Raw genomic sequence first — 55,839 nt, 5'->3', positions numbered from 1 at the left:
GCTGACCCAGCGCCAGCCGTCGAACTCCGGTTTACCGGTCAAATCCATCCGCACCCGCTGCTCGTTGGAGACCAGGCGCAGGAGAAACCATTTCTGTTTCTGGCCGATGCACAGCGGTTGGCTGTGGGTACGGACCAGGCGTTGGGGTAAACGATAACGCAACCAGCCGCGGGTGCAGGCAAGAATTTCAACATCATCGCGCTCTAGCCCCACTTCTTCGTTCAGCTCGCGGTACAGGGCATCTTCCGGCGTCTCTTCAGGGTTGATACCACCCTGGGGAAACTGCCAGGCATCCTGGTTGATCCGCCGAGCCCATAGCACCTGCCCAAGATCATTTGTCAGAATGATCCCGACATTGGGGCGAAAACCATCGGGGTCGATCACGGCAGCAACCTCGTAAACGCATGTCACGGCATTGTTCCACAAAGCCCACAAGGCCAGCAACGCGCCTGTTTACCTTATGTGCACCGATGTGAAAAGTCCGTATTCTGTGGGACTTTTCAGATGTTATGCGAGTGACTTAAATGCGCCTGGCTTTATTCGATCTGGACAATACCCTTCTTGGCGGCGACAGCGATCACGCCTGGGGGGACTACCTCTGCGCCCGTGGGATTCTCGACCCGGTGGAGTATCAGAACCGCAACGATGCTTTCTACCAGGACTACCTGGCTGGCAAGCTTGATCTGACGGCCTACCTGAACTTCAGCCTGGAAATCCTCGCTGCCACCGAGATGGCGCAACTCGACGAATGGCATCGCGACTTCATGCGCGATTGTGTCGAGCCGATCATTTTGCCCAAGGCGCTAGCGCTGCTGAAAAAGCATCGTGATGCTGGCGACAAGCTGGTGATCATCACCGCTACCAACCGGTTTATCACCGGCCCGATTGCCAAGCGCCTGGAAGTGGAAACGCTGTTGGCTACCGAATGTGAGATGGTCGAAGGTCGCTACACCGGCCGCAGCACTGATGTACCGTGCTTCCGTGAAGGCAAGGTAACGCGCCTGAAGCGTTGGCTGGAAGAAAACGGCTTGAATCTGGACGACAGCTATTTTTATAGCGACTCGATGAACGATCTGCCGCTGCTGGAGCAGGTGAATCATCCGGTTGCGGTCGATCCGGACCCGAACCTGCGCGCCGAAGCCGAGAAGCGTGGTTGGCCAGTGATCAGCCTGCGCGATTGATCGCCTGTAGGAGCCAGCCTCGCTGGCGATGCCCGGCACAGCCGGGCCTGAGGCGCTACGCCGGCTCCTACACGTTCATCTAGACCGGCTTGGCGCCCATCAGCCCGGCAATGGCGATGAAACACACACCGCTGAACACCGCCAACGCCAAGGTAAATTTCGGATTCCCCACGCTCGGCGCCGTGCGCAGGCGATTGACCCGCGCCAGCAGCCAGAACCAGCTGAACGCGCCGAAGGTGTAGATAACGCTGGAACCCAGCACCCAGGTCTGGCCCAGTGGCCAACCGATCAGGTGCACCAGCCACCAGCCTGTAAACGGCATGCTGACCAGGCAAATGCCCATCAACAGCCAGACAAACACCAGCGGCCGCTGCATTAATCGGCTCGGCGCCGCCATGTCACCTTTGCGCCGCGCCAACCATGTCCAGATCGCCAGACCAAGGGCACTGCCCAGCAACAGCACGGTGGCCGCGATGTGCAGAGTCTTGAGAGTCGTCAGGTATTCCATGTCATTGCTTCCTTGTGAGCTGTCCTGAGCTTAGCCGCTCAACCCAGGAACAGTCGGTACGCTGGATTATCGGTTTCGTCCCAGTACGGATAGCCGATCTTGGCTAAAGCAGCGGGTACCAGGTGGCGCTCATCATCCGGGACTTGCAGGCCAGCGACCACGCGACCGTCGGCCGCGCCGTGGTTGCGGTAATGGAACATCGAGATGTTCCAGCGCCCGCCAAGTTTGTTGAGGAAGTTGAACAGTGCGCCCGGACGCTCCGGGAACTCGAAACGCAGCACCAATTCGTCACTGACCCGCGCTGCATGGCCGCCGACCATATGACGGATATGTAGCTTGGCCAACTCGTTGTCGGTCAGGTCAGTGACCGGGAAACCTTGCTCGCTAAGGCTCTGGATCAAGGCACTGCGCGGATCGGTGTCCGGATGGGTCTGCACACCAACGAAGATGTGCGCTTCACCATCGGCGTGATAGCGGTAGTTGAATTCGGTGATCTGGCGCTTGCCGATAGCCTCGCAGAAGGCTTTGAAGCTGCCTGGCTGCTCGGGGATGGTCACGGCGATGATGGCTTCGCGGCCTTCACCCAGTTCGGCACGCTCGGCAACATGGCGCAGGCGATCAAAGTTGACGTTGGCACCGGAGTCGATCGCCACCAGGGTCTGGCCGCTAACACCGTAAAGCTCAACGTACTTCTTGATCCCCGCCACACCCAATGCTCCGGCAGGTTCAGTGATCGAACGGGTATCGTCGTAGATATCCTTGATCGCTGCGCAGATCTCGTCAGTGCTGACAGTCAACACTTCATCGACATAGGTCTTGCAGATGTCGAAGGTGTGCTGGCCGATCTGCGCCACGGCTACACCGTCGGCGAACAGACCGACCTGCGGCAACACCACCCGCTCACCAGCGGCCATGGCGGCTTGCAGGCAATTGGAGTCGTCCGGCTCGACGCCGATTACCTTGATCTCTGGGCGCAGGTACTTCACGTAAGCAGCAATACCGGCGATCAAGCCGCCACCGCCCACCGGTACAAAGATCGCGTCCAATTGACCTGGGTGCTGGCGCAGGATCTCCATGGCCACGGTGCCCTGCCCGGCTATGGTGTGCGGATCGTCATAGGGGTGGATATAGACGAAGCCCTTCTCGTCGACCAGCTTCAGCGAATATGCCAGCGCTTCTGGGAAGGAGTCGCCGTGCAGCACCACCTTGCCGCCACGCGAACGCACGCCTTCAACCTTGATTTCCGGGGTGGTCTTGGGCATCACGATAGTGGCCTTGATCCCCAGCTCACGGGCGGCCAGCGCCACGCCCTGGGCATGGTTGCCGGCCGAGGCGGTCACCACGCCACGGGCCAGTTCTTCTGGGGTCAGCTGGGCCAGCTTGTTGTAGGCACCGCGAATCTTGAAGGAAAACACCGGCTGCAAGTCTTCACGCTTGAGCAGGATATGGTTGCCCAGACGCTTACTCAGTTGGCCGGCGGTCTGCAATGGGGTTTCGACGGCAACGTCGTAAACGCGCGAGGTGAGGATCTTCTTGACGTACTGTTCGAGCATCGGGAAAGCATCACTGAGCGGTTGGGCGGGGTTTGCGAGTCTACCCCAGCGCCCTGTCGGGCGACCACAGCAAGTCCGGGGTATTAGCCGCTATACTACGCGCCTTCACGATACTCCTCCCCGCTTCGGAGCCCGCATGACCCAGGATCAACTCAAACAGGCTGTCGCCCAGGCCGCTGTCGATTTCATTTTGCCCAAGCTCGACGACAAGAGCATCGTCGGGGTCGGCACCGGTTCGACCGCCAATTGCTTCATCGACGCCCTGGCCCAGCATAAGGCTGCCTTCGATGGTGCCGTGGCCAGCTCCGAAGCAACTGCCGCACGCCTGAAAGGCCACGGCATTCCGGTGTATGAGCTGAACACCGTCAGCGACCTGGAGTTCTATGTCGACGGCGCCGATGAAAGCGACGAGCACCTGAACCTGATCAAGGGTGGCGGTGCCGCCCTGACCCGCGAGAAGATCGTTGCCGCTGTGGCCAAGACCTTCATCTGCATCGCCGACGCCAGCAAGCTGGTGCCAGTGCTGGGCGCATTCCCGCTGCCGGTCGAAGTAATCCCGATGGCCCGCAGCCATGTCGCACGCCAGCTGGTCAAACTGGGCGGCGATCCGGTTTATCGTGAAGGCGTGATCACTGACAATGGCAACATCATTCTCGATGTGCACAACATGCAGATCACCAATCCGGTGGAACTGGAAAGCCAGATCAACGCCATTGTCGGCGTGGTCACTAACGGCTTGTTCGCGGCGCGGCCGGCGGATCTGCTGTTGCTGGGGACATCCGAAGGCGTGCAAACCCTCAAAAACTGAGTAGCACAGCCACCCCAAACCCTTTACTCGGTCGGTTTCTTGAACACATAAAACAGGTTCGGCTCACTGACCAGGTAGATGGTCCCGACATCGTCCATGGCGATGCCCTCGGCCTGCGGCACGCTGTTTTTCAGGCCCTGAAAGCCCTTGCGCAGCGACAGCGTGCTCAAGGGTTTGCCTTTCACATCCAGTTCCACTACCAGCTGCGATTCATCCGACAGCGCCAACAGATGGCCGCTGCGCTCATCGAACTGCAAGCTCGACAGATCACGCACAAATAGCCGCGAATCACGCTTCTGATCCTGTACCACATGCACGGCGTAAGGCTGCTCCGGATTGTCATGGGGGAACCCGTGCACCTCATAAATCAGCATCGGATCGCGCTCCTTGGCCACGAACAGACGCTTGCCAGCCGAGTCATAGGCCAGGCCCTCAAACCCCTTGTTGCCGTTCAGGCCGATGCCAAGCGTCAACTGCTCGGCATCTTTGGCATCGAGGAACAGGGTGTTATCACTCAGGTGTACGCGAATCAGGCGCTGCTCGCGCTCGTCGGTAATGACATAACTGCTCGGGCCGACGTATTCGACCGCCTCAGGATCGCCAAAGCCAGTCAACGGCACTCGACGCAGAATGCGCCCCTCCAGCGACAGTTCGATCAGCTCGGAACGCTGGTTGGTCACGGTAAACAGGCTATTGCGGTCAGGATCGAAGGTCAGCGCCGAAATATCGTCGTCCAGGCCTTCGATCACCTTCGCTTCGAGTACTACCCGATACTGGTCCAGGCCAATGCTCTGCTCAAAAGGCTGCCACCAGGCCTTGAGGTTGAACCAGCCCCGCTCGTAAAGACGGTAGTGCTGCCCTGCCAAAGCAAGCAACAGCAAGGCAATCAAGCTTACAACCAGAGCAATCAGGGGTAGACGGATGTAGCGGCGCATTCAGAGGGACTCGATAGGTGGCAGTGAGAATCTAACCACACTCTGCTGAATCCAAACTTAACCCTGCCATCGGACAAGTCTTAAATCAGGGCTTTTTGAAACGATAGAACAGGTCCGGCTCACTGACGATATACAGGGTGCCGTGCTCATCCATTGCCACGCCTTCGGCGCGCGGAATGCGCTTGTTCAAGCCATTGAAACCGCCCAACAGGGTCATGAAGCTGACCTGCTCACCCGTCTCGTCCAGCTCCAGCAGCATGTTGGAGTCGGCGGACAGCACCAGCATGTGCCCGGTACGTGGGTCGATGCCCAAGGCCGAGAGATTGCGCAGGTCCAACTCCTCGCTGGGCAGTGACTTCTTGTCACCCGCCAACGGGCTCTGACCGTCGCTACTCCAGGTGAACAATGCTGGCGGGCGCTCTTCGCCAAGCACAATGCGCTGTTGGCGAGGGTCCCAGGCGACTGCTTCGAACGCCTTGTTCTGGTTTTCCGATGGGCCGAGGTCGTACTGCGGGAAGTCAGCAATATTCAGCGATTGCGTATCGGCTTTGAGGGTGACAATGGTCATTTTGTGATCACGTTCGTCAACAATTGCCAGACGCCCACCTTCAAGTGCTGCCACCCCTTCTGGGTTGCTCCACCCCACCAGCGGTATTTTGCGCAATACATCGCCGTCGAGGCTCAACTCGACCAGGAAGGGGTTCTTGCCCATGACTGCGAACAGGGTTTTGCTCACCGGGTTGTAGGTCAGGTCGGAAGCTTCATCGTCTTCCATGCCTGGCAACACCTTGGCATCGATATCAACCAGGTAGTCCGGCAACCAAATGCTGGCTTGTTGCTCGACCGGGCTTTCAAAGCGCTCCTGCAACCACAACACCCCACGGTCATCCCAGTGCATGGCAATGGCCACGCCATAGCCAATGATCGCCGCTGCGGCCACCCAGGTTGACCAACGTAAGGCGAGCCCACGCTTGCGCGTAGACGGCAGGGATTTGCTCGAAGGGACGGGAGTGGCCATGGAATGAGTGCTCTTTTTTTGCCAGTTAATAACACATTACCGGCACGTTCGTAGAGCCAGGTCCGCAAGCATTATCCGGATCGTATGTGAAAAAAATGACAAAACCCGACCACCGGGCTCAACAATTGCCACGGCAGCCAGCAGCGCTGACTGCCGCTAGAGGTTACAACACTGTGCTTTCGAAGCGGCTGACACCTGGCAATTCGAGCACCAGCTCATCGCCTGGGTTAAGCGGCCCGACACCAACCGGGGTGCCGGTGAGAATCACATCGCCGGCCTGCAGGGTGAACTGCGAAGCCATGTGCTGAATCATAGGCACGATCGGGTTGAGCATCAGCGCGCTGTTGCCGTCCTGGCGTACTTCACCGTTGATCGTCAGGCGGATACCGATATCGGCCAGATCTTCGAAGGTACTGCCGGCCACAAACGGGGCCAGCACACAGGCGCCATCGAAACACTTGGCGCGCTCCCACGGCAGGCCCTTGGCCTTGAGCTCGGCCTGCAGGTCGCGCAGGGTCAGGTCCAGTGCCGGGGCGAAACCGGAAATGGCGTCGAGCACTTCTTCCTCGCTAGGCTCAGGCGACAGCGACTTGCCCAGCAGCACAGCGATTTCCGCCTCATAGTGCACCGAGCCACGCTCAGCCGGGATCTTGAAACCGCCGTTTACCGGCACCACACAGCTGCCCGGCTTGATGAACAGCAGAGGTTCGATCGGAATCGGGTTGTCCAGTTCCTTGGCGTGCTCGGCATAGTTGCGCCCAATGCACACCACTTTGCCCAGGGGAAAGTGAATACGCGTGCCGTCTACATACTGGTGCTGATAGCTCATTTACCGACTCCTGGCGCTATTGGAAGCTGTTATGCCTTTGACTTACTCGACAGCGAAGATCTTGCCCGGGTTCATGATCCCGTTCGGGTCGAACACCGCCTTCACCGCTTTCATATACTGGATCTCAACGGGCGACCGGCTATAGGTGAGGTAGTCACGCTTGGTCATGCCCACGCCATGTTCGGCAGAAATCGAGCCGTTGTACTTCTGCACAATCTCGAACACCCACTTGTTCACCGTAGCGCACTTGGCAAAGAACTCGTCCTTGCTCAGGGCATCGGGCTTGAGGATGTTCAGGTGCAGGTTGCCGTCACCGATATGGCCATACCAGACCACTTCGAAGTCCGGATAGTTTTGTTCGACGATCGCATCAATATCCCGCAAAAATGCCGGAACTTTCGAAACCGTGACCGAGATATCGTTTTTGTAGGGCGTCCAGTGCGAGATGGTTTCGGAGATGTACTCACGCAGTTTCCACAGATTCTGCAGCTGTTGTTCGCTCTGGCTCATTACCCCGTCCAGCACCCAACCCTGCTCTACGCAATGCTCAAAGGTAGCCAGGGCGGCATTGGCCACTTCTGCAGTGCTGGCTTCGAACTCCAGCAAGGCATAGAACGGGCACGGAGTATCGAACGGGGCAGGAACATCGCCACGGCCCATGATCTTGGCCAGGGCCTTGTCGGAGAAGAACTCGAAAGCGGTCAGGTCGAGCTTGCCGCGAAAGGCGTGCAGCACCGGCATGATCGAGTCAAAGTCAGGGGTGCCAAGTACCATCGCCGTGAGGTTGTTCGGTGCGCGATCCAAGCGCATGGTCGCCTCGACCACAAAGCCCAGGGTTCCTTCTGCGCCGATGAACAGCTGGCGCAGGTCGTAGCCGGTGGCGTTCTTGATCAAGTCTTTGTTCAGCTCCAGCAGGTCGCCGGCACCGGTAACCACCTTTAGGCCGGCTACCCAGTTGCGGGTCATACCGTAGCGAATAACCTTGATACCACCGGCATTTGTACCGATGTTGCCGCCAATTTGGCTCGAACCTGCAGAAGCGAAATCTACCGGGTAGTACAAGCCTTTATCTTCGGCAAAGTTCTGCAGTTGCTCAGTCACCACACCTGGCTGGCAGACCACGCTACGGTCGACCTCATCAAAGGCGAGGATCTGGTTCATGTAGTCGAAAGACACCACCACCTCGCCATTGGCCGCCACCGCAGCGGCCGAGAGCCCGGTACGCCCGCCGGAAGGCACCAGCGCAACCTTGTGCCGATTAGCCCAGCGCACAATGGCCTGGACCTGCTCGGTGCTCTTGGGAAACACAATAGCCCGCGGCGCGGGGGCGAAATGCTTGGTCCAATCCTTGCCATACGCCTCGAGGGAAGCCGCATCGGTCAGCATCTTGCCGGGCTCAACCAGGGTCATCAGCTCATCAAGCAACGCAGAATCGGTCATCGACAGAACTCTCGAACTATTCATAGTCACCCTGAGCACTCTTCACGTGCCAGGGATGGGCGTATCGGGGGGGACTCATGCTAGCATACGCCCCCCGCTGATCGTGCTTTAGGCCGATGCTGCGAGAGCTTCACTTCCCTGCCATTTTTCTCCGGGACACAGGTTTACGCAGATGAGCAAGACTTCTCTCGATAAGAGCAAGATCAAGTTCCTTCTCCTCGAAGGCGTCCACCAATCCGCCGTGGACGTCCTCAAGGCCGCCGGGTATACCAACATCGAGTACCTCACCGGTTCTCTGCCCGACGCCGACCTGAAGGAAAAGATCGCTGATGCCCACTTCATCGGCATCCGCTCGCGCACTCAACTGACCGAAGAGGTTTTCGACTGCGCCAAGAAACTGGTCGCTGTCGGCTGTTTCTGCATCGGTACCAACCAGGTTGACCTGAACGCCGCTCGCGAGCGCGGTATCGCCGTGTTCAACGCGCCGTACTCCAATACCCGTTCGGTCGCCGAACTGGTACTGGCCGAAGCGATCCTGCTGCTGCGCGGCATCCCGGAGAAAAACGCGTCCTGCCACCGTGGTGGCTGGATCAAGAGCGCGGCCAACTCCTTCGAAATCCGTGGCAAAAAGCTGGGTATCGTCGGTTATGGCTCGATTGGCACCCAGTTGTCGGTCCTGGCCGAAAGCCTTGGCATGCAAGTGTTCTTCTTCGACCCGCTGACCAAGCTGCCATTGGGCAACGCTACCCAGGTCACCAGCCTGAACGAGCTGTTGGGTCTGGCCGACATCGTCTCGCTGCACGTGCCTGAGCTGCCGTCCACCCAATGGATGATCGGCGAGAAAGAAATCCGCGCGATGAAAAAAGGCTCGATCCTGATCAATGCCGCCCGCGGTACCGTGGTCGAGCTGGATCACCTGGCTGCAGCGATCAAAGACAAGCACCTGATCGGCGCCGCCATCGACGTGTTCCCGGTCGAGCCGCGCTCCAACGACGAGCAGTTCGAAAGCCCGCTGCGTGGCCTGGACAACGTGATCCTGACCCCGCACATCGGTGGCTCCACCGCTGAAGCCCAAGCCAACATCGGCCTGGAAGTCGCTGAGAAGCTGGTCAAGTACAGCGACAACGGTACATCGGTATCCTCGGTCAACTTCCCTGAAGTGGCCCTGCCGGCGCACCCAGGCAAGCACCGCCTGCTGCACATCCACGAAAACATTCCAGGTGTGCTCAGCGAGATCAACAAAGTCTTCGCCGAAAACGGAATCAACATCTCCGGTCAGTTCCTGCAGACCAACGAGAAAGTCGGTTACGTGGTAATCGATGTTGATGCCGAGTACTCGGATCTGGCGCAAGAAAAACTGCAACAGGTCAAGGGCACTATCCGTTCCCGCGTACTGTTCTAAGATTTTCTGGCAGCAAAAAGGGAGGCCCTGGTGGCCTCCCTTTTTTTATCCTGCGCCGACTACTTTACGTTGACGGTGATTTTCTTCGATTCAACGCTTGGTTTGAACGGCACATGGAACTTGTCGCCCAATACCAGTTGCAGGGTGTGCTCGCCTGGAGTCAGGGTCAGTTCAACTTCGGTCTGAGCCTTGCCAAAGTGCAGTACTTGCGCGCCGGCAGGCAGAGGCGCCTTGTTCTCCGGCAGCAGGCTGGTTGGCAACACCTGGTCAACGGCCGGTTCCTTGTCGACATCTACCAGCAGGTGGTGGTGGCCGGTATGCGGGGTCTGGTCACCCGCAGGTTTGAGCGCCATGCCCTCGATACCAAACTTGACCGTGAAGGTCTTGTCGACCGTCGCGCCATCGGCCGGGGAAACGATGAAGACCTTGGCGTCTTTCGGCGGCTCCTGGCTCTTCAGGCCTTCGGCGGCCACGGCAAACGCCGACACTCCCATCAACAGGCCGACGACGGCTGCACGCGAAACTAGGCTTTTCATTCACTTCTCCTGTGATTTGTTTCTATAACCTTGCCAGTGAAACAGAGGCAATGGCTTGTAACCATAGATCAATTGAATCAGAACATATCCGAAATTTCGTACAGAAAATATTTCCCCCTGCGCCTAACATCCTAGTGAAGGTGCTGTCCTAAGTTGCGCGCGACCGTGGCATCATCAGAAAGCTGCGGCGATGTTTTTCACTGCCAACGAATACAAGGGAATTAGATGCGCTTGACCATCGGAGTACTGCTTACCGCCCTGCTCAGCCCCTGGGCACACGCTGAGTTGATCGATGACATGAACGACCGTGGCGAGCTGCGTATTGCCATCGAGGCCAATATGGCGCCGTTCAACTTCAAGGAAGACGGCAAACTAACCGGCTTTGAAGTTGAACTCGGCCAGGAACTGGCGAAAGAACTGGATGTGCGCGCCCAGTTCTTGGTCACTACCCGTGATGACCTGCTGCCGGGTGTTGAAAGTGGCAAATACGACATTGCCCTTAACCATGTTGCCGCTACTGAAGAACTGAAAGACCGCCTGGATTTCAGCGAACCCTACAGCTATTCGAGCGCCCAGTTGATTGTGCGCAAAGAACAGACGAATCTGTTGAGCACTTTTGAAGCGCTCAAGGGCCACAGCCTGGGGGTTGTCCAGGGTAGCCAGTTCGCCGAGCAAGCACGCGCAGTTGAAGGGGTTGATCTGCGCAGCTACCCAGAAGCCAGTCAGCCACTCAAGGATGTGGCTAACGAGCAGATCGACGCCGCCATCAGCGATCGCCTGCTGGTGCCACATGCCATTCGCGACAGCCAACAACCGGTGACAGAAGGCGCTACTGTCGGGCCCATTTTGAGCCTGGCGATTCCGTTCCAGAAGGGTAACCCGGCATTCCACAGCGCTGTGGACAAAGCCCTGCAGCGGATCAAGGCCGATGGCCGCTTGGCGGCGCTGTCACAGAAGTGGTTCGGGATGGATGCCAGCAAGCCGCCCAAGTAAGCGCTCCGCCGCTTCGCTGACATGCCAGCGAAGCGGCGGTAAGCACAGACACTATCAGAGCTGCCGCAACGCCAGCTCTGCCGCCTCAAGCTCCAGCTCACTGAACACCTGCACCCCTTCGCGACGCAATAAGGCTGTGGTTACCCCCTCGCCCGCCACCTTGGTGCCACTGAAGGTGCCGTCATAGGTCAGCGCGTTGCCGCAAGACGGGCTGCCGGACTTGAGCACTGCGATTCGGATGTCATGGCGACGAACCAGCTCCAGTGCCAACTGTGCACCCGCCAGAAACTGCGCACTGACATCCTCGCCACTGATCGTCAGCACTTGCACCTGCCCATCAAGGACAGCACCGCCCTGCCCACGCAGAATTTCCGCAGGCGGCCTTGGCGTCGGTAGCCCACCTGCGACTTCCGGGCACAACGCCACGATCCGGCCTTCGCTTTGCCAGCGCTGCAGCAGATCAGGGTGGCCACTGGCGCGCCCGTCATAACGCACTGGCTGCCCCAGCAGACAGGCGCTGACCAGCACCTTGTGCGGCTTAGAACGGTTCGTTGCCACGACGGCGGAACCAACCAGTGACCGACAAACGCTCGCGCCGAGCCGGTAACACCTCATGGGGAACATCACCGGAAAGAAACACCACCAGGCAGCCGCCAATCGGCTCTACGTCGTGCTCCACGCCGTCTTTAAGGCTCATGCGCAACTGCCCGCCATCGCTTGGCAACCAATCCGGATTGAGATAGATCACCGCCGAAACGGTACGTCGGTCGTCATCACGGAAACGGTCGAGGTGCTTGCGATAGAAAGCCCCGGGAGGGTACAGGGCAAAGTGGCACTCGAAATCCTCAAGGCCCAAGAACAAGCCACGGTTGAGTGCCTCACGCAGGCCGTCCATCAACGCCAGGTACTGATCGCAGCACTCGGCCTGACCGGGCTCCAGCCACTGGATGTGATCGCCGCGAATACCTTCGCGAACCACTTGGGTCGCGCCCCGCCCTACGGCAGCAGGCGCCAGCTCACCTTCTGCGGCACGGGTACGGCACTCAGCCGCCAGCGCCAGGGTCAGCGACTCTGGAAGGAAGATGTTCTGCTGCGACCAGCCACCGGTGGCCAAGTCGTCGACGATGCGCAACAGCAGTGGGTGATCAGGAGATAGGGGCATGGCGCGCATAGTATCCATCTGCTGCGAAAACCGACAGCGCCACTTGGCTGAGAGTATGCAATGGCTTCTCGACAAAGCCCGGCAAGGCCAAGACAATAGCGCCCTGCCGACAGGAGTCCTGAATGCGCCGTTTGTTTTTTTTGCTGATGATGATCTGCACCACGCCTGTCTGGGCAGACAGCCTCGACCAACTTTACAAGGTCGCCGGCTGGCCCGAGCAGCGCGCCCACTTTACCGATGCCCTCGATGCCGCCCAGCAGCGCTATCGCAATAGCCTGCCGCCCGCTGTTTACCAGGCGCTGGTCAATAACAGCAACCAACGCTTTGAAGCCAAGGCCATGGATAAGCGTGCGCAAGCGCAGTTGCGCGCCAACCTGAGCAATCCCGACCCGGCGCTGGTGTTCTTTCAGTCGCCGCTGGGACGCAAGATCGTTGCCGCCGAATTATTGGCCACCCGTCGCGACCAGTTGGCCAAGAATGCCAAAGGCTTGCCCAAGATCGAGGCCAGCGATAACCGCCTGCTGATCATCGGTCATCTGGCCCAGGCCCTGCCAGCGCGTGAAGCCGGTGCCGAAGTCAGCCTGGCAATTGCCGGTGTTGCCGCCGACAGCCTCAGCCAGATGATTCCTGGCCTGCTCGGTGGTGGGCAGGCGCAAAGCCTGCTGGACGGCCAGCGTCAGCGCCTGATGCAGCAGATTGGCAGCGAGATGAACAACACCCTGTTGTATGTCTACCGCGACCTGTCCGATGCCGAGCTGGATGAGTTTGCCACCTTTGCCGAATCGACCGAAGGCCAGACTTACTACAAGGCAGCCCTGGCCGCCATTCGAGCAGGCTTGGCCGTCGGTCAGAACACCTCGGACTTGAAGTGATCAGCCCAAGCGCTGGTCAATGAAGTCGAAGTAGCGCTGACGAATAACCGGCAGCTCGTTGGCCAGATGATGCCGCGCCTCGGGAATCAGCAGAATTTCCGGCGCGGCAAATTTCTCCTGCAATACCCTGAGGTTGTGGGGCCAGTCCACGGTCATGTCCGACTCGCCCTGGATAATCAACGGTCGCCGCGCACTGATCGGCGCCGCTTCGATGCGTTTGACCCAATCCACTAGCGCCCCGACCCAGGCCGTTGGTAAACGCCGCGGTTGCAGCGGATCGGCCTGCAGAAACGGCAGGAAGGTTGGGTCGTTGCTGTTTTCACTGAAGCGTCGCTCGATGCCGTTGACGAAGGGCCGCAACAGTCGATAGCTCAACTTCGACCAGCGCCACGCACGTGGCCGCACCAGTGGCGCCAGCAGTATCACCTGACCCTGAGCCGGGCTTTGCGCGCCGCCGTGCAACAGATGATCAATGACAATTGCCCCACCGGTACTCTGCCCGCAAAGATGCCAGGGCTGCGGCAAATCAAGGCTACGCCCCTGCTCAAACAATGCGTGCAACATCTGCTGATACGTACCGAAATCGTCGATACTGGCACGTTCACCGCTAGACAGACCGTGCCCCGGCAAGTCGCAGGCAATCACAGCGTAATCCTGATCCAAGGCCCATTCGATCACATGCCGGTACAAACCCATGTGGTCGTAATAGCCATGCAGTAATACCAGGGTCGCCACCGGTGCCACGGGCATCCACACCTGCCCGACCAACTCGAATCCCGCCGCCTGAAAACGCCCAAGCCAACGCTGCGGCGCCTCCTTGCGTGCCGGCAGGTCCAGTCCGTAATAGCGCTGATAGGCCTGGGCCTGAGTCGACAGCGGCTGGCGCGCAGCCAATGAAGAAAGGCTGGCGCGTAACGAGTCAGGCTGAAATGACGCAGGCATAGATGTTTTTCCACACAGCAAAAGCGAGATATTGACCTGTGATATTCAGCTGTCGCCAGCAGCATGGCAAGCTAGCTGACTTTCCCCGGATATTACCCCCATGCTCGCGCCCACCATCCGCACCCTTTTCAGCCTGTTAATCGCTGTACTTTGCGCGGCAGGTTTGTGGTGGGCCTACGACAGTTTCCAGAGCCGTTACCTGCGCACCTTCGATAACCACACCGCGCTGTTTTCCGGCGACCGCCTGCAACTGCCTGCCACCCTCGCCGGGCCTGGGCCGATTCGTCTGGTGCACTTCTGGGACCCGGCCTGCCCATGCAACGTCGGCAATCAGCAACACCTGGCGGAATTGATCGAGCAGTTCGCCGCGCAAGGTGTGGATTTCTATGTCGTGCAGAAGCCCGGCAGCCATGGCCAGTTACCTGTCACCCTCGGTGCGCTCAAGCCGCTGGCCACGCTCCCCGGTGCCGAGCACCTGCCGGCCAGCCCGGCCGTAGCGATCTGGGACCGCCAGGGCAAGCTGGCCTACTTCGGCCCCTATAGCGAGGGGGCAACCTGCAACTCGAGCAACAGCTTTATCGAGCCGATTCTGCTGGCCTTGAGTCAGGGCCGGAGCGTCAGCGTCACGCATACCATGGCCGTGGGTTGCTACTGCCCCTGGAGCCCTTAACGCAAGCGCGCAGGGTTACCCACCACCGTCGCCCGAGCCGGTACATCACGCGTCACCACACTGCCTGCGCCGATTACCGCGTTATCGCCGACAGTGACGCCAGGCAAGATGATCGCTCCGCCGCCAATCCACACATTGCTGCCAATCTTCACCGGCCGGCCACTCTCCAGGCCGCTGCGGCGCACCTTAGGGTCGAGCGGATGGTCAGCAGCGTAAATCTGCACCGCCGGGCCAATCTGACAGTCGTCACCGATACTGACTGGGCAAACATCTAGGATCACGCAGTTGAAATTCATGAATACGTTGCTGCCAAGGCTGATGTTGTAGCCATAGTCGCAATAGAACGGCGGGCGAATCACCGCGCCGTTGCCGACCGCCGCGAAGTGTTCCAGCAACAGCCCATGACGCTGCTCGTTCAGAAGCTCAGCGCTGTGGTTGTAGCGCTGCATCCAGTGTTTGTTGGCGATCTGCTCGGCCTGCAGCTCCGGACAACTGGCGTGGTAGAGCTGGCCACTGAGCATTTTCTGTTTTTCACTGAGATTCATCTTCCCTCCTTTGGGACTATCCTCTGTCCTGATTTACCTCGATGATCGGACCACAAAATCCGCTAAAAAGTACAAGGAGTCTTGATGAAGCGCAGCCTGACCTTCCTCGCGGTGGTCATTGCCGCAGCCACTGGCGGCGGTTACTGGTACGTGCAAGGCAAGTTGCCGCAGCGTGAGGGCGAAGTAGCCCTTGCCCACCTGCAGACTCCGGTCAGTGTCCGTTATGACACCCGAGGTGTACCGCATATCCAGGCCAGCAACGACATCGATCTGTACCGTGCGCTGGGCTATGTGCATGCCCAGGACCGCTTGTTTCAGATGGAAATCATCCGCCGCCTGGCCCGTGGCGAACTGGCGGAAATCCTCGGCAGCAAGCTGCTGCCCACCGACACCTTGTTCCGTAACCTGCGCATTCGTGAACAGGCCGAGCGTTACGTCGAACGTCAGGACAAACAAGCGCCCGCCTGGCTCGCCCTGCAAGCCTACCTCGATGGCGTCAATGCCTGGCAGGACAGCCACCCCATGCCGATGGAGTTCGATGTCCTGGGCATCACCCCGCGGCCCTTCACTGCGCAGGACACCCTGAGTATCGCCGGCTACATGGCCTACAGCTTTGCCGCTGCCTTTCGCACAGAACCGGCGTTGACCTTTGTTCGCGACCAGTTGGGTAGCGAGTACCTGAAAATTTTCGACCTCGACTGGAATCCGCAAGGGGCTTTACACAGTCGCCCGCCGCTGGCAGCCGCTGACTGGAAGAGCCTGGAGCACTTGGCCCTGGTCAGCCAGCAAGCCTTGAGCGAAGCCGGCATTCCCCAGTACGAAGGAAGTAACGCCTGGGCCGTGTCTGGCAGCCGTACGCGCAGCGGCAAGCCGCTGCTGGCCGGCGACCCGCATATCAGTTTTGCCGTGCCTTCGGTCTGGTACGAAGCTGAATTGTCAGCACCCGGCTTCAACCTCTATGGTTATCACCAGGCGCTCAACCCCTTTGCTTCGCTGGGCCACAACCGCGACTTCGGCTGGAGCCTGACCATGTTCCAGAACGACGATGTCGATCTGATCGCCGAACAGGTCAATCCGGACAACCCTGATCAGGTCCGCATCAACGGCGAATGGCAGGCCCTAACCGTCACCCAGGACACAATCGCCGTGAAGGGTGAGGAGCCGGTGACCATCACCCTGCGCCGCTCGCCTCACGGCCCAATCGTCAACGATGTGATCGGCACCAATGCCGGCCCCACACCGATTGCCATGTGGTGGGCGTTCCTGGAAACCGAGAATCCGATCCTGGATGGCTTCTACCAGATCAATCGCGCCGACACCCTGGACAAGATGCGCGCCGCTGCCGCCAAGGTTCAGGCTCCCGGACTCAACCTGGTCTGGGCCAATGCCCGCGGCGATATCGGCTGGTGGGCTGCAGCGCAGCTACCGATTCGTCCAGACGGGGTGAACCCGACGTATATCCTCGACGGCAGTACCCCGCAGGCGGACAAGTTAGGCTTCTATCCGTTCAGCGCCAACCCACAACAGGAGAACCCAGCCAGCGGCTACATCGTCTCAGCCAACTATCAGCCGCCGGCAGCGATGCCGATTCCGGGTTACTACAACCTTCCCGACCGTGGCCAACAGATTGACCGCCATCTGGCCGACGCAGAGACCAAATGGGATACACAAAACAGCCAGGCGCTCCAACTCGATACGGTCAGCGACTATGGCCCACGGACTCTAGCGCCATTACTGGGGACCCTGCGCGAAGTGGCCAGTGGTGATCGCGAGAAGGAACTGGTTGAACAGCTGGCGAGCTGGACCGGCGACTACCCACTGGACTCGGTCAGCGCCACGCTCTTCAACCAGTTCCTCTACGACCTGGCTTACGCGGCCATGCATGACGAACTGGGCGATGCCTGGTTCCAGACCATGATCAGCACCCGTGCCATCGATGCGGCCTTGCCACGCCTAACCGCCGATGCTGAGTCGCCCTGGTGGGGCCAGCATGGCAGCAGCGAACATGGCAACCGCACCGATACCGTCAAACGTGCCTGGCAAGCCAGCATCGCCCACCTGCGCGAAACCTTGGACAACGATCCGGCCGCCTGGCAATGGGGCACCGCGCATACCCTGACCCACAATCATCCGCTGGGGCTACAGAAGCCGCTGAACCTGTTGTTCAATGTCGGCGCCTTCGCCGCACCGGGTACGCATGAGGTGCCCAACAACCTCTCAGCGAAGATCGGCCCGGCGCCTTGGCCGGTGACCTATGGCCCGTCGACTCGACGCTTGATCGACTTCGCCGATGTCAGTCAGGCGCTGACCATCAACCCGGTTGGGCAGAGTGGCGTACTGTTCGATAAACACTATGCCGATCAGGCTGAGGACTATATCGAGGGGGTGTACCACAAGGCGCAAATGGGGGTGACCTCGGCGCAGAGTACTTTGCGGTTGGTGCCCCGCGATTAGCTGCAAAATCCTTGAGGGTGTCGGGATCTTTTGGCCACAAATGTTTTCCAACGGCTGCCACTTCCCACACCTCCAGGAAGAAAACAACAATGAACCCGCAAACCGAGCATGATCCCCAGGACCTGTTGAAACTACTGGCCGCGCTGATGCGCGCTATGCAAACCCGCTCCTGAGCCAGACGCAAAAACGCCGACATGGGGTAACCCATGTCGGCGTTTAACACATTGCAGCGAATCAGAACGCTGGCAGTACCGCGCCGCTGTATTTCTTCTCGATGAAAGCTTTAACTTCTGGACTGGTCAGCGCCTTGGCCAGCTTCTGGATCGCTTCGCTGTCCTTGTTGTCTGGACGGGCAACCAGGAAGTTCACGTACGGCGAGTCGGCACCTTCGATGACCAGGGCGTCCTTGGCAGGGTTCAGACCGGCTTCCAGGGCATAGTTGGTGTTGATCATGTCCAGGTCAACCTGATCCAGCACTCGTGGCAGCATGGCCGATTCCAGCTCGCGGAACTTCAGTTTCTTCGGGTTCTCGGCGATGTCTTTCGGCGTGGCCAGGGCATTCTTCGGATCCTTAAGGGTGATCAGGCCAGCTTTCTGCAACAGCAGCAGGGCGCGGCCACTGTTGCTGCCTTCGTTAGGAATGGCGACAGTGGCGCCGTCCTTCAGTTCGCTCAGGTTTTTGACCTTCTTCGAGTAACCACCGAACGGCTCGACGTGTACGCCGATCACGGTTTCCAGATGCGTGCCTTTGCCTTCGTTGAAGTTCTTCAGGTACGGCAGGGTCTGGAAGTAGTTGGCATCCAGTCGCTTCTGGTCGACCTGTACGTTTGGCTGCACATAGTCGGTGAACACCTTGATCTCCAAGTCCACGCCTTCTTTGGCCAGGGTCGGTTTGATCAGCTCAAGGATTTCGGCGTGGGGTACAGGCGTGGCGGCAACCACCAGTTTCTCGCCCGCCTGGGCGAAACCTGCAACCGACAGAGCGGCCGCCAGAGCAGTGAACAACAGAGCCTTTTTCATGCGCAGTCCTTATTCGAATACACGGCCATCGGTCGACGGCAAACAATGAGTTGCCAGCACTTTGCTAGCTGGCTTGGTAGCGGACAATACCCAGATTTTTTATGCCGTAACAATATCTTTTATTTAGTTGTTTATTCCATTTGAGCATTAAGCCGTCGCAACGCTTGCTCCAGTAAGTGCTGCAAGGTGCTGCGCTCACCGGCGACTGCCCGCTGACACAACTGATCAAGCTGACTGGCCAATGCTTGCAGCGGTGTCGGCAGGTTCAAGTGCTCGGGCAAAATCTCTTCACCGCTGCTGACCAGCAAGGCGAAATGAATGACGTTTTCCAGTTCGCGGGTATTGCCCGGCCAGCTGTGCAATTCCAGCACGCGCTGGGCTGCGTCACTGATCAACGCTACCGGCAGGTTCAGTCGTGGGCTGTAGATACCGACAAAATACTCGGCCAGCGGCAGGATATCGCCAACCCGATCACGTAACGCCGGCAGCTCCAGATGCCCTTCGCGCAGGTAGTGGTAGAGCCGCTCATGGAATTTGCCGGCACTGACGGCTGCGCCCAAGTCGATACTCGACGCGGCGACCAGACGCACGTCCACAGGGTTGGGTTGCTGAGCGCCCACGCGGACGACTTCGCGGTTTTCCAGGGCAGCAAGCAATTTGACCTGAATCGCCAAGGGCAAGTCGGCGATTTCATCCAGATACAGGGTGCCGCCATTGGCTGAGCCGAACCACCCGGCCCGGCTGCTGGCGGCGCCAGTGTGGGCGCCGGCGCTGTAACCAAAGAGTTCGGCATCGGCATAGGTTGGGCTGATTGCCGCACAGTTGACCGACACAAACAGACCGGCGCGATCACTGGCGCGATGAATCTGCCGGGCCAGCAGCTCTTTGCCGGTGCCGGTCTCGCCACGAATCAGCACCGGCAGTGCCAAGGGCGCCAACAGCTCCAGCTCCTCACGCAATTGCCGTGAGCGCGGATCGACGAACACCAGCGCCTTGGCGCGAATGCTCAATGGGCTCCTGTCCAGCTCGGGAAAGGTCAGCAGCCGCTGGCCGAAGGTGTCGTGAATACTCATGGCAAACTCCCGCCCTTAGCACCTGGGGCCGGGCGTTGGCTCTGGAAAAAGTCAGCGTCTGCGTTCAGGCGCGGCGAAGGGCATGCTGTTCCAAGCGGTTCTGCAGGCGATACAGGTAGGCAAAACCCTGCTCCCAGCGGCGATGCCCGGACTTGACGTTGATATGCCCAGCCCCGGCCAGAAAGCCAACCTCGGCCCCCCAAGCCCGCGCCAGTTGCATGGCCCGCGGGGCGCTGATCGCCGGATCGTTGTCGGAACTGACTACCTGGCTGGGGAACGGCAATAGCTGCTGGGCAATCGGCGCGAAGTTACGCAGCGCTGGTGCGCAGGTTGGGCGCTCAACATCGGCTGGCGCCACCAGCAAGGCGCCGCGTACCCGGCGCAGCAGGCTGACACTGGCTTGCGCTGCCCAATGGGCGACGGTGATGCAACCCAGGCTGTGAGCGATCAGGATCACTGGCGTTTCATCTTCAGCCACTGCCTGTTCCAGTGCCTGAACCCAGTCTTTGCGTTGCGGCGTCAACCAATCGGCTTGCTCAACCCGTGCGCCGTTGGGCAGTACTTGCTGCCAATGACTCTGCCAATGGTCTTCTGGCGATCCTTGCCAGCCCGGCACAATCAGGTAACGGATCGACGTGTTGCGCATGGGGATGCCTCCTGCTGGGTTTGCTTGAGGCCAAGTATAAAGAGGCGGCTATATCAGTAAAGGAATAAGAAGCTATTTATTAATAACCAAATTGTCATTCTTCAATAAAAAAAGGGGCCAGCCCCTGCCGAGGAATGGCCCCTGAAGACTTTCGAGAGTGTTAGATGCTGGCGACTTTCTGCCAAACCTTAGGTTTGAAGAACAACGTCTCGCCACGCGCCAAGCCACTCAGGCTGTCGTGATCTTTGACCACCTCGGCCTCTATCAGCTCGCTCTGACCTTCCACCTTCAGAGTCACCCGCGTGGTCGCGCCCAATGGCCGGATGTCACGCACTTCGGCGGCATGATGGCCCTCGACCTCATGCCGCGACAGCGACACTTCATGGGGCCGGAACAGCACATGATGACCTTCGCTCAGGTGCAAACGGTTGGAGTCGCCAAGGAAGTGGTAAACAAAATCGCTGGCCGGGTTCTCATAGACTTCGCCTGGCGAGCCGATCTGCTCGATTACGCCCTTGTTCATCACCACGATGCGGTCGGCGACTTCCATCGCTTCTTCTTGGTCGTGGGTCACGAACACCGAGGTCAGGTTGATGTCCTCGTGCAGGCGCGCCAGCCAGCGGCGCAGTTCCTTACGTACCTTGGCATCGAGAGCGCCGAATGGCTCATCGAGCAGCAGCACCTTGGGCTCCACCGCCAGGGCGCGGGCCAGGGCGATACGTTGACGCTGGCCACCGGAGAGCTGCTCGGGGTAACGGTCACTGAGCCAATCAAGTTGAACCATGTTCAGCAACTCGTGGACCTTCTCGGCAATCTTGCTCTCGCTGGGGCGCTCGCCCTTAGGCTTCATGCGCAAACCAAAGGCGACGTTGTCGAACACGCTCATGTGACGGAACAGAGCGTAATGCTGGAACACGAAACCGACGTTGCGATCACGCACGTCGTGACCGGACACATCTTCGCCGTGGAAGACGATACTGCCCTGGTCGGGGGTTTCCAGCCCGGCGATGATTCGCAGCAGCGTGGTTTTGCCGCAGCCGGACGGGCCCAGCAGTGCCACCAGCTCACCGCTGTGGATATCCAGGTTGATGCTGTCCAGAGCCTGGAAAGCGTTGAAGCGCTTGCTGACGTTACGAACTTCGATCGACATGAATTATTCCTCCGCTGCGCTGTGGCGCAGTCGGTTAATGCGGGACTCGCTCCACTGCTTGAGCAGCAGGATGAAGAGCGCCAGGATCAGCAACAGGCTGGCCACGCTGAAGGCCGCGACATGGTTGTATTCGTTGTAGAGGATCTCGACATGCAACGGCAAGGTGTTGGTCACCCCGCGAATGTGCCCGGAGACCACCGACACCGCACCGAACTCACCCATCGCCCGCGCGGTACACAGCACCACGCCGTAGATCAGGCCCCATTTGATGTTGGGCAGGGTCACGTGCCAGAACATCTGCCAGCCGTTGGCCCCGAGCAGGCGCGCAGCCTCCTCTTCCTGGGTGCCCTGCTCCTGCATCAGCGGGATTAGTTCACGGGCCACGAACGGCACGGTAACGAAGATGGTAGCCAGGACAATACCCGGCAAGGCAAACACGATCTGGATGTCGTGGTCCTGCAGCCAGGGCCCGAAAAAACCCTGGGCGCCGAACATCAGTACGTAGACCAGACCGGCGATCACCGGCGACACCGAGAACGGCAGGTCGATCAGGGTCACCAGGATGCTCTTGCCGCGGAAGTTGTACTTGCTCACACACCAGGCGGCGCTGACCCCGAACACCAGGTTCAGCGGAACCGAGATGGCCACGGCAATCAAAGTCAGCTTCAGCGCCGACAGAGCGTCAGGCTCGAAGATCGCCTCGAAGAATGTCCCCAGGCCCATTTTCAGGCCCTGGGAGACCACGATGACCAGCGGCAACAGCAGGAACAGGGCGAATATCAACCAGCCGAGGCTGATCAAGACGCGCCGCGAGAGTGCGCTGCCGCGGCGGGCGGCATTGGCCGAAGCGGCCGCGCCAATTGAAGATGCAGACATGGACGTGGCCTCCTTCAAGGGGTTTCGATGCGCCGCTGCAGCAAGTTGATCAGCAGCAACAGGACGAAGGAAACCACCAGCATCAACACGCCGATGGCTGTGGCGCCGGTGTAGTCATATTGGTCGAGCTTGACCATGATCAGCAGCGGCAGAATCTCGGTCTTCATCGGCATGTTGCCAGCGATGAAAATCACTGAACCGTATTCACCGACACCCCGGGCAAAGGCCAGGGCAAAGCCGGTCAGCCAGGCGGGCAACAGCGCTGGCAGCAGCACATAACGGAACACTTGCAGCGGCTTCGCACCCAGGCAGGCGGCGGCCTCTTCGACTTCCCGCGGAATGTCGGCCAATACCGGCTGCACCGTGCGCACCACGAACGGCAAAGTCACGAAGGTCAGCGCCAGGGTGATACCCAAGGGGGTGTAGGCGATCTTGAAACCGAGATCGGTGGCGAACTGACCGACCAGGCCTGCTGGCGCGTACAACGCGGTCAGAGCGATACCGGCGACCGCCGTCGGCAGCGCGAATGGCAAATCGATCATCGCCTCGATGACCTTGCGCCCCGGGAAGGTGTAACGCACCAGTACCCAGGCCAGTAACGTGCCGATGATGCCGTTGATGATGGCGGCGCACAGGGCCGTGCCGAAGCTCAACTTAAGTGCGGCGAGTACTCGCGGCGCACTGATGATGGCCCAGAACTGGTCCCAGGTCAGCTGCGCGGCATGCACGAACATGGCCGCCAGCGGTATGAGCACAATCAGACTGAGGTACACCAAGGTGTAGCCCAGCGTCAGCCCGAAGCCGGGTATGACGGGGGAGATACGACGTGACATAAAGGTCCCTGGTTGAACGCACGAAGCCCAGGACAGATCCCGGGCCCATGCTGGCTACTGAATGGCGATTATCCTAACGGCCATGCTTCACTGTGCCGTGTAGATCTGGTCGAACACACCACCATCGTTGAAGAACTTGGGTTGGGCAGTCTTCCAGCCGCCGAAGTCTTTGTCGATAGTCACCAGGTCCAGTTTCGGGAACTGTTTGGCGTATTCGGCGGCAACTTTCGCATCACGGGGACGGTAGAAGTTGTCGGCGGCGATTTTCTGCCCGGCCGGGCTGTACAGGTGTTCGAGGTAGGCCTTGGCGATTTCGTCATTGCCTTTCTTCTCGGCGTTCTTGTCGACCACGGCCACCGGCGGCTCGGCAAGGATCGACAGCGACGGCACGACGATTTCGAACTTGTCGTTGCCACCGTCTTCCTTGAGGGCCAGGAACGCTTCGTTTTCCCAGGCCAGCAGCACATCGCCCTGACCGTTGTTGACGAAGGTAATGGTCGAGCCACGGGCACCGGTATCGAGTACTGGAACGTGCTTGAACAGCTCCTTCACGTATTCCTGGGCCTTGGCTTCACTGCCACCGGCTTTGAGGCCATAGGCCCAGGCGGCGAGGAAGTTCCAGCGTGCGCCACCGGAGGTTTTCGGGTTCGGGGTGATCACCGATACATCTTTCTTGATTAAGTCGCCCCAGTCCTTGATGCCTTTCGGGTTGCCCTTGCGCACCAGGAAGACAATGGTCGAGGTGTAGGGAGTGCTGGCGTCCGGCAGGCGGGTCTGCCAGTTGTCCGGCAGAGTCTTGCCGAGCTTGGCCACTTCGTCGATGTCGCCGGCCAGGGCCAGGGTCACGACGTCGGCACGCAAGCCGTCGATGACTGCCCTGGCCTGCTTGCCTGAGCCCCCGTGGGACTGCTGGATCTTCACCTTGTCGTCCGGGTGAGCCTGCTGCCAATGCTTGATGAACTCGGCGTTGTACTGCTGGTACAGCTCCCGGGTCGGGTCGTAGGACACGTTCAGCAACTCGTAGTCCTTGGCGATGGCGGAACCGGCAAACACGGCGCTGGCGAGTGCAGCCAGGGCATAACGGCGGATGGACATGGTGAAGCTCCCGATTGGCGTATTTTTCTAATTAGATGGCGCGTTCATCGCGGGGTATGCCCGCTCTCACCTCAGCCGGGCTTGGTGCCAGGGTTCTGCAGGCGGAACTTTTCCTTGCGTTCGATCTGCACGACCTGGGCGTTGTGCACGGTGATCTCCACCGCGCCAAAGCGCAGATCGCGCAAAGCGCTCTGGATTTCGCGCAGGATGGTGGCTTCGTCCTGACCGTCAACGCTACGCAGAGATGCGCTCATGCTCGTGCTCCTGTGAATAAAAGGTGCCGTGCAGTTGCGTACAACAGGGCGACTGCGCCTGGCTTAAGGGCAATCTTAGGGGGGCGTGAATATTCTTAAAAATACTATTTAAGAATTTTTATATAACCAAAATTAATTAATTCTTCGTAACCCTTAGGCCCAGTGCAATTGCTGCGCTGGAACCGGTCGCCCGAACCAGTAGCCCTGGCCCATCTGACACTGCTGTTCGAGCAGAAACTGCGCCTGTTCGGCCTGTTCGATACCTTCAGCAGTCACCTGCAGCCCCATGCTTTTGCCCAAGGCGATAATGACTTTTACGATCGCCACGTCATCTTCATCACACGGCAAACCTGCGACAAAGCCCTGGTCGATCTTGAGTTTTTGCACCGGTAAGCGCTTTAACCGCAGCAGCGAAGAGTAACCGGTGCCAAAGTCATCAATGGCCAGGCATAACCCCAATTCACGCAGGCGGTGCAGTTGCTCCAGGGCGACCTCAGGGTCTTCCATCACCGCGCTCTCGGTCACTTCCAGCTCCAACAATGCAGGGTCAAGGCCGGTGTCATGCAGCACCTTGGCGACCTGTTGGTACAGGTCGCGATGGCCAAACAGACGACTGGAAATATTCACCGCCACGAACGCCAATGCCCGACCGTCAGCCTGCCATTGCACCATCTGCCTGCAGGCCTGATTCAGTACCCAGGTATCGATCTCTGCAATCAAGCCGGTGCGTTCAGCTATCGGGATAAACTCACCGGGCGGCACCAGCCCGCGCTTGGGGTGCTGCCAGCGCACCAACGCTTCAACACCAATCATCGCGCCGCTGCCCAAGTCATGCACTGGCTGGTAAAACACCTGCAGTTCTTCCTGCTCCAATGCCCGGCGCAGCTCACCAGCGGTCTCGACACGCTGCTGGGCGTGGGCGGTCAACTCTTCGGTGTACAGCGCGTAGCCTGCGCGACCGCTGGCCTTGGCCTTGAACAGCGCCGAGTCGGCATTGCGCAGCAGTTGTTCGGCACTCAGGGCATCGCTGGGAAACAGGCTGATGCCGATGCTGACGCTGACGAACAGGCGCTGATCCTCGAGTTCGAAAGGCTGTTTCATCACATCGATGATGCTTTGTGCCAGCACCGCCGCCTGCCCAACCTGGGGACATTGCTCGGACAGCACGGCGAACTCGTCGCCTCCCAGGCGCGCCAGGGTCACACCATTGCCCAGCAGCGCCTTGAGGCGCTCGCCGACCATTTTCAGCAACTGATCTCCGACATTGTGCCCAAGACCATCGTTAATGCTCTGGAAATGGTCCAGGTCCAGCAATAGCAAGGCGCAACCGCGCTTGTTTGCCTGGGCCGCCGTCAGCGCCTGCTCGGCGCGGTCGTTGAACAGTAAACGATTGGGCAAATCAGTGAGGGGATCGTGATGGGCCAGATAAGCCAGCTCGCGCTCGCTGTGCTTGATCGCGCTGATATCGCTGAACACCGCCACGTAGTGACTCAGCTCGCCGCTGTCATCGCGGATCGAGCATATGGTCTGCCACTGCGGGTACACCTCGCCACTCTTGCGCCGGTTCCAGATCTCTCCACTCCACTCGCCTTTTTGCGCCAGCGCGGCATAGATCGTCTGATAAAATTCCGGGCCATGGCGCCCGGATTTGAACTTGCTCGGCCGCTGGCCGATGACTTCATCCTGCTCGTAGCCGGTAATCTGCATGAACGCGCGGTTCACATGCACAATCAACCCATTGCGGTCGGTTACCAGCACGCCCTCAAGGGTACTGTCGAACACTGCCGCCGCCATGCGTAACCGCTCACGGTCCTCGCAGCGCAAGCGAGCACCGACACCGATGAAGTTCAGCAGACGGGCACGGGAACTGAAAATCAGCACGGCGCTGAACAGCACCCAGACGTAGGCACTGAACGATTGCCAGCGGGACAGTTGCTGAGGATTATCGAAAAGACTGCTCAGTAATTGATCGGTCAGTGCCAGCCAGAGCACGGATAACACTAGATACAGCGCAGCCATGCGCATGGCGTCTCGAATGGAAGCAGACATAAGGTCCTGACAAGCCCACAAAAAATATTCGGAGATTATAGGGTAGAAACATCCCGTGACCTCCTATCTAAAAGGCCGACTGGTTTTATTTACCCGTGCAGGGATAATGCTTCCCTGCTGTTCCTTAAGTTCTAGAGGGCCCTATCGCCTATGTGGTACCAAGGTTTGCTCAACTTGTCAGCCTGGCAACTGCTGGCAGTTACCCTGGTCATGACCCACGTGACCATCGTCAGTGTCACTGTTTACCTGCACCGCTATTCAGCCCATCGCTCGCTGGAACTGAACGCCGGGCTCAAGCATTTTTTCCGTTTCTGGCTGTGGCTGACCACGGCGCAGAACACCCGCGAGTGGACGGCCATCCACCGCAAGCACCACGCCAAATGTGAAACCGTCGATGACCCGCACAGCCCGGTGATCAAAGGCTTGTCCACGGTACTGCGCAAAGGCGCAGAGCTGTACCGTGAAGAGGCGCAAAACCCGGAAACCCTGCGCATCTACGGCAAGAACTGCCCGGAAGACTGGATCGAGCGCAACCTCTACTCGCGCTACAAGCTCGGCGGTATTGCCCTGATGGCGGTGATCGACCTGCTGCTGTTCGGCACCATCGGCATCACCATCTGGGCCGTGCAGATGATGTGGATTCCGTTCTGGGCTGCAGGTGTCATCAACGGCCTTGGCCATGCCGTGGGTTATCGCAACTTCGAATGCCGCGATGCGGCGACCAACCTGGTGCCATGGGGCATCATCGTCGGCGGCGAAGAGCTGCATAACAACCATCACACCTACCCCAACTCGGCCAAGCTGTCAGTCAAGCGCTGGGAGTTCGACATGGGTTGGGCCTGGATCAAGCTGTTCTGTTTCCTGCGTCTGGCCAAGGTGCAACGCGTCGCACCGATTGCCCACCGGGTCGAAGGCAAAGGCCAACTGGACATGGACACCGCCATGGCGATCCTCAACAACCGCTTCCAGATCATGGCCCAGTACCGCAAGCTGGTGATTGCGCCGCTGGTCAAACAGGAACTGGCCCGGGTCGATGACTCGGTGCGCCATCAGTTCCGTCGCGCCAAGCGCTTGTTGTCGCGGGAAACCAGCCTGCTTGAAGACCGTCATCACCTGCGCATCCAGACCATGCTTGAACACAGCCAGGCACTCAAGACCATCTACGAGAAACGCCTGGCCCTGCAACAGATCTGGCTGCGTACCAGTGCCAACGGGCATGACATGCTCGCCGCCATGAAAGACTGGGTCCACGAGGCCGAAGCCAGCGGTATCCAATCGCTGCGTGACTTCGCCGCCCAGCTGAAAACCTACTCGCTGCGTCCTGCACTGAGCTGATGCCGTTGATCGGTGCGCCCCTGAGCGGGCGCACCGCCCGGAACTTAGCCGCCTATTCTCACTCTGACTGGCACAAGCCCGCGTGGCGGGCCGGGTCGTGGCCGCCCGCCTCTGTGTGAGAAGTTCCGTGCAAATGGTCAATAAGAAACCAACGTTTCAACCCCACAGTACGCCACCTGAAGCCGCCCAGACCCTTCTGGCGCTGATGCATGCCCAAGGCGAAGTCGCACGCCTGAGCGAGCGTGAGCAGCTGTTCAGCTCGCTGCTCGACAGTGTTAACGCGGTGCTCTGGGCCTTCGATTGGCAATCGCGCCAGGTGCTCTATGTCAGCCCGGCTTACGAGCGCATCTTTGGCCGCCCGGCCGGCCTGCTACTGGCAGACTTCAACGAATGGCGCGACAGCATTTACCCCGACGACCTCGACTACGCCGAGCGCAGCCTGGCCGAAGTGCTGGTCAAAGGCGCAGTGGAAGACCGCGAGTACCGAATCATTGACGCCAATGGGCAAATCCGCTGGCTCAGCGACAAGTGCTTCATCAACCAGCAGGCCGACAGCAACCAGCGAGTGATCGTGGTTGGCATGGCCGAAGACATCACTGAAAAAAAACGCCTCGAAGGCGAATTGCAGCGCCTGGCCACCACTGACGTACTAACTCAAAGCAGCAATCGTCGGCATTTCTTCGACTGCGCTGAACGCGCCTTCGAAGCAGCGCGGCAGGAGCAAACGCCGTTGTCCTTCCTGCTGTTGGATATCGATGACTTCAAACAGATCAACGACACTTACGGTCATCAGGAAGGCGACTACGTCCTGCAGCGCATCGCCGACACCGGCAAGGCCGTGTTACGCCGTGGCGACCTGTTCGGGCGCATTGGCGGCGAAGAGTTCGCGGCTGTATTTCCCGGCTGTACGCCGCAGATTGCCCAGCAGATTGCCGAGCGCTTACAGCGAGAAATTCAGCGCTTGGGCTTCAGTCATGAGCAGAACACCTTCGGCGTGACCGTGAGCCAGGGGCTGACTGGCCTGAGCGATGAAGATGAAAGCCTCGACAGCCTGTTTGCTCGGGCGGATGCGGCGATGTACCAGGCCAAGCGTCAGGGCAAGAACCAGATTGTGATTGGCTGAGGACCTGGCCGGCGATAGTCCTTACGCCTTACGCAAGCGTCCCAGCTCCGGCATTCCAACCTTGAGCAATCTGGCCGTTTTACTCTCGGCCAGCGCCTCCAGCCCCTGATCCGCCGGCAAGCGCGCCAGCTGCCCAGCCAGGTTCATCACCAGCGCTTCACGCGAATACACTCCTCCACCCAACTGGTAGATCGCCGCAATCAGCTCACGCAGCTCCAGCGGCAAACGCCAACGGGTGCGCAATGCCGAGCCAAAGGCCGCGCCAAACTCATTGAGCGAAAGCTCGATGTCATCCTGATCAAGCACACCCCCGGACAGACGCCATTCCTGCAGGCAACGCAGCAATGCCAGGTCACCCAGGCAATGCAGCAAACCGGCGCAGTAACAACGCTCCTGGTCCAGTTCGAGCATCCGCGCCAGGGTTCGCGCGTACTCGGCGGCATGCCATGACAACGCCCAGAAGTGCTCGGCACGCTGCGACAGCAGTGGATCACTGAGCTTGGCACTGCGCTTTAGCGTCAGCCCCAGGATCAGGTTCATGCTTTGTGTGGTGCCGAGCTTGTTCAGCGCTTGTAACAAGGTCTGCACCGCACCGTCACGGTGCAACGCAGCGCTGTTGGCTGCAGCAATCAGCACCGCAGTAACCTGCGGGTCGTTGCGAATCTCTTCTTCCAGGGCCTTGAGATTAAGCCCCTGCGGACTAAGGCTGCGTTTGATCGCCTGCTGCACATCCGCCAGCAACGGGCCACCATCCGCCGTGGCCCGGCGGCCTTCAAGAAAACGCGACAGGGTCATGCCCGGTTGCAACGGCGGCACCGGACAGGCGATTTCCTCACCGACCTTGAGCAGCAGTTCTTCCAGGCGATGACGCAAGGACTCCATGTTCAGCGGCTTGCTCAAGTACGCCGTCGGCGCAAACGGCAACGCTTCACGCACACTGGTGCTGTCGCTGCGGTTGCTCATGAGGATGAAAGGCAATGCTGGTTGACGACCTTTGGCGCGCACGTTGCGCAGCAGGTCCAGGCCATCACCACCGGGCAGCTCCCGGGCGGCGATGATCAGGTCGGGTTGGCACGACAACGCCGCCAGCGCCTGGGAGCCATCAGCACAAACCTGCACCCGCGCATCACAGCGCACACTGAGCAAAATCTGACTAAGCATGTCCCGTACCCAGGGGTCGCCTTCGGCAATTAGCACGCAGGGTGCCTTGGCTGGGTTGGTACTGCTCATACTCGACTCTCCGCTGGTTCACGACGCGCAATCCCGCGCACCTTCCAAGTGTTCTCCTTAGTGGCTACCTTAGCCCGCTTGCCTTCCTTTGGCCGAAAAAAAACCCGCCAAAGCGGGTTTTCTTCTAGTACGTCACAGTTTACGCGAGTTCTGCGAAGCACTCTTCGATGATCGCCAGACCTTTGTCCAGTTGCTCATCAGGCGAGGTCAGCGGAACCAGGATACGCAGGACGTTGCCGTAGGTGCCGCACGACAGCAGGATCAGACCCTTGTCACGCGCTTTGGCAACAACCGAGGCTACTGCTGCAGCGTTCGGGGTCAGGGAGCCGGCTTTGTCGAAGACTTCAACAGCAATCATCGAGCCCAGGGCACGGACGTCACCGATGATCGGGTGCTTGTCCTGGATCTTGCGCAGGCCAGCGACCAGACGCTCGCCAACAGCCTGGCTACGTTCCAGCAGTTTTTCTTCTTCGAACACTTCCATCACGGCCAGGGCCGCGGCGCAAGCGATTGGGCTACCGGCATAAGTGCCGCCCAGGCCGCCTGGAGCGATAGCATCCATGTATTCGGCCTTGCCGCAAACGCCGGCCAGTGGGAAACCACCGGCGATGGATTTGGCGAAGGTGGTCAGGTCTGGAGCAACGCCCATTTGTTCCATGGCGAAGAAGGTGCCGGTACGGCCGGCGCCAGTCTGCACTTCGTCAGCGATCAGCAGGATGCCGTGCTGGTCGCACAGGGCGCGCAGACGCTTCATGAACTCTTTAGGTGCAACGTAGAAACCACCTTCGCCCTGAACTGGCTCGAGGATGATTGCGGCGATGTCGCGCGCTTCGGCATCATTCTTGAAGATGCGTTCGATCGAAGCGATCGAGTCATCAATGCTGACACCGTGCAGTTCGTTCGGGTACAGCGCACGGAAGATACCACCTGGCATCAGGCCCATGCCGGCCGAGTAAGGTACGACTTTACCGGTCAGGCCCAGGGTCATCATGGTACGACCGTGGTAAGCGCCAGTGAAAGCGATCACGCCAGCACGGCCAGTGGCGGCACGAGCGATCTTGATGGCGTTTTCAACGGCTTCGGAACCGGTGGTGACCAGCAGGGTTTTCTTGGCGAAGTCGCCTGGAACCTTGGCGTTGATCTTCTCGCACACTTCAACGTAAGGCTCGTAAGCCAGTACCTGGAAGCACGTGTGGGTCAGTTTGTGCAGTTGGGCTTCAACGGCAGCGATGATCTTCGGGTGCACGTGACCGGTGTTCAGTACCGCGATACCGCCGGCGAAGTCGATGAACTCGCGGCCTTCGACGTCAATAACGGTAGCGTTTTTTGCCGACTCAGCGAAGATCGGGTGGATCTGGCCAACACCGCGTGGAACAGCGGCGACGCGACGTTGCATCAAAGATTCGTTGGTCTTGCTCATAGTGTCCTCAATTCGCCACACACAAGATGGCGCGATTCAAGTCAGAGTGGCCGGTATTCAACTGCAGGCAGCATGCGTTGATCGACTGCTGCAGGGGCCCAGGCCACTGGATGTACGGTGTAAAAAGGCCAGCGAGACGTCGCTCTCGCGCCCCGCTGGCAGAGGTAAAGCCTTACGCTGCGATCAGACGCTGATGCACAGGTATTTGATTTCCAGGTAGTCTTCGATGCCGTACTTGGAACCTTCGCGGCCCAGGCCCGAGGCCTTGATACCGCCGAACGGCGCGACTTCGTTGGAGATCAGACCGGTGTTGATACCAACCATGCCGTACTCCAGCGCTTCAGCAACACGGAACACACGGCTCATGTCGCGGGCATAGAAGTACGAGGCCAGACCAAACTCGGTATCGTTGGACATGGCAATGACTTCAGCCTCGTCCTTGAAACGGAACAGTGGTGCCAGTGGGCCGAAGGTTTCTTCCTTGGCCACGGCAGCATTCTTCGGCACGTTGACCAGTACGGTCGGCTCGAAGAAGTTGCCTTCGATCAGCTTGCCGCCGGTCAGGATCTGGGCGCCTTTGCCAACGGCGTCAGCGATGTGCTCCTGGACCTTGGCTACCGCTTTCTCGTCGATCAGCGGACCGGTGGTGGTGCCGTCTTCCAGACCGTTGCCGATTTTCAGCTTGGCTACAGCAGCCTTGAGCTTCTCGGCGAAGGCATCGTAGACGCCGTCCTGAACGTAGATACGGTTGGCGCAAACGCAGGTCTGACCGTTGTTGCGGTACTTGGAGATGATCGCGCCTTCGACGGCCTTATCCAGGTCAGCGTCGTCGAACACGATGAACGGTGCGTTACCGCCCAGCTCCAGAGAAACCTTTTTAATGTCCTTGGCGCATTCGGCCATCAGCTGGCGACCGATTTCGGTCGAGCCGGTGAAGGACAGTTTGCGCACGATCGGGTTACCGGTCAGCTCGCTACCGATGTCGCCGGCGCTGCCGGTGACCACGCTCAGCACACCAGCCGGGATACCGGCACGGTGTGCCAGCTCAACCAGGGCCAGCGCCGAGTACGGGGTTTGCGAAGCAGGCTTGAGCACCATGGTGCAGCCAGCGGCCAGAGCCGGGCCGGCTTTACGGGTGATCATCGCGGCCGGGAAGTTCCACGGCGTAATCGCGGCGGTCACACCGATTGGCTGCTTGATCACGATCAGGCGCTTGTCTGGCTGGTGGCCAGGAATGGTGTCGCCGTAAACACGCTTGGCTTCTTCAGCGAACCACTCAATAAAGGAAGCGGCGTAGGTGATCTCGCCCTTGGCTTCGGCCAGCGGCTTGCCTTGTTCAGTGGTCATCAGGCGCGCCAGGTCGTCCTGGTGCTCGATCATCAATTCGAACCAACGACGCAGCTTGCCAGCACGTTCTTTGGCGGTCAGCGCGCGCCAGGCCGGCAGCGCCTTGTCGGCGGCCTCAATGGCGCGGCGGGTTTCGGCAGCGCCCATCTTCGGCACAGTGCCGATGATCTCGCCGGTGGCCGGGTTATTGACCTTGATGGTCTGACCGTTGTCCGCGTCCAACCACACGCCGTCGATGAAGGCTTGCTGGCGGAACAACTGGGCATCTTTAAGCTGCATGTCGGCTTCCTTAAAGGCACCGTGCAGGCACGGAGCGAATTATTGATTGTAGAAAAAGGAGAGCGTTTGAAATCTCAAACGAATCCTAGGAGCAACGGGGGAAAAGGACAATAGGGTGTTCGAAAAAAAGAACAAAAAGCGCTACACGGCGACCTTTTTCAGATCAACGTTACTAATAGAGTCCTGTGTGTGCAAAATCGAACACAGCCATACTGGCGATGGACGCCGACAGTCTAGATGGGTATCATGGCGCCCGCGTTGCACTCGTAGCTCAGCTGGATAGAGTACTGCCCTCCGAAGGCAGGGGTCGTGGGTTCGAATCCCGCCGAGTGCGCCATTTCCCCTCTCTTTGCTTGCAAAGATCTGGCGTTAAACGCCATCTCCCAGTCCCAACCTTTCGATGGGCCTTTGCCTACTCCCACCTGCACTCCGCACGCGCCTGAATCCTTATTACCATCCGCTCTAACTAAATCCCCTGTAAGTCCTGTTGGCTTTACCTGGCTTAAACTATCCGTTTACAATGATGGCAATATGCCCACCATCAATGGATTGCGGCGAAGGTTACCCACACCCTCCAGGGAATTTAGGAATGAAAATGCTGAAACACTGTCTGGCTTTGACCGTTGTCGCTTCTCTCGTAGGCTGCCAGGCGACTGGCGAGCAGTATGAATCCGATGTGTTTGACGCCAGCCAGGTGAACACTCAGCAAGAAGCCAAGACCGTGAAGATCCTCACCGTCTCGCCGACCAAAATCAAAGTCAGCAACGAGAAGAACAAAAATGCCGCGATGATGGTTGGCGGTGTTCTCGGTGCACTGGGTGGTGCCGCACTGGGTGCTGGCAAAAACACTGACACCGCTATTGTCGGCGGTGTTGCCGGTGGTGGTGCGGGTGCCCTGGCTGGCTCCATGGTCAACGACACCACCCTGGTTCCAGGCGTGCTGATCGGTTACTCCGAAAGCGGCAAGATCTACACCTCCGCTCAGGTGGGTCGTCCTTGCAGCTTCGAAGTCGGTGGCATCTCCCTGATGGTCATGACCATGAGCAACGAGACGCGCATTCAGCCGAATGCTACCTGCCCAGAACCTAAAAAGAGCTGAGGCAACCGGCCATGAAGCATATTGTTCTGGGCACCGCCCTCGCACTGTCTGCCATGACCGCCACAGCAGGCCAGTTCGATCAGCTTTACCAGATCGAACAGCAGACCAAACAGACTGAAGCCAACCTGCAAGCCGAACGCCTGCGTCAGGCCGCCGCCGCTCAGCAACGTGCTGAATCGCGCGAAGCCGCTGCCCGCCAGCAGCGCGCTGCCTCGCAGCGTGCCGCCGCGCAAGCCGCCGCCGAACGGCAGCAGGCACAAGCTGTCGAGCAGAAGCGCGTTCGCACCCGCGAAGAAGGTTTCGAAGACGAGCTGCGTGCATTGGAGCTGGAAGAGCGTCGCCTGGCGCTGCAAGCGAAAAAGGCCCGGGTCGCACGTTCCAACGATTACATCGATGCCGAGCTACGCGACAGCGCCGCGCGCACTGACGTGATCCAGTCCAACGCCGACTCCGCACGGAACGTGACGTCGGGCGCCAAATCGTTGCTCGAAGACGCTGGTACGGCCGAAATCAATCGCTCCAACAAACTGTTCGGCGAGTAACCAACACAGGTTTGCCCCAGCACAAAGGCCGGGGCAAACCTCTGCGGAGACAACATCATGCTGCGTCTGTTTATGCTGGTAGCGGCTGGCCTGCTGCTGAGTGCCTGCTCCAAGGAAGAAGCCAAGTTCCCCACCGTCGACCTGCATGGCCGCCTGGTGGTCGATCAGGAAATGACCGCCTCGCGTCAGGCTCAGGGCATCCAGGGCGAATACTTTAAACGTGTGCTGAGCGTTAACGGTCAGGACATGGCATTTGGCGATTTCGTCAAACAGTACTGCCCAGACAGCAACACCCGTAATGAAACCTGCATCAAAGCCTTCCGTATCAAAAAGATCGATGATGTAAGCGGTGCTACTCGGTTCTTGCCCAACGGGCTTTGAACGTAGGTTGTGGTGCCAGAAGGCTCAGGTGAAAACCTGGGCCTTTTTTGTTGGCCGCAGGTGCCGGCTCGCTGCTTGCTGCATTCCTGTGGGCGCTAGCCTTGCTGGCGATAGGATCAGATTGCGCGGACCCAGCTCCCACAAAATCCGGACAAGACCGTTTTCACAAATGTCAGAACATGCAAAACCATCGTTAAATTGTTGCAGCAGCGAAGCGTTCAACAAGGCAAAATGCCACTGTAGTGATTCTTATTTAGAATCAGTTTATGCAAGAAGGATCTTTATGAAACGCCTCGCTTTAACCCCGAGCCGTCTGTTCGGAATGTTCTGTTGTCTGTTCGCGGTCAATCTGGCCCAGGCCAAGGATGACGGGACTGACGCCTCAGTCACCATCGAAAAAGACACTCGTCACACCGTGGTTGCCGAGGATGGCAGCTACCAGACCACTCAGGAATTGGTCTACCTGATCAACGAAGAACGGGCGATCCAGAACACGGCTCAACGCCCGCTGTACTACAACCGCACGATGGAAAGCCTCGACGTGCTCCAGGCTTATACCCAGAAGCCTGATGGCCGCAAGGTAGTGGTAGGTCCCGAGCAAATCAAGGAACAGCAGGAAAGCCAGTCGACCCAGGCGCCGATGTTCCACGACAGCCTGGTCAAGACGGTTATTTTCCCTGAAGTGGCGGTGGGCGATCGCTTGGTGCTGAGCTTCAAGAAACAGCGCAAGACCGCTCTGTTCCCCGGCCAGTTCGAATACCTGGCGATGCCGCCGTTTAACCCGGTGAAACAGTTCACCCTGACCTATGACCTGCCCGAAAACCTCAAACTGCACGCCGAAGCCAAAGGCTTCAAGGCCTCCAGCCCCAAGGCAAGTGCGGGGCGTACGGTTTACCAGTGGGACTACCAACCAGGTGACAACGCCAGGATTGAGCTGGACTCGGTAGCCTATTCGGACTACGGCAACTACCTGGCGGTTTCCACTTTCGATGACTACAGCACTTTTGCCAAAGCCTACGCGGCGCGCGCCAAAAGCGAAGTGACCCCAGCCATCCGCGAGCTGGCCCAAGCGTTGACCGCCAAACACGACAACCCACGGGACAAAGCCCTGGCCCTGGGCGACTGGGTGCGCCGCAACATCCGCTATGTGGCGGTCTACATCGGCGCCGGGGGCGTCGTGCCACATGCCGCCGACACCGTTCTGAGCAATCGCTATGGTGACTGCAAAGACCACGTCGTCCTGCTCGAAGCTTTGTTGGCCGCCGTCAACATCGACAGCACAGCGGCGCTGGTCAACCTCGGCAATGCCTACACGCTGCCCAAGGTGCCGACACTGGGGGTGATCAATCATGTCATCACTTACATCCCGAGCCTGGACCTGTACCTGGACTCCACCGCCGAAGCCATCGCCAGCGGCTATTTGCCGGTACCGGTGCTGGATAAACCTACCCTGCTGGCCCGCACAGGCACCCTCGGTCGCACCCCGGCCACCCAGCCGAGCAAGGTCGAGAACAGCACCACCTTCAAAATCACCAGCAGCGGCGCGGCTGAGTTCCAACATGAGTCGAAGATCGAAGGCTGGGCAGCCGAGCTCAATCGCTGGGGCATGCGTAACATGCCCCCGGCGCAACGCGATCTGATGGTTCAGCAAATCCTCGCCGCATACGGCCAGACAGGCAGCGGCAAGGCCAGCAGCGACAGCCTGGATGGCAGCGGCCCTTTTGCGGTGCACATCGACGGGCGTAGTGAAAACCTGGCTAACCTGCCCGGCCCTATTGGCGTACCGACGTTGTCCAGCCTGGCTGGTGGCATCGCCCAGAATGTGTTCGGCTTCGTTGCCGAAAAGCAGCGGACCCAAGCCTTTACCTGCATTTCCGGCGTCACCGAAGAGCAAGCACGCTTCGAGTTCCCCGCCGACGTGCAGATCATTGCCTCGCCCAAAGCGGTGAAGATCAAGGATCAGTACCTGGACTACAGCGCCGAGTACCGGCGTGAAGGCAACAGTGTTGTGGTCAATCGCCGCTTCGACTTCAACTATCCCAAGTCGGTCTGCAGTGTTGCCGACTACGAGAAGATGAAACCGGCGGTAGAAGCCATGCTCAATGACTTGAACAGTCAGGTGATTGTGCAAAAAAGCTGAAACAGGCGGCCCTGCGAGGTTGGATGAACAACCGGCAGGGCTAAAAATATGCCCATGACGTTTTTCAATCGCCTCGATGCCGCTTTCTCCCTTGCCCTGCGGCGATCTGTACACGATTCTTTAGGGATCTGCCGTCATCAATTCCTAGCATCGCAGAGGCCTCTATGAAAACCGTGGCACAGCTCCTGAAAACCAAAGCCCAGCAGCATCACCAGGTCCATACTATTGGCCCCGACCATATGGTCCTCGATGCGCTCCGACTGATGGCCGAGAAAAACGTCGGTGCCTTACCGGTGGTCGAGGGTGGTCACGTAGTGGGAATCGTCAGTGAACGTGACTATGCGCGCAAGATGGTGCTTAAGGGCCGTTCGTCAGTGGGCACCCCGGTCAGCGCGATCATGAGCGCGCCGGTGATCACTGTGGATCCGCACCAGAACATCGAGTACTGCATGAACATGATGACCAACAGCCACTTGCGCCACTTGCCCGTAGTGGAGAACGGCGAACTGCTGGGCCTGTTGTCGATCGGTGACCTGGTCAAAGAGGCCATCGCCGAACAGGCCAACATGATCCTGCAGCTGGAGCAGTACATTCGCGGCGATTGAGCCGCCGCGAACGCTCTCAGCGGTATTCGCCCTCCAGCTCATCGAGCTGGTGGTCGAAGCTGCGCAGGCGCGCCGACCAGGTGTAAACCAGCACTTCCAGATCACGATTGAGCACCGCGCCCCCTCGCCCGCTGCTTTGCTGCGAATCGCACAGGTCCAGTTGGTAACGCTCACGGGCCATGGCGGTGGCTACGGTGGAGAGCTCACGGGCGTTGTCCAGCCAGTGCCGGCGCAGGTCATGGGTTTCCTTGTCCAGCTCCCGACATTGGCGCTTGAGGGCTTCGAGGCTTTGCTCAAGCGGTGTGCCTTCAAGCTCCCCCATGACTTCCTGGAAGGTGCGCCCCGGCTGCCAGTAGCTGCCCCAGAAATAACGGTCGAACACGGTTTCAACTCGCCGCAAGGCAACCTTGGTGTTCCAGATCGCCACCAAGGTGCGCCCCTGGGCCAGCTGGCGTTTGCTGACCCTTAGTTGCTGCCAGGCGATCCAGGCCAGCGCCGTCAGCGCCAACGCCCCGATCACACCACCGGCTGCATAGAGAAACACCAGGGCCTGGTTGAGTTGATAGGTCTCTTTGACTCCATAGAAATAGCCGACGGTCAGCAAGCTCAAAGCGGTCACGGCACACCAAAAACCAACGGCATAGGGCTCTTTCATTGGCGCTGTCCCCTGTTGTTTTTTTCTGAGCATAGCAACGCCGAACGCCGGTAACAGGTGCCGCTCGGCGTTTATTTTCTCGGGTTACGCAAGGCCTCGTTGAGCTGGTCGAAGGGCACCGCCCAGTCGGAGTCTTCAATGACACTCTCTTGGAGAAAAGCCTTTTGAGACGGCGTCCAAAATGGCGCATCGACCAGCTTTATATCGCCCTTTAGTGGCGAATGACTGGTAAGGAATTGGTCGATGCCGACCGGGTCGTCAGGCAAACCCAACTGTTTGAACAACTCTGAAAACTTATGGGTAGGTGCTTCCATGGGTCACTCCTTGGGGCCAGGCCAGTCGTCCACGACGCCAGCCTGGCAGTGGGTTGATCATCAGCAAACCTCACGCACTTCGGCGTTAGGCACCAGTTTCAGGTATTGCGTCATGTTCATGTGGATCAGGTGATCGTGATCGCCGGCTTCGACATAGATATCGCCCTGGCGGGTCAGGGTCGGGTCGACCAGCATTTTGATCGAATAGGCCTCGCCCATGGCCGGGATAGCACCGCGCTCACAGTCACCAAACAGGTGTGGCAGGTTGCTTTCCGAGGTCATGTGCCATTGCCCGGTCGCCTGCACCTTGCTCATGTCCAGGTGGCGGTTGGCCGGTAACACCGCCATCAGGTAATTGCCATGGCGGTCGTCGAGCATGACTGACTTGGCCACCCGCTCAGCGGGCACTCCGGCCATGCGCGCTGACTCAAGGCTGGTGGATGAGTGCGCGTGAGGAACGATGTCGTAGTCGCAGCCGGCCTTGTCCAGGCACTGCTGCAGGGTTTTTGCCATACGCATGATGCACCTCCGTATAGAGCTTGCCCCCACTTGTGAAGTTTAGGCCGTGCTGTCCAAGGCAGCCGACTAAACTTATTGGACATGTACAAGTCGGGTGAATTCAGGTGATCGCTCGTTGGTTTCGCTTCCTGCTGTTAGTGCTTTGGTTTGGCGCGCAGTCGAGCGGTCAGGCTGCGCCTGGGCAACCGGTGCTGGTACTGAGTATCAACGATGCCATTGGTCCGGCCAGTGCCGATTATCTGATCCGGGGCCTGGAGCACGCCAACGCCGAGCAGGCGCAGTTGGTGGTGATCCGCCTCGACACCCCTGGCGGGCTGGACAGCTCGATGCGCGAGATCATCAAAGCGATCCTCGCCAGTCCCGTGCCAGTGGCCAGTTACGTCGCCCCCAGCGGCGCCCGGGCGGCCAGTGCCGGCACCTACATTCTCTACGCCAGCCACGTCGCGGCCATGGCCCCGGGTACCAACCTCGGCGCTGCCACTCCGGTGCAGATCGGTGGCCTGCCCGGTACTCCTAAGGACCCAGCGGCCCCACCGGCAGCACCGACCGGCGACAAGCAATCACCGCAGAACGAACAAGACACCATGACCCGCAAGCAGGTCAACGATGCGGCTGCCTACATTCGCGGCTTGGCTCAGCTGCGTGGGCGCAACGCCGAGTGGGCTGAGCAGGCAGTGCGCGAATCCGTCAGCCTGCCCGCCAGTGATGCCCTGCGCCTGAAGGTGATCGACCAGGTTGCCAATGACCTGCCCGACCTACTGCGACAACTCGACGGCAAAACCGTCGAAGTCGCGGGGCAACCACTGCAACTGAACACGGCTGGCGCGATGGTCATCGAGCGTCAGCCCGACTGGCGCACACGCCTGCTGGCGGTCATTACCAACCCTAGCGTCGCCCTGATTCTGATCATGATTGGGGTCTATGGCCTGATGTTCGAGTTCATGAGCCCAGGCTCCGGGGTTGGTGGTGTGATCGGCGGCATCTGCCTGTTGTTGGCCCTGTATGCCCTGCAGTTGTTGCCGGTGAGCTATGCCGGTATCGCACTGATTTTGCTTGGCGTGGCATTCATGATCGCTGAGGCGTTTATGCCCAGCTTTGGGGTGGTTGGCTTCGGTGGCATCGTCGCCTTTGTGGTCGGCGCGGTGATCCTGATGGACACCGATGTGCCCGGCTTCGGCATCCCGCTGCCGCTGATTCTGTTTCTGGCGCTGGTCTCGGCGTTATTGCTTGGCGGTGTACTGGGCATGGCCATAAAAGCCCGCAGGCGAGCGCTGGTCAGCGGCGATGCCGGGTTGGTCGGGAGCTTGGCCACGGTGATGGCGGTCAATGACAGCGACCCCTATATCGGTTCAGTGCAAGCGCAGGGGGAACAGTGGCAGGCGCAGTGCCAATCGCCACTGCAGGTAGGGCAACGCGTCCGGGTGATCTCACGCAAGGGCGTACTTCTGGACGTCAGCGCCGCAGCCGACGCGGTGGTGCAAGGAGATTGAGCATGTTTTTCGAACTGGGCTTTGGCGCACTGCTGGCGTTGACCGCAGTGCTGTTGCTGTCAGCGTTTCGCATCTTGCGCGAATACGAACGGGGCGTAGTGTTCCAGCTCGGACGCTTCTGGCGGGTCAAAGGGCCTGGCCTGGTGTTGCTGATTCCAGGCATTCAGCAAATGGTTCGGGTTGATCTGCGCACCATCGTCCTCGACGTACCACCACAGGATGTAATCACTCGTGACAACGTTTCGGTTAAGGTCAATGCGGTGCTTTACTTTCGCGTGCTTGATCCACAGAAGGCGATCATTCAGGTCGAAGACTTTCTCATGGCCACCAGCCAATTGGCGCAGACCACTCTGCGCGCGGTGCTCGGCAAGCATGAACTGGACGAACTACTGGCTGAACGCGAACGCTTGAACCAGGACATCCGCGAGGTGCTGGATGCACAGACCGACGCCTGGGGCATCAAGGTGGCCAATGTCGAGATCAAGCATGTCGACCTCAACGAGTCGATGATCCGCGCTATTGCCCGCCAGGCGGAGGCCGAGCGCGAACGGCGGGCCAAAGTAATTCACGCCGAAGGGGAATTGCAGGCTTCGGAGAAACTGATGCAGGCGGCAGAGATCCTCGGGCGCCAGCCGGGGGCCATGCAACTGCGCTACATGCAGACTTTGGGCAGCATTGCCGGGGACAAGTCGTCGACCATTGTCTTTCCGTTGCCGATCGAGATGCTCAAGGGCTTTGTGGATAAATAGCGCCAGAACCTGTGGGCGCGGATTAATCCGCTCCTACAGTAAGTCGGATCTACCAACCTCCACCTAACGCCAGGAATAGACCAATCTGCCCCATCGCCACTTGAGTATTGGCCATCGCCAGTTGCGCGCGCATATCGGTATAGGTCCGCGTCGCCTGCAGGTCCGCCAGGAATGACTCCCGTCCAGCCTGATAGAAGCGATGGGTCTGATCGGCGGCCAACTGCGCCGACTTCTCTGCCTCCGCCAGGGCATCACGGCGCTCCAGTAATGCACTGTACTGCGCCAGGCTGGTCTGGGTTTCGCGGATGGCATTGAGCACCACCCCATCAAAATGCGCCAGCGCCGCTTGAGTCGAAGCCTCGGCCTGGCGAATGCGTGCGCGCGAGCCGTTGGTCGGTACAGTCCAGGTTAGCAGCGGGCCAAAGCCCCAACGGTTGGTCGCCGGCTCGCCAAGGTTTTCCAGGATACCAATGGTGCCGACCTGGGCACCAATGCTGATGTCCGGATACAGCTGACCGGTGGCCACACCGATGGTCGCAGTGGACGCCGCAAGGCTTCGTTCAGCCTGGCGGATATCCGGACGGCGCTTGAGCAACGCAGCGCCATCGCCCACCGGTAGCACTTGGGCGATGTGAGGTAGTTCAGCACAGTCGGCGGTACCAGCCGGCAGCTGTGCCACTGGTTTGGCCAGTAGCATCGACAGGGTGTACAAGCCCGCCTCACGTGCCGCCTGGTAGCGCGGCAGTTCGGCGCGCAGCGATTTGAATTGAGTCTGCGAACGGGTGACCTGGGTTTCGTCACCACGCCCAGCGTCGCGCAGACGCTGGGTCAACGTCACGCTCTGCTCTTGCAGGTCCAGGGACTCACGGGCGATGTGGTACTCCTCGTTCGCCGCACACACCTGGGTATAAGCGCGCACAACATCGGCGACCAGCGTGATTCGGGCCGTATCGGCAGCGGCTTGAGTGGCATCGGCATTGGCCTGAGCCGCTTCGACACCACGCTTGAGGGTGCCCCACAGGTCAAACTGGTAGGACGCGCTGATGATCGCTTCACCAATGTTCGCCACCGGCACTTTCTCCGGCAGCAGAAACGCCTCGCCGGACTCCTGCAAACGCTGAGCCCCGAGTTTCACACCGCCATTGAGTCCGCCCTGGGCCTCAGCCTGTTCGACCTGGGCACGGGCACGAGCGATGTTGGCAGCGGCGACGCGCAGTTCAGTGTTGGCTGCCAAGGCTTGAGTAACCAGCGTATTGAGGCGCTGATCGTGATACAGGTGCCACCAGTTCTGCGGCACCGGCGCCGACACTACGCTATTGGCATCCTGACGTAGCTGCCCCTGTAAGTCGGCACGCTGAATCGCACTATCCTTGGGTAGCTGGTAATCCGGCCCGACCATCTGGCAGGCCGACAATAACAGGCTCAAGCCAAGCAGCGTCAGGCGTTTCATTGGTCCTTCCCGTCGATAATCGACACAGTCGCGGTACGCCCGGCGATCATGCGAAAGTCCGCCGGCACTTCATCGAACGCGATCCGCACCGGTATCCGCTGGGCCAAGCGCACCCAGCTGAACGCCGGGTTAACGTTCGGCAGCAGGTTGGCGCCGCTGCTGCGGTCACGGTCTTCAATGCCGGCCGCAAAACTCTGCACATGCCCACGCAAACGGGCGTTGTCGCCCATTACGCGGATATCCACTGCCTGACCGATATGAATGCCAGACAGTTTGGTTTCTTCGAAGTAACCATCAACGTGGTAGGAGTTGCTGTCGACCACCGAGAGCACGGCTTTCCCAGCACTGACAAATTCATGCGGACGCGGTGCACGGTCGTTGAGGTAGCCATCGACCGGGCTGCGCACTACCGAGCGGTCCAGGTTCAACTGCGCAGCGTCCACCGCGACCTGTGCCTCGGCCAGCGCCGACTGCGCTCGGGCCTCGCGGGACTGGCTCTCTTCCAGTTGCTCCTGCGCCACCAGGTTGCCCAGGCCACGGTTACGGCGGGCTTCCCGGCGGGTCTGAGCCAGTGTTTCCTTGCGTTCGGCCAAGGTCGCCTGAGCATGGCGCAGGGCTAGCTTGAAACGATCCTGGTCGATGGTGAACAGCACGTCGCCGCGTTTGACCACCTGGTTGTCACGCACGTCAACCTTCTGGATCAGGCCGGAGACGTCCGGGGCAATCTGGATCACGTCGGCGCGGATGTGCCCGTCGCGGGTCCAGGGAGCGAACATGTAGTACATGACCATCTGCCAGACCAGTACGGTCGCCAGTGTCACTACCAGCAGGGTCAGGACCACGCGGCCCAGGGTCAACAAGGGTTTTTTCATGGCAGCATCAGGTTTCGGCAAAAGTGGTCGACCGTGCCAAGCAGCACGGCGTAGAGAGCAACGTTAAACAACGCCCGGTGCCAGACCAGGCGGTAGAAATGCACACGGGTAAGCACAGCATGCACCCCGAGAAACAGCAGATAGGTGAGAACCATCATCACCAGCAGCGTGGGCAGAAATACCCCGCTGATATCCAGTTCACCGATCACAGGGGGGCTCCATCGATACCATAGGGCAGTTGCGGTGGCTCGTCAGACGGCTCCAGCACCACCTCAACCCCTGGCAGCAAGGCCAGGCGCAGGCCGCTCAAGGCGTGCAGCAATTGCAGCCGGGTTTCGCTGTTGTCGGCCAGGTCGTTCAGGTTCAAGGCGCGGCGGGCGCGCTCCATGCTTTGCAACAGAACCGGCGGCGCATGTAGACGCTGGCGGGCGTCCAGACACGCCTGAAAATGCTCGCCAACTTCTTCAACCACCCGCTCCAGCGGCGCCCGTGTCTGCGCACCGACCCGTGGCATGTAGGCGAGTAGATCGAGCAAGTTCAGGCCCGCACGCAGGTCGCGCAGGGCGGTGCCGGTATCCTGGCCAGTCTGGATCAGGCGCGGCAACAGTTGCATCAGACGGTCAAGCATTTGCACGCCCAGGCGCCGGTGTTCGGCCAATGTTGCCAGACGGGTCATGCCGACGATGTCACGCCAGCTGAAGCGGGTCAGGCGCTTGGCCGCCAGTTCGATACCGAAAGGACGCATCACCAAGGTCCAGATGAAGGCAAACAACAGCCCTACCGGCCCTGCCAGGTTGGAGTTGATGAAGGTCAGGAAGTTGGCGTCGTAGGCGCCCTGAATGCTGATGAACGAAGCGGTGTTGACGATGGTCAGCAAAGTGCCGAGGTAAAACTGAGGTTGCACCGTGAGCGTGCCGACACAGATGAACGGCACAGCAAAGGCCAGCACCAGCATCGGGTAGTCATGCAGGTTCGGTAGCACCAGGAACAAGTACAAGCTGGCAAACACCACCGACGCCGCCGTCCAGAAAAAGAACCGGTAGATCTGCGGGGCCGGGTCGTCCATGGCGGCGAAGAAACTGCAGGCTACTGCAGCAAGAATTACCGCACTGCCGCCATCGCTCCAGCCCGAGAGAATCCACAGAGTGGTGGCGGCGATGATCGCTGTGACCGTGGAGAACACGGAGTAGAGCATCAGGCCACGGTCAAAGAACGGCGTCAGCCGCCCCAGGCGCCAGTGCCGATACACCGCGCGCCATGGCGACTGGTCATCGTTGCGGATGGCATGTTGCAGGCTGCAGCAGTCTTGCCACAGGTCGACCCATTCAGCCAGGCGGTAGAGCGCATTGGAGAGCAACAGCGCAGCACGTTCATCCAATGCCGCGGCGCTCGGCTGCAGGTGTTCAAGCTGCGCCTTCAAGCTCGACCAGCGACGCGGTTCGGCGTCACTGGCGGTACTTTTCAGCCAGTCTCGCGCCTGCTCCAGCAGTGGTTGCAGTTGTTTTGCCTCTGCCGGCGCACGGGCCTCCAAGGCCAACAAGGCGTCGTCGAGAGCGTCAACCACCGGCAACAGATGAATCATTCGGCCACGTAATTCGCGGGCATTTTTGACCGTCTGCGGCCGTGCACCTTCGTGGGACAGTTGGCCAATCATCAACTCCAGCGAGTTGAAGGTGGTCACCATCGAGGCGCGCAAAGCGCCAACGCTATCAGCCGACGTCTGGCGGGCCAGAAAGGTATCGCTGTAGCGGATTGCTTCGTTGAACCAGTTGCCGGTAGCGCCAACCAGCACCGGGGCCAGCCGACGCGGCCAGAAGATTGCGCCGACCACTGCGGCACAGACGATACCCAGGCAGATTTCCTGGGCCCGTGAGGACGCGATATCAAACACCCGCAGCGGGTCGTCGACCACCGGTAGGGCAATCATCGGCAAGGTATAACCGGCCAACATCAAGGCATAGCTGTTGGCGGTACGCAGGTGCAGCGAGAGGAACAGCAAGGTGCCGGTCCACAAGGCAATGGCCACGGTCAGCAGCAGTGGTGTCTGCACCAGCATTGGCACCAGGAACACCGCGCCAGCAGCACCCAACAGCGTCCCCATGGCGCGGTACAACGCTTTGGAACTGGTCGGACCAACGAAAGGGCTGGAAACGATATAGACAGTGGCCATGGCCCAATAAGGCCGGGGCAACTGCATGAGCAAAGCGATGTACAACGCAATCATCGACGCGGCGAATGTGCGCACGCCGTAGAACCAGTCACGGGCAGGTGGCAAGGTGCTGAAGAAGCCCTTCATGAAGGCACGCCCGGCGTGCGCTGTGCAGCGGCCTCGAAGGCGTGCAAGACGCGCAGGGTCGCCAGCAGGTCGGCTTCGTCAATACCGTGCAGGATCTCTTGGCGCAGGCGTACCAGCTCACCCTCAATGGCTTCGGCCACCTCCCGGCCACGATGGGTCAGGCTCAAGGCCTTGGCGCGCCGATCCACCGGATCTTCCGTCCGGCAAACCAGCCCTGAACTGCACAATTGGTCGAGCAGGCGCACCAGGGATGGGCTTTCAAGTCCTGCAGCCTGGGCAACCGCTACTTGGTGCACGCCATCGCCCAGGCGCACGATCGTCAGCAGCGGCATGGCGCAAGCCTCGGAAACACCGTAGCCGACCAGTGTCGTCTGACAGATGCGACGCCAGAGCCGACTGGCCACCACCATGCCGGTGCTGATGTTCAGGTGCAGCGCTTCAAGAGTCATGGAGGATGAGCCGTTGCTATATTCATAGTTTGCTAACTATCTATATTCTTCGATCCACGCCCCCGCCGTCAAGCGTGGCTGACGGGTGCCACCTTCATGGCTGTATCTGATCTTCCAGCTTCATGGTCAGTGCCAGCGAGCTACCCATGGCGATGGCCTGGTCACGCCAGAACAGGTAACGCAAGGCATTCTGGGAAACGCTGAAGTGCACCGCCAGCTCTTCAGCCGCCTGCATCACACCGGCGACAGCCGCGAGCTCCAGCCAGTACACCCCCGCTTTATGGTCTGCCGCCACGCTCTGCCCGTGCAGCAGTCGGTAGCCAACTTCGAACCGGCAGCGCGCCTCGCCCCGCTCAGCACCGCGCAAGAACCAACGGTAAGCCTGTTGCAGGTCGACCACCCAGCGTTGCTCATCGCTGTCGCAGATCTCTTCTTCGTAGAGATCGCCCAACGCGGCTGCAGCCTGCTCCAAACCGCGTTCAAAAGCGTGTTGGTAGTACTCCGCTGCGGTGGCATAGGCCACTTCCACACCTTTACCGAAATAGTACTGCTGACCCAGGTTGAACCAGGCCGGGGCACTGCCCTGCAACGCAGCCATGCGTAGCAAGTGGCCGGCCAGTGTCGGGTCGGCGCGCCAGTATTTGCCATTGAGCCAGATCCAGCCCAGGTCATTGAGCGCCGCGACATTGCCATCCAGGGCCTGATCGCGCAGATCGTTGTACAGCGCCTGCAAGTCCGTGGCCTCGTCCAGACGACTGATCAAGATGAAACTTTCGCCCAGGGCTGCGCGCTGACTGGGCATCCCAACACCGTTGTACAGCCGCTCCAGCTGACCGCAGCGACCAGGCGCCGGAATGATGCGCTCTGGTAGCAGGCGCTCGAGCAGTGGGTAGATGTTGCTGGCAGCTGACATGTTCATCCTCATTGAACAACCCCCCGAACTGATGGCGGGTGTAATGAGGCGTGATTCTGCGCAGAGCCACGACAAAACCTGTCGCGAACGATTCGGTTGAGGCAAATCAACTGCTTCATCCTTGATCTGATAGATAAATGGCCAATTGCCATATCTTTCCACTAGGACCATGCTACAACCGCAAGACTAGACAAGGACGCCACCTTTTGCCCTCCGCCACCACCCGCGCCACCCTCAGCCGTCAATGGGAGTTGCTGCGCCAATTGCCCAGCCGTTCGCCAGGCATCACCAGCGCCGAGCTGGTGGGGCGCCTGCAAGACGCCGGCTTCTCCATCAGCAAACGCAGCATCGAACGCGATTTGAATGAGCTGTCACTGATCTTTCCGCTGGAGCGCAATGATAAAAGCATCCCCTATGGCTGGCACTGGGCAACCAATGCCTGTGTTGAACTGCGTGGCATCAGTATCAACGAGGCGCTGAGCCTGGCATTGGTCGAGGAAGCGGTGCGACCGTTGCTGCCCAGCAGCATGCTCAAAGTGCTTGATGCACGTTTCAGCCATGCCCGGCAAAAGCTTGAACACCTGTCCAGTGCCAACAAAGCAGCACGTTGGCTGGATAAGGTCGCCAGCGTCCGTGCGGACATGAACATGCAGGCCCCAGAAGTCCCGGACACGATTCTGGAGACGCTGCAGCATGCCCTGCTTGAGGAGTACCAACTGCATTGCCAGTACTACTCGGCGCACACCGACAAGATCAGTGAGATGACCCTCAATCCGCTGGCGCTGATCCAGCGTGGCCAGATCAGCTATCTGATCGCTACTGCTGCGCCGTACAGTGACATTCGTCAGTTTGCCGTGCATCGCTTTCGTCACTTGCGCGTGCTCGGCAGTGCCACCGAAGGCTTGCACGACTTTGACCTGCAGGCTTACCTGCGCAGCGATGCCCTGCAGTTTGGCGCTACCGACAAAATCGAGTTGCAGGCTTGGATCAGCGACAACTTGGCACGCTTGGTGCGGGAGACGCCGCTGTCGGCAGACATGCAACTGACCCCGCTGGAGCAAGGCCACTGTTTGCGGGCGACGGTGAGCAACAGTTGGCAGCTGCGTTGGTGGCTGCTGAGTCAGGGTGATGGTTTGATCGTCGAACAGCCCTTGGCTCTGCGTCAGCAGATTGCTGAAACCTTGAGCAAGGCGGCGGCACAGTACCAGACGTCCTGAGTGTCGATCATCGCCGGCAATGCCGGCGATGACCACAGGATCAACGCTCGCGCAGCGCCTCAGCCCGGGCGCGAATGATCGGTTTGAGCAGGTAGCTCAGCACGCTTTTCTTGCCGGTGATGATGTCAACCGAAGCCACCATCCCCGGAATGATCAACAACGGATTCTCGTCGGTGCCCAGGTGGCTGCGCTCGGTACGCAGTTTGATCACGTAGAAGGTGTTCTTCTCTTCATCGGTAATGGTGTCGGCACCAATCTGTTCCAGCTTGCCTTTGAGCCCACCATAGATGGTGAAGTCATAGGCGGTAAACTTGACCATGGCTTCCTGGCCAGGATGCAGGAAGGCGATATCTTGCGGGCGAATTCGCGCTTCGACCAACAGAGTGTCATCCAACGGGACGATTTCGACCAGGTCGCTACCCGGCTGGATTACACCACCGACGGTATTGACCAACAGCTGCTTGACGATACCGCGCACTGGCGAGGTCACCAGGGTGCGGTTAACCCGATCATCCAGCGCTTTACCGGTGGCCTGGGCCTTGCTCAAGTCGGTACGTGCTTCATTGAGCTGCATGAGGGCATCGCTGCGGAATTTGCCGCGGGTCTCATCGATCTTGCGCTCGACTTCCTTGATCGCCGACTCGGCACGCGGAATGGCCAGCGAGGTGGCGTCCAGCTGGCCGCGGTTTTCCACCTCGGCACGCTTGAGACGCAGCACTTCAACCTGTGAAATCGCGCCCTGAGCCACCAATGGCTCGGACATGCTGATTTCCTGGCGCAGCAGCTGCAGGCTGTTGCGGTACTGCCCCTGCTTGGAACTGAATTCACGCAGTTCCTGCTGACGCTGTACCAACTGCTCCTGCAGGCCGCCGATCTCGTCCTGTAACTGCTGACGGCGGCTCTGATACAGCGCCTCTTCGTTGGACGCCTGGCTTGGCGCCGCCTTGCGGATTTCTTCGTCGATCTTTAATGGCCGGTCATCGACTTCGGCGCTCAGGCGCTCCACACGCAAGGCCATGGCCAGTCGATCGGCCTCGGTCTCACCGACGTTGGAGACAAAACGGGTATCGTCCAGACGCAACAGCGGTGCGCCGGCTTCAACGATCTGGCCTTCTTTGGCATAGATCTCGGCAACGATACCGCCTTCCAGGTTCTGGATCTTCTGCAGCTTGGACGACGGAATCGCCTTGCCTTCGCCGCGGGTGACTTCGTCGATGATCGCAAAATTGGCCCACAAGCCCATGAACAGGAAGAAGGCGATCACCCCCCAGATGGTCAGGCGTACAATGCGTGGTGCATCCTCGATCAGCGCTTTGTTCACTTCGGGCAGCGGCTGACCGCTAAGCGACTCCGAGCCTTTGAAGTACTTGCGCAGGCTTTCCTTGAAACGGCCCATATCCACCTTATGCAACACTGATCTGCCCCTTCTTCAGCGCATCCATGACGGCGGCTTTCGGGCCATCCGCAACAATCTGCCCACGGTCCACGACAATCAGCCGGTCGACCAGTGACAACAACGATGCCCGGTGGGTGACCAGGACCACGGTCTTGTTTTCAACAACGGCCTGGAGGCGTTGCTTGAGACGTTCTTCACCCGTGTTGTCCATGGCGCTGGTGGGCTCGTCGAGCAGCAGAATCTGCGGGTTGAGCAACAGCGCCCGGCCCAGAGCAACGTTCTGGCGCTGGCCACCGGAGAGGTTCTGACCGCGTTCACCAACCTGCAATTCATACCCCTGCGGATGCAGGCGGGCAAACTCATGGACACCCGACAATTCGGCGGCCTGCAGGACCATTTCGTCCTCGACATAGCGCGCACCGCTGACCAGGTTGTCGCGCAAGGTGCCGGCCATCAACTGGATGTCCTGAGGGACGTAGCCGATGTTGTGGCGCAGCTCGCTGACGTCGACCTGACGGATATCCACGCCATCGACCAACAGCGAACCGCCGTCGGCTTCGTAAAGACCAACGATCAACTTGGCCAGCGAGCTCTTGCCCGAGCCGCTACGGCCAATGATGCCGATTTTCTCACCCGGCCGAATGGTCAGACTGACACTCTTGAGCGCCAGGTTCTGCTGGTTCGGGTAGGTGAAATCAACGCCGCGAAACTCGATGGCACCCTGCAGCACCTGGCGGCTCAGCGGACGCTCTTCGAAGTTGCGCTCTTGCGGCAGTTCCATCATCTGATCGGTGGAGACCATGGTGACCTTGGCCTGCTGGTATCGGGTCAGTAAACCGGACAACTGCGCCAATGGGCCCAGGGCGCGGCCACTGAGCATGTAGCAGGCGATCAGGCCACCCATGCTGAGGTTGCCGGCGATGATCTGGTAGACACCGGCACAAATCAACGCGACACCGGCCAGTTGCTGGATCAGCAGGGTCACGTTCATCGCCATGCCCGACAGCACCTTGACCCGCAGTTCCAGGCGACTGAGGGTGCCAATGGTCTGCTCCCACATGTACTGACGTTCGCTTTCGGCATTGTTGACCTTGACTGCATCGAGGCTGGCCAGGGTTTCAATCAGGCTCGACTGACGCTCGGAAGCCAGCGCCATGGTCCGCTCCAGCGTCGCCACCAGGGGCTTCTGCAGGGCGTAGCCAATACCCAATGCCAGCGGGAAGGCAACGATCGGAATCCACACCAGGTGGCCGCCAATGATAGCGATCACCAGCAGGATCAGCAGGGTGAACGGCAGGTCGATCAGGCTGGTCAGGGTCAGTGACGCGAGGAAGTCGCGTAGCCCTTGGAATTCATGGATGTTCTGGGCAAAGCTGCCGACCCGCGCCGGGCGATACTTCATCGCCATGCCGACGATGCGCTCGAACAAAGTGGCAGAGATGATCAGGTCGGTCTTTTTCCCGGCAAGGTCAAGACACAGACTGCGCAGACCCTTGAGGATAAGGTCGAAGATGTACGCACCGGCGATACCGATAGCCAGCACCCACAGGGTCGCGGTCGCCTGGTTGGGGACCACGCGATCGTAGACATTCATCACGAACAGCGGCGCGGCCAGGGCGATCAGGTTGATCACCAGGCTGGCGGCGATGGCATCGATGTACAGCCAGCGACTGCGCTTGAGGGTGTCACGGAACCAGGAGCGCGCGCGCGGAATCAGGTTGCCGTGATTGACGTCGAACTTGTGCTGCGGCTGAGCGAAGAATACCCGCCCGCTGTAGTCGCTTTGCAGTGCTTCGCGACTGACATGCACCTCGCCACCGTCGCTTTCGCTGAGCAACAGTCGCGCCGTGTCATCATTCTCCCAACCCAGCAATACCGTACTGCGACCGTCCTTGAGCAGCAGCATGGCCGGCATGGCAATGGCCGGAATCTGCTCAAGCTTGCGCTGCAACAAGCGCCCCTGCAGGCCGGCACGGGCCGCTGCACGCGGCAGCAACTCCGGGCTCAGGCGCTGGGCCGGCAGCGGCAGGCCAGTGGTCAGCATCGCTCGGCTGGCGGGCTTCTGGTGCAGCACACAGAGGGATAGCAGGCTGTCCAGCAACGGATCGTCGTGCTGACTGCGTGGATCATGGCTGAGTTGGACTCGACTGACTTCTGATTCCACGCGGCTTCTCTTGATAATTGCGGTTGGAGATTAAACTGAGCCTCAGTTCATACCGGGCAGGCTCACTTTCGGTTTCATATCGTTTTGCACAACAGATGCCATCGGGGCGACAACGCCCTGACTCTTGAGCAACTGGCCAATGGTCGCCTTGATTCGATACTGAGTAAACACTTGGCTGTTCTTCACTTCGGTCAATCGACGCTGAGCGGTGAACAGTTCGTTTTCACTATCGAGCAAGTCGAGCAACGTCCGCTCGCCCAGGCTGAATTGCTTCTGGTAGGCAGAGCGCACGTTGTTGCTGTAGTCGACATATTGCTGGGCAATAGGCAATTGCGCGTTGGCGTTGTCCAGAGCATTCCATGCCAGGCCTAATTCTTCATTGAGCTGGCGCAAGGCATTGTTACGAATGTCCAGCGCCTGGTTGGTCAGGTACGACTTGGACTCCAGGTCGGCCTTGTTGCTACCACCGGCATACAGGTTAAAGCTCATACGAAGCATAGCCTGCCATTCGTTATTGTGGCCGTTCATGCCATCAATGTCGTTATCGGCCGTCCGTCCGAGTTCTGCATCGAAACGTGGATAGAACGTCGACTTCGCCGCGTCGTATTGCTTTTCCGCCGCCGCGATATCGGACTCCGCCGAACGCAGGATCGGGCTGCTTTCGATCATTTGTTGACGGGCTTCGTCGAGATTGGCCGGCAACAAATCGATGAACGGTGCAGGCGGGCTCAGCTCATCAGGCATTTGGCCAACCACGCTCAAGTAGTTGGTCTTGGCGTCAGCCAGGTTGGTTTGTTCGGTGATCAGGTTGTTACGCGCTTGGGCCAGACGTGCTTCGGCCTGGTCAAGGTCAGCCAAGCGCCCAACACCGCGGGATGTACGCAATTTGATCTGATCGTAAATGCGCTCGTGGCTGCGCAGGTTGTCTTCGGCCAGACGCACCATTTCACGGCGGGTGAGGACGTCCAGGTAGACCTGGGCGACGGTCAGCGCGGTGCGCTCGGAGGAGCCCAGCAACGAGTAGGCACGCGAGTTAACGGTGGCTTGTTGACGCCCTACTTCGCTGGAAGTGGCAAAACCGTCAAAAACCATTTGCCGCAGGCGCAGGCTCGATTCACCACGGTTGAGGGTCTCCCATTGGTTGCCAGTGCTCGGGCTGTCAGTCCCTTCGCGGCCATAACCTGCCAGCACATCGACCCGCGGCAAATAGCCGCCCTTGGCGGCACGCAGTTGGTAGTCAGCAGCAATACGGCTGTTGACCCCGGCCTGGATCTCAGGATGAACCTCAAGGGCTTTCTGCATGGCCTCTGGCAGGCTTTGTGCTTGAACGAAACTGGCAGCAAGGGCGAAAGGAAGAGCAGTGAACAGTGACGCGCGCATTTAACTTTTTTCCCAGGGACCTCTTGTCCCAAATCACAGCAAAAAACGTTGCTGCATTCGAAAATGGCAACCGGTTGACCTTATGTCGGAAAACATCCGAAGGGGTACTGGAATGTACGCAGGAAGGGTGGAAGCCGCTCAAATATCAATGTGACATTACGGCGGTGATTGTTTAGGATGACAAGCATAAGGTCAATACTTTGGCATAAAAGTAATAGCCAATAGTTATTGACGTAATATTGACGCCAAAGCGCGTCAATTTTCTATAGATACATTCCATCGGAAGCGGCAATTCAGCGCCGGCTTGGCATGGAAGCCAAAATTGAACGGGTATACCGGAGAGTCCAATGAGCAGCGTTGTTGCTATCGTCAAAAGCATTATTGGCCAAGTTATCGCCGTATCCCCGGAAGGGGCGCGCCGCGTACTGATCGAAGGTGACCGCCTGTTCGCTGGCGAACAAGTGCTGACCGGTCTCGCTGGTGCCGTCACCCTGGAACTGGCCGACGGCCGCACCCTGGACCTGGGCCGTGACACCCAATGGAGCGCCGACACGCCAGACAGCATCTCTGATCTGGCGGCAGCGACTGCCCAGGCTGCGCCTTCGGTTGAAGAGCTGCAGCAGGCTATCGCCGCCGGTGCCGACCCGACTACCGAACTTGAAGCCACTGCTGCCGGCCCTTCGGCCGCAGGCTCTGGTGGCGCCGCCGGTGGTGGCCACAGTTTTGTCATGCTGGATGCCACTGCAGGCTCGGTCGACCCAACCATTGGCTTCCCCACCGGTCCTATCGGTTTTGCTACCGACACTGGCCGCGAAGAACTGGGCGGCCTGGACAACAGCAACAACCCAGCGCAAGCCGTCCCTACCGGGCTGACCTTGAGCGCTACGCCTTCGATCACTGAAGCGGGTGGCGTGATTATCTACACCGCCACCATCGGCCAGCCGCCGCTGACCGACCTGACCGTGACCCTGTCCAACGGCCAGGTAATTGTCATCAACGCAGGCCAAACCAGCGGCAGCGTCAGCGTGACCATCCCGCCGAACGACACGGTGTACCTGGATGCCAGCGAAATCTCCGCGACCATTACCGGCACCAGTGGTGGCGGCGGCGTGGTGATTACTCCGGACACTACTCCGGCGGTGACCCAGATCACTGATACCATCGACGCCACTACCGTGGCGGTCACTGCTGACCCGGCGAAAGAAGGCGACGCTAACGTCACCTTCCACTTCCAGCTGAGCAACCCGCCACAGGGTACGACCACCCTGACCGTCAACGTCGGTGGCCAGAACCACACCGTAAACATCGATGCCAGCGGCAAGGGCACCCTGTCGGTTCCGAATACCAACGGTGAAGACGTCTACAAAGACGGTACTACTGTCGAAGCGACCGTGACTGCGGTGAACGGCGGCAACTACGAAGCCACTGACCTGACCGGCGCGACTGGCACTGCTGAAGTCAAAGACACCACCGACACCACCACCGTGGCCGTCACTGCTGACCCGGCGAAAGAAGGCGACGCTAACGTCACCTTCCACTTCCAGCTGAGCAACCCGCCACAGGGTACGACCACCCTGACCGTTAACGTCGGTGGCCAGAACCACACCGTAAACATCGATGCCAGCGGCAA

At 59.5% G+C, this 55,839-nt stretch carries 54 protein-coding genes and 1 tRNA gene (1 of these 55 only partly in view); 19 read left to right on the top strand and 36 right to left on the bottom strand.

Annotated features, from left to right (window positions below; translation table 11 throughout):
• On the bottom strand, window positions 1-384 hold the 5' portion of the coding sequence (locus ACQRAX_RS23400; RefSeq protein WP_010222140.1) for an RNA pyrophosphohydrolase. 96 nt of this gene lie to the left of the window's left edge; the window shows 384 of its 480 coding nt (coding positions 1-384); it begins with the start codon at window positions 382-384; its stop codon lies off the left edge, out of view.
• Between the two features lie 140 nt (window positions 385-524).
• On the opposite strand from ACQRAX_RS23400, the gene ACQRAX_RS23395 reads away from it, so the two are divergent.
• Window positions 525-1,181, top strand: a complete 657-nt coding sequence (locus ACQRAX_RS23395) for an HAD family hydrolase (RefSeq protein WP_412038846.1) — start codon at window positions 525-527, stop codon at window positions 1,179-1,181.
• A gap of 79 nt (window positions 1,182-1,260) precedes the next feature.
• Here the strand turns inward: ACQRAX_RS23395 and ACQRAX_RS23390 are convergent, their stop codons facing one another.
• On the bottom strand, window positions 1,261-1,689 hold the full coding sequence (locus tag ACQRAX_RS23390) for a DUF2269 domain-containing protein (RefSeq protein WP_412038845.1): 429 nt from the start codon (window positions 1,687-1,689) through the stop codon (window positions 1,261-1,263).
• Window positions 1,690-1,727: 38 nt separating this feature from the next.
• On the bottom strand, window positions 1,728-3,242 hold the full coding sequence (gene ilvA, locus ACQRAX_RS23385) for a threonine ammonia-lyase, biosynthetic (RefSeq protein WP_412038844.1): 1,515 nt from the start codon (window positions 3,240-3,242) through the stop codon (window positions 1,728-1,730).
• Window positions 3,243-3,378: 136 nt separating this feature from the next.
• Between ilvA and rpiA the strand changes: the two genes are divergently transcribed.
• Window positions 3,379-4,050, top strand: coding sequence for a ribose-5-phosphate isomerase RpiA (gene rpiA / locus ACQRAX_RS23380; RefSeq protein WP_412038843.1), 672 nt, complete (start codon window positions 3,379-3,381; stop codon window positions 4,048-4,050).
• 23 nt (window positions 4,051-4,073) lie between these two features.
• Here the strand turns inward: rpiA and ACQRAX_RS23375 are convergent, their stop codons facing one another.
• From ACQRAX_RS23375 to ACQRAX_RS23360, 4 genes are all read right to left on the bottom strand, one after another.
• A complete protein-coding gene (locus ACQRAX_RS23375) occupies window positions 4,074-4,985 on the bottom strand; it encodes an SdiA-regulated domain-containing protein (RefSeq protein WP_412038842.1) in 912 nt (303 codons plus the stop codon).
• A gap of 85 nt (window positions 4,986-5,070) precedes the next feature.
• Complete coding sequence (locus ACQRAX_RS23370; RefSeq protein WP_412038841.1) at window positions 5,071-6,003, bottom strand: SdiA-regulated domain-containing protein; 933 nt, start codon at window positions 6,001-6,003, stop codon at window positions 5,071-5,073.
• 163 nt (window positions 6,004-6,166) lie between these two features.
• Entirely contained in the window at window positions 6,167-6,832 is a 666-nt protein-coding gene (locus ACQRAX_RS23365; RefSeq protein WP_412038840.1) for a fumarylacetoacetate hydrolase family protein, read from the bottom strand.
• A 42-nt stretch (window positions 6,833-6,874) separates the two neighbouring features.
• Window positions 6,875-8,272 (bottom strand): FAD-binding oxidoreductase, encoded by a 1,398-nt coding sequence (locus ACQRAX_RS23360; RefSeq protein ID WP_412038839.1) that lies wholly within the window; start codon window positions 8,270-8,272, stop codon window positions 6,875-6,877.
• A gap of 172 nt (window positions 8,273-8,444) precedes the next feature.
• Between ACQRAX_RS23360 and serA the strand changes: the two genes are divergently transcribed.
• Window positions 8,445-9,674, top strand: a complete 1,230-nt coding sequence (gene serA, locus ACQRAX_RS23355) for a phosphoglycerate dehydrogenase (RefSeq protein ID WP_045181109.1) — start codon at window positions 8,445-8,447, stop codon at window positions 9,672-9,674.
• 59 nt (window positions 9,675-9,733) lie between these two features.
• On the opposite strand, the gene ACQRAX_RS23350 is transcribed toward serA, so the two are convergent.
• Window positions 9,734-10,210, bottom strand: a complete 477-nt coding sequence (locus tag ACQRAX_RS23350) for a DUF4399 domain-containing protein (protein WP_412038838.1) — start codon at window positions 10,208-10,210, stop codon at window positions 9,734-9,736.
• A 225-nt stretch (window positions 10,211-10,435) separates the two neighbouring features.
• Here ACQRAX_RS23350 and ACQRAX_RS23345 point away from each other — a divergent pair, with 225 nt between their 5' ends.
• On the top strand, window positions 10,436-11,203 hold the full coding sequence (locus ACQRAX_RS23345) for a transporter substrate-binding domain-containing protein (protein WP_412038837.1): 768 nt from the start codon (window positions 10,436-10,438) through the stop codon (window positions 11,201-11,203).
• 54 nt (window positions 11,204-11,257) lie between these two features.
• Here the strand turns inward: ACQRAX_RS23345 and ACQRAX_RS23340 are convergent, their stop codons facing one another.
• Together ACQRAX_RS23340 and ACQRAX_RS23335 are read right to left on the bottom strand one after the other, a co-directional pair.
• The gene (locus tag ACQRAX_RS23340) at window positions 11,258-11,761 is read right to left on the bottom strand and encodes a DUF523 domain-containing protein (RefSeq protein WP_412038836.1); all 504 of its coding nucleotides are present in this window, start codon (window positions 11,759-11,761) and stop codon (window positions 11,258-11,260) included.
• Window positions 11,742-12,374: a 2OG-Fe(II) oxygenase gene (locus ACQRAX_RS23335; RefSeq protein ID WP_412038835.1), complete on the bottom strand. Its 633-nt coding sequence runs from the start codon at window positions 12,372-12,374 to the stop codon at window positions 11,742-11,744. The genes ACQRAX_RS23340 and ACQRAX_RS23335 overlap by 20 nt, the downstream gene beginning before the upstream one ends.
• Before the next feature lie 113 nt (window positions 12,375-12,487).
• Here ACQRAX_RS23335 and ACQRAX_RS23330 point away from each other — a divergent pair, with 113 nt between their 5' ends.
• The gene (locus tag ACQRAX_RS23330; protein ID WP_412038834.1) at window positions 12,488-13,237 is read left to right on the top strand and encodes a DUF2059 domain-containing protein; all 750 of its coding nucleotides are present in this window, start codon (window positions 12,488-12,490) and stop codon (window positions 13,235-13,237) included.
• Here ACQRAX_RS23330 and ACQRAX_RS23325 read toward each other — a convergent pair whose 3' ends face one another.
• On the bottom strand, window positions 13,238-14,179 hold the full coding sequence (locus ACQRAX_RS23325; protein WP_412038833.1) for an alpha/beta hydrolase: 942 nt from the start codon (window positions 14,177-14,179) through the stop codon (window positions 13,238-13,240). It lies immediately after the preceding gene.
• A 100-nt stretch (window positions 14,180-14,279) separates the two neighbouring features.
• Here ACQRAX_RS23325 and ACQRAX_RS23320 point away from each other — a divergent pair, with 100 nt between their 5' ends.
• Window positions 14,280-14,849, top strand: coding sequence for a DUF6436 domain-containing protein (locus tag ACQRAX_RS23320; protein ID WP_412038832.1), 570 nt, complete (start codon window positions 14,280-14,282; stop codon window positions 14,847-14,849).
• On the opposite strand, the gene ACQRAX_RS23315 is transcribed toward ACQRAX_RS23320, so the two are convergent.
• Window positions 14,846-15,394, bottom strand: coding sequence for a sugar O-acetyltransferase (locus ACQRAX_RS23315; protein ID WP_412038831.1), 549 nt, complete (start codon window positions 15,392-15,394; stop codon window positions 14,846-14,848). The two genes, ACQRAX_RS23320 and ACQRAX_RS23315, sit on opposite strands and share 4 nt — an antisense overlap.
• Before the next feature lie 84 nt (window positions 15,395-15,478).
• On the opposite strand from ACQRAX_RS23315, the gene ACQRAX_RS23310 reads away from it, so the two are divergent.
• The gene (locus tag ACQRAX_RS23310; RefSeq protein ID WP_412038830.1) at window positions 15,479-17,848 is read left to right on the top strand and encodes a penicillin acylase family protein; all 2,370 of its coding nucleotides are present in this window, start codon (window positions 15,479-15,481) and stop codon (window positions 17,846-17,848) included.
• A gap of 234 nt (window positions 17,849-18,082) precedes the next feature.
• Here the strand turns inward: ACQRAX_RS23310 and ACQRAX_RS23305 are convergent, their stop codons facing one another.
• The 9 genes from ACQRAX_RS23305 to dibA all read right to left on the bottom strand — a co-directional run bounded on the left by ACQRAX_RS23305 (window position 18,083) and on the right by dibA (window position 26,844).
• Complete coding sequence (locus ACQRAX_RS23305) at window positions 18,083-18,868, bottom strand: MetQ/NlpA family ABC transporter substrate-binding protein (protein ID WP_412038829.1); 786 nt, start codon at window positions 18,866-18,868, stop codon at window positions 18,083-18,085.
• Between the two features lie 131 nt (window positions 18,869-18,999).
• Window positions 19,000-19,941 (bottom strand): sigma 54-interacting transcriptional regulator, encoded by a 942-nt coding sequence (locus ACQRAX_RS23300; RefSeq protein ID WP_412038828.1) that lies wholly within the window; start codon window positions 19,939-19,941, stop codon window positions 19,000-19,002.
• 64 nt (window positions 19,942-20,005) lie between these two features.
• Window positions 20,006-20,587, bottom strand: coding sequence for an alpha/beta hydrolase (locus tag ACQRAX_RS23295; RefSeq protein WP_412038827.1), 582 nt, complete (start codon window positions 20,585-20,587; stop codon window positions 20,006-20,008).
• 160 nt (window positions 20,588-20,747) lie between these two features.
• On the bottom strand, window positions 20,748-21,737 hold the full coding sequence (locus tag ACQRAX_RS23290) for a sulfate/molybdate ABC transporter ATP-binding protein (protein WP_412038826.1): 990 nt from the start codon (window positions 21,735-21,737) through the stop codon (window positions 20,748-20,750).
• Window positions 21,738-21,740: 3 nt separating this feature from the next.
• Window positions 21,741-22,613 carry a sulfate ABC transporter permease subunit CysW gene (cysW, locus tag ACQRAX_RS23285; protein WP_412038825.1) on the bottom strand — a complete coding sequence of 291 codons (873 nt, stop codon included), beginning with the start codon at window positions 22,611-22,613 and terminating at the stop codon, window positions 21,741-21,743.
• 14 nt (window positions 22,614-22,627) lie between these two features.
• Window positions 22,628-23,446 (bottom strand): sulfate ABC transporter permease subunit CysT, encoded by an 819-nt coding sequence (gene cysT / locus ACQRAX_RS23280; RefSeq protein WP_045181142.1) that lies wholly within the window; start codon window positions 23,444-23,446, stop codon window positions 22,628-22,630.
• Between the two features lie 87 nt (window positions 23,447-23,533).
• Window positions 23,534-24,541, bottom strand: coding sequence for a sulfate ABC transporter substrate-binding protein (locus ACQRAX_RS23275; protein ID WP_412038824.1), 1,008 nt, complete (start codon window positions 24,539-24,541; stop codon window positions 23,534-23,536).
• 71 nt (window positions 24,542-24,612) lie between these two features.
• Window positions 24,613-24,795, bottom strand: a complete 183-nt coding sequence (gene oscA / locus ACQRAX_RS23270; RefSeq protein ID WP_045181150.1) for a sulfur starvation response protein OscA — start codon at window positions 24,793-24,795, stop codon at window positions 24,613-24,615.
• 153 nt (window positions 24,796-24,948) lie between these two features.
• Entirely contained in the window at window positions 24,949-26,844 is a 1,896-nt protein-coding gene (dibA, locus tag ACQRAX_RS23265; protein ID WP_412038823.1) for a phosphodiesterase DibA, read from the bottom strand.
• 150 nt (window positions 26,845-26,994) lie between these two features.
• Between dibA and desA the strand changes: the two genes are divergently transcribed.
• A complete protein-coding gene (gene desA / locus ACQRAX_RS23260) occupies window positions 26,995-28,179 on the top strand; it encodes a delta-9 fatty acid desaturase DesA (protein ID WP_412038822.1) in 1,185 nt (394 codons plus the stop codon).
• Between the two features lie 133 nt (window positions 28,180-28,312).
• Window positions 28,313-29,302: a GGDEF domain-containing protein gene (locus ACQRAX_RS23255; RefSeq protein WP_412038821.1), complete on the top strand. Its 990-nt coding sequence runs from the start codon at window positions 28,313-28,315 to the stop codon at window positions 29,300-29,302.
• Between the two features lie 21 nt (window positions 29,303-29,323).
• Here ACQRAX_RS23255 and ACQRAX_RS23250 read toward each other — a convergent pair whose 3' ends face one another.
• The 3 genes from ACQRAX_RS23250 to gabD all read right to left on the bottom strand — a co-directional run bounded on the left by ACQRAX_RS23250 (window position 29,324) and on the right by gabD (window position 33,578).
• Window positions 29,324-30,532, bottom strand: a complete 1,209-nt coding sequence (locus ACQRAX_RS23250) for a response regulator (protein ID WP_412038820.1) — start codon at window positions 30,530-30,532, stop codon at window positions 29,324-29,326.
• 139 nt (window positions 30,533-30,671) lie between these two features.
• A complete protein-coding gene (gabT, locus tag ACQRAX_RS23245; RefSeq protein WP_412038819.1) occupies window positions 30,672-31,952 on the bottom strand; it encodes a 4-aminobutyrate--2-oxoglutarate transaminase in 1,281 nt (426 codons plus the stop codon).
• 183 nt (window positions 31,953-32,135) lie between these two features.
• Window positions 32,136-33,578: an NADP-dependent succinate-semialdehyde dehydrogenase gene (gene gabD, locus ACQRAX_RS23240; protein WP_412038818.1), complete on the bottom strand. Its 1,443-nt coding sequence runs from the start codon at window positions 33,576-33,578 to the stop codon at window positions 32,136-32,138.
• Between the two features lie 260 nt (window positions 33,579-33,838).
• Between gabD and ACQRAX_RS23235 the strand changes: the two genes are divergently transcribed.
• The 6 genes from ACQRAX_RS23235 (at window position 33,839) to ACQRAX_RS23210 (ending at window position 38,345) form a co-directional block, all read left to right on the top strand.
• Window positions 33,839-33,915, top strand: a tRNA-Arg gene (locus ACQRAX_RS23235).
• A gap of 252 nt (window positions 33,916-34,167) precedes the next feature.
• Window positions 34,168-34,677 (top strand): hypothetical protein, encoded by a 510-nt coding sequence (locus tag ACQRAX_RS23230; RefSeq protein WP_412038817.1) that lies wholly within the window; start codon window positions 34,168-34,170, stop codon window positions 34,675-34,677.
• An 11-nt stretch (window positions 34,678-34,688) separates the two neighbouring features.
• The gene (locus ACQRAX_RS23225; protein WP_412038816.1) at window positions 34,689-35,219 is read left to right on the top strand and encodes a DUF5384 family protein; all 531 of its coding nucleotides are present in this window, start codon (window positions 34,689-34,691) and stop codon (window positions 35,217-35,219) included.
• A gap of 57 nt (window positions 35,220-35,276) precedes the next feature.
• Window positions 35,277-35,600, top strand: coding sequence for a hypothetical protein (locus ACQRAX_RS23220; RefSeq protein ID WP_412038815.1), 324 nt, complete (start codon window positions 35,277-35,279; stop codon window positions 35,598-35,600).
• Between the two features lie 283 nt (window positions 35,601-35,883).
• Complete coding sequence (locus ACQRAX_RS23215; protein ID WP_412038814.1) at window positions 35,884-37,740, top strand: DUF3857 domain-containing transglutaminase family protein; 1,857 nt, start codon at window positions 35,884-35,886, stop codon at window positions 37,738-37,740.
• A gap of 164 nt (window positions 37,741-37,904) precedes the next feature.
• Window positions 37,905-38,345 carry a CBS domain-containing protein gene (locus ACQRAX_RS23210; protein ID WP_412038813.1) on the top strand — a complete coding sequence of 147 codons (441 nt, stop codon included), beginning with the start codon at window positions 37,905-37,907 and terminating at the stop codon, window positions 38,343-38,345.
• A 16-nt stretch (window positions 38,346-38,361) separates the two neighbouring features.
• On the opposite strand, the gene ACQRAX_RS23205 is transcribed toward ACQRAX_RS23210, so the two are convergent.
• The 3 genes from ACQRAX_RS23205 to ACQRAX_RS23195 form a co-directional block, all read right to left on the bottom strand.
• A complete protein-coding gene (locus ACQRAX_RS23205) occupies window positions 38,362-39,000 on the bottom strand; it encodes a hypothetical protein (RefSeq protein ID WP_045181188.1) in 639 nt (212 codons plus the stop codon).
• A gap of 71 nt (window positions 39,001-39,071) precedes the next feature.
• Entirely contained in the window at window positions 39,072-39,314 is a 243-nt protein-coding gene (locus ACQRAX_RS23200; RefSeq protein ID WP_412038812.1) for a DUF2789 domain-containing protein, read from the bottom strand.
• A 60-nt stretch (window positions 39,315-39,374) separates the two neighbouring features.
• Window positions 39,375-39,833, bottom strand: coding sequence for an aminoacyl-tRNA deacylase (locus tag ACQRAX_RS23195; protein WP_412038811.1), 459 nt, complete (start codon window positions 39,831-39,833; stop codon window positions 39,375-39,377).
• Between the two features lie 104 nt (window positions 39,834-39,937).
• Here ACQRAX_RS23195 and ACQRAX_RS23190 point away from each other — a divergent pair, with 104 nt between their 5' ends.
• Together ACQRAX_RS23190 and ACQRAX_RS23185 are read left to right on the top strand one after the other, a co-directional pair.
• Window positions 39,938-41,323: an NfeD family protein gene (locus tag ACQRAX_RS23190; RefSeq protein ID WP_412038810.1), complete on the top strand. Its 1,386-nt coding sequence runs from the start codon at window positions 39,938-39,940 to the stop codon at window positions 41,321-41,323.
• Window positions 41,324-41,325: 2 nt separating this feature from the next.
• The gene (locus ACQRAX_RS23185; protein ID WP_412038809.1) at window positions 41,326-42,072 is read left to right on the top strand and encodes a slipin family protein; all 747 of its coding nucleotides are present in this window, start codon (window positions 41,326-41,328) and stop codon (window positions 42,070-42,072) included.
• 49 nt (window positions 42,073-42,121) lie between these two features.
• On the opposite strand, the gene ACQRAX_RS23180 is transcribed toward ACQRAX_RS23185, so the two are convergent.
• The 6 genes from ACQRAX_RS23180 to ACQRAX_RS23155 all read right to left on the bottom strand — a co-directional run bounded on the left by ACQRAX_RS23180 (window position 42,122) and on the right by ACQRAX_RS23155 (window position 48,052).
• Window positions 42,122-43,522, bottom strand: coding sequence for an efflux transporter outer membrane subunit (locus ACQRAX_RS23180; RefSeq protein WP_412038808.1), 1,401 nt, complete (start codon window positions 43,520-43,522; stop codon window positions 42,122-42,124).
• Window positions 43,519-44,394, bottom strand: coding sequence for an efflux RND transporter periplasmic adaptor subunit (locus tag ACQRAX_RS23175; protein ID WP_412038807.1), 876 nt, complete (start codon window positions 44,392-44,394; stop codon window positions 43,519-43,521). Before ACQRAX_RS23175 ends, ACQRAX_RS23180 begins: the two co-directional genes overlap by 4 nt.
• On the bottom strand, window positions 44,391-44,603 hold the full coding sequence (locus ACQRAX_RS23170) for a DUF1656 domain-containing protein (RefSeq protein WP_028943804.1): 213 nt from the start codon (window positions 44,601-44,603) through the stop codon (window positions 44,391-44,393). The genes ACQRAX_RS23175 and ACQRAX_RS23170 overlap by 4 nt, the downstream gene beginning before the upstream one ends.
• The gene (locus ACQRAX_RS23165; protein WP_412038806.1) at window positions 44,600-46,690 is read right to left on the bottom strand and encodes an FUSC family protein; all 2,091 of its coding nucleotides are present in this window, start codon (window positions 46,688-46,690) and stop codon (window positions 44,600-44,602) included. The genes ACQRAX_RS23170 and ACQRAX_RS23165 overlap by 4 nt, the downstream gene beginning before the upstream one ends.
• The gene (locus ACQRAX_RS23160) at window positions 46,687-47,139 is read right to left on the bottom strand and encodes a MarR family winged helix-turn-helix transcriptional regulator (RefSeq protein ID WP_412038805.1); all 453 of its coding nucleotides are present in this window, start codon (window positions 47,137-47,139) and stop codon (window positions 46,687-46,689) included. The genes ACQRAX_RS23165 and ACQRAX_RS23160 overlap by 4 nt, the downstream gene beginning before the upstream one ends.
• A 94-nt stretch (window positions 47,140-47,233) precedes the next feature.
• Window positions 47,234-48,052 (bottom strand): tetratricopeptide repeat protein, encoded by an 819-nt coding sequence (locus ACQRAX_RS23155; RefSeq protein WP_412038804.1) that lies wholly within the window; start codon window positions 48,050-48,052, stop codon window positions 47,234-47,236.
• A gap of 206 nt (window positions 48,053-48,258) precedes the next feature.
• Between ACQRAX_RS23155 and ACQRAX_RS23150 the strand changes: the two genes are divergently transcribed.
• Window positions 48,259-49,269, top strand: coding sequence for a helix-turn-helix transcriptional regulator (locus tag ACQRAX_RS23150; protein ID WP_412038803.1), 1,011 nt, complete (start codon window positions 48,259-48,261; stop codon window positions 49,267-49,269).
• A gap of 40 nt (window positions 49,270-49,309) precedes the next feature.
• Here ACQRAX_RS23150 and ACQRAX_RS23145 read toward each other — a convergent pair whose 3' ends face one another.
• From ACQRAX_RS23145 to ACQRAX_RS23135, 3 genes are read right to left on the bottom strand one after another with little or no spacing between them, the layout of a single operon-like run.
• Window positions 49,310-50,665, bottom strand: a complete 1,356-nt coding sequence (locus ACQRAX_RS23145) for an HlyD family type I secretion periplasmic adaptor subunit (RefSeq protein ID WP_412039098.1) — start codon at window positions 50,663-50,665, stop codon at window positions 49,310-49,312.
• Between the two features lie 7 nt (window positions 50,666-50,672).
• On the bottom strand, window positions 50,673-52,829 hold the full coding sequence (locus ACQRAX_RS23140) for a type I secretion system permease/ATPase (protein ID WP_412038802.1): 2,157 nt from the start codon (window positions 52,827-52,829) through the stop codon (window positions 50,673-50,675).
• 42 nt (window positions 52,830-52,871) lie between these two features.
• Window positions 52,872-54,209: a TolC family outer membrane protein gene (locus tag ACQRAX_RS23135; protein ID WP_412038801.1), complete on the bottom strand. Its 1,338-nt coding sequence runs from the start codon at window positions 54,207-54,209 to the stop codon at window positions 52,872-52,874.
• A 347-nt stretch (window positions 54,210-54,556) separates the two neighbouring features.
• Between ACQRAX_RS23135 and ACQRAX_RS23130 the strand changes: the two genes are divergently transcribed.
• Window positions 54,557-55,839, top strand: a 1,283-nt coding sequence (locus tag ACQRAX_RS23130) for a retention module-containing protein (RefSeq protein WP_427867758.1), incomplete at its 3' end; no start/stop codon positions are given.

Origin of the sequence: Pseudomonas sp. UM16 (assembly GCF_050312595.1) — a bacterium.
Lineage (GTDB): Bacteria > Pseudomonadota > Gammaproteobacteria > Pseudomonadales > Pseudomonadaceae > Aquipseudomonas.
The sequence above is the reverse complement of the archived record's forward strand: the minus strand, read 5'-3'. Positions and strand labels throughout refer to the sequence as shown.

What these genes read in the sequence shown, in the direction of transcription:
- ACQRAX_RS23255 (WP_412038821.1), top strand. Translation starts at nt 28,313, where the DNA reads ATGGTCAATAAGAAACCAACGTTTCAACCCCACAGTACGCCACCTGAA.
- ACQRAX_RS23160 (WP_412038805.1), bottom strand. Translation starts at nt 47,139, where the DNA reads ATGACTCTTGAAGCGCTGCACCTGAACATCAGCACCGGCATGGTGGTG.
- desA (WP_412038822.1), top strand. Translation starts at nt 26,995, where the DNA reads ATGTGGTACCAAGGTTTGCTCAACTTGTCAGCCTGGCAACTGCTGGCA.
- dibA (WP_412038823.1), bottom strand. Translation starts at nt 26,844, where the DNA reads ATGTCTGCTTCCATTCGAGACGCCATGCGCATGGCTGCGCTGTATCTA.
- ilvA (WP_412038844.1), bottom strand. Translation starts at nt 3,242, where the DNA reads ATGCTCGAACAGTACGTCAAGAAGATCCTCACCTCGCGCGTTTACGAC.
- ACQRAX_RS23210 (WP_412038813.1), top strand. Translation starts at nt 37,905, where the DNA reads ATGAAAACCGTGGCACAGCTCCTGAAAACCAAAGCCCAGCAGCATCAC.
- ACQRAX_RS23290 (WP_412038826.1), bottom strand. Translation starts at nt 21,737, where the DNA reads ATGTCGATCGAAGTTCGTAACGTCAGCAAGCGCTTCAACGCTTTCCAG.
- ACQRAX_RS23330 (WP_412038834.1), top strand. Translation starts at nt 12,488, where the DNA reads ATGCGCCGTTTGTTTTTTTTGCTGATGATGATCTGCACCACGCCTGTC.
- gabT (WP_412038819.1), bottom strand. Translation starts at nt 31,952, where the DNA reads ATGAGCAAGACCAACGAATCTTTGATGCAACGTCGCGTCGCCGCTGTT.
- ACQRAX_RS23305 (WP_412038829.1), bottom strand. Translation starts at nt 18,868, where the DNA reads ATGAAAAAGGCTCTGTTGTTCACTGCTCTGGCGGCCGCTCTGTCGGTT.
- ACQRAX_RS23320 (WP_412038832.1), top strand. Translation starts at nt 14,280, where the DNA reads ATGCTCGCGCCCACCATCCGCACCCTTTTCAGCCTGTTAATCGCTGTA.
- ACQRAX_RS23350 (WP_412038838.1), bottom strand. Translation starts at nt 10,210, where the DNA reads ATGAAAAGCCTAGTTTCGCGTGCAGCCGTCGTCGGCCTGTTGATGGGA.
- ACQRAX_RS23175 (WP_412038807.1), bottom strand. Translation starts at nt 44,394, where the DNA reads ATGAAAAAACCCTTGTTGACCCTGGGCCGCGTGGTCCTGACCCTGCTG.
- ACQRAX_RS23360 (WP_412038839.1), bottom strand. Translation starts at nt 8,272, where the DNA reads ATGACCGATTCTGCGTTGCTTGATGAGCTGATGACCCTGGTTGAGCCC.
- ACQRAX_RS23275 (WP_412038824.1), bottom strand. Translation starts at nt 24,541, where the DNA reads ATGTCCATCCGCCGTTATGCCCTGGCTGCACTCGCCAGCGCCGTGTTT.
- ACQRAX_RS23220 (WP_412038815.1), top strand. Translation starts at nt 35,277, where the DNA reads ATGCTGCGTCTGTTTATGCTGGTAGCGGCTGGCCTGCTGCTGAGTGCC.
- ACQRAX_RS23145 (WP_412039098.1), bottom strand. Translation starts at nt 50,665, where the DNA reads ATGGGCCGTTTCAAGGAAAGCCTGCGCAAGTACTTCAAAGGCTCGGAG.
- ACQRAX_RS23135 (WP_412038801.1), bottom strand. Translation starts at nt 54,209, where the DNA reads ATGCGCGCGTCACTGTTCACTGCTCTTCCTTTCGCCCTTGCTGCCAGT.
- cysW (WP_412038825.1), bottom strand. Translation starts at nt 22,613, where the DNA reads ATGTCTGCATCTTCAATTGGCGCGGCCGCTTCGGCCAATGCCGCCCGC.
- ACQRAX_RS23205 (WP_045181188.1), bottom strand. Translation starts at nt 39,000, where the DNA reads ATGAAAGAGCCCTATGCCGTTGGTTTTTGGTGTGCCGTGACCGCTTTG.
- ACQRAX_RS23300 (WP_412038828.1), bottom strand. Translation starts at nt 19,941, where the DNA reads ATGAGTATTCACGACACCTTCGGCCAGCGGCTGCTGACCTTTCCCGAG.
- ACQRAX_RS23180 (WP_412038808.1), bottom strand. Translation starts at nt 43,522, where the DNA reads ATGAAACGCCTGACGCTGCTTGGCTTGAGCCTGTTATTGTCGGCCTGC.
- ACQRAX_RS23295 (WP_412038827.1), bottom strand. Translation starts at nt 20,587, where the DNA reads ATGCGCAACACGTCGATCCGTTACCTGATTGTGCCGGGCTGGCAAGGA.
- ACQRAX_RS23165 (WP_412038806.1), bottom strand. Translation starts at nt 46,690, where the DNA reads ATGAAGGGCTTCTTCAGCACCTTGCCACCTGCCCGTGACTGGTTCTAC.
- ACQRAX_RS23215 (WP_412038814.1), top strand. Translation starts at nt 35,884, where the DNA reads ATGAAACGCCTCGCTTTAACCCCGAGCCGTCTGTTCGGAATGTTCTGT.
- ACQRAX_RS23315 (WP_412038831.1), bottom strand. Translation starts at nt 15,394, where the DNA reads ATGAATCTCAGTGAAAAACAGAAAATGCTCAGTGGCCAGCTCTACCAC.
- ACQRAX_RS23390 (WP_412038845.1), bottom strand. Translation starts at nt 1,689, where the DNA reads ATGGAATACCTGACGACTCTCAAGACTCTGCACATCGCGGCCACCGTG.
- ACQRAX_RS23345 (WP_412038837.1), top strand. Translation starts at nt 10,436, where the DNA reads ATGCGCTTGACCATCGGAGTACTGCTTACCGCCCTGCTCAGCCCCTGG.
- ACQRAX_RS23375 (WP_412038842.1), bottom strand. Translation starts at nt 4,985, where the DNA reads ATGCGCCGCTACATCCGTCTACCCCTGATTGCTCTGGTTGTAAGCTTG.
- ACQRAX_RS23230 (WP_412038817.1), top strand. Translation starts at nt 34,168, where the DNA reads ATGAAAATGCTGAAACACTGTCTGGCTTTGACCGTTGTCGCTTCTCTC.
- oscA (WP_045181150.1), bottom strand. Translation starts at nt 24,795, where the DNA reads ATGAGCGCATCTCTGCGTAGCGTTGACGGTCAGGACGAAGCCACCATC.
- ACQRAX_RS23335 (WP_412038835.1), bottom strand. Translation starts at nt 12,374, where the DNA reads ATGCGCGCCATGCCCCTATCTCCTGATCACCCACTGCTGTTGCGCATC.
- gabD (WP_412038818.1), bottom strand. Translation starts at nt 33,578, where the DNA reads ATGCAGCTTAAAGATGCCCAGTTGTTCCGCCAGCAAGCCTTCATCGAC.
- ACQRAX_RS23250 (WP_412038820.1), bottom strand. Translation starts at nt 30,532, where the DNA reads ATGAGCAGTACCAACCCAGCCAAGGCACCCTGCGTGCTAATTGCCGAA.
- ACQRAX_RS23155 (WP_412038804.1), bottom strand. Translation starts at nt 48,052, where the DNA reads ATGTCAGCTGCCAGCAACATCTACCCACTGCTCGAGCGCCTGCTACCA.
- rpiA (WP_412038843.1), top strand. Translation starts at nt 3,379, where the DNA reads ATGACCCAGGATCAACTCAAACAGGCTGTCGCCCAGGCCGCTGTCGAT.
- ACQRAX_RS23370 (WP_412038841.1), bottom strand. Translation starts at nt 6,003, where the DNA reads ATGGCCACTCCCGTCCCTTCGAGCAAATCCCTGCCGTCTACGCGCAAG.
- cysT (WP_045181142.1), bottom strand. Translation starts at nt 23,446, where the DNA reads ATGTCACGTCGTATCTCCCCCGTCATACCCGGCTTCGGGCTGACGCTG.
- ACQRAX_RS23200 (WP_412038812.1), bottom strand. Translation starts at nt 39,314, where the DNA reads ATGGAAGCACCTACCCATAAGTTTTCAGAGTTGTTCAAACAGTTGGGT.
- ACQRAX_RS23365 (WP_412038840.1), bottom strand. Translation starts at nt 6,832, where the DNA reads ATGAGCTATCAGCACCAGTATGTAGACGGCACGCGTATTCACTTTCCC.
- ACQRAX_RS23195 (WP_412038811.1), bottom strand. Translation starts at nt 39,833, where the DNA reads ATGCGTATGGCAAAAACCCTGCAGCAGTGCCTGGACAAGGCCGGCTGC.
- ACQRAX_RS23185 (WP_412038809.1), top strand. Translation starts at nt 41,326, where the DNA reads ATGTTTTTCGAACTGGGCTTTGGCGCACTGCTGGCGTTGACCGCAGTG.
- ACQRAX_RS23325 (WP_412038833.1), bottom strand. Translation starts at nt 14,179, where the DNA reads ATGCCTGCGTCATTTCAGCCTGACTCGTTACGCGCCAGCCTTTCTTCA.
- serA (WP_045181109.1), top strand. Translation starts at nt 8,445, where the DNA reads ATGAGCAAGACTTCTCTCGATAAGAGCAAGATCAAGTTCCTTCTCCTC.
- ACQRAX_RS23395 (WP_412038846.1), top strand. Translation starts at nt 525, where the DNA reads ATGCGCCTGGCTTTATTCGATCTGGACAATACCCTTCTTGGCGGCGAC.
- ACQRAX_RS23225 (WP_412038816.1), top strand. Translation starts at nt 34,689, where the DNA reads ATGAAGCATATTGTTCTGGGCACCGCCCTCGCACTGTCTGCCATGACC.
- ACQRAX_RS23310 (WP_412038830.1), top strand. Translation starts at nt 15,479, where the DNA reads ATGAAGCGCAGCCTGACCTTCCTCGCGGTGGTCATTGCCGCAGCCACT.